General features: G+C 71.2%; 49 protein-coding genes (2 of these 49 only partly in view). 35 read left to right on the plus strand and 14 right to left on the minus strand.

Annotated elements, in window-relative coordinates:
- Nucleotides 1-9462 carry the 5' portion of a LamG-like jellyroll fold domain-containing protein gene (locus AB0L00_RS30265; RefSeq protein WP_364440534.1) on the minus strand. 1449 nt of this gene lie to the left of the window's left edge, so the window shows 9462 of its 10911 coding nt (coding positions 1-9462); it begins with the start codon at nt 9460-9462; its stop codon lies off the left edge, out of view.
- A gap of 416 nt (nt 9463-9878) precedes the next feature.
- Here AB0L00_RS30265 and AB0L00_RS30270 point away from each other — a divergent pair, with 416 nt between their 5' ends.
- The 3 genes from AB0L00_RS30270 (at nt 9879) to AB0L00_RS30280 (ending at nt 13430) form a co-directional block, all read left to right on the plus strand.
- Entirely contained in the window at nt 9879-10469 is a 591-nt protein-coding gene (locus AB0L00_RS30270) for a hypothetical protein (RefSeq protein ID WP_364440481.1), read from the plus strand.
- Between the two features lie 55 nt (nt 10470-10524).
- Nucleotides 10525-11067: an NADAR family protein gene (locus AB0L00_RS30275; RefSeq protein ID WP_364440482.1), complete on the plus strand. Its 543-nt coding sequence runs from the start codon at nt 10525-10527 to the stop codon at nt 11065-11067.
- Between the two features lie 104 nt (nt 11068-11171).
- Entirely contained in the window at nt 11172-13430 is a 2259-nt protein-coding gene (locus AB0L00_RS30280; RefSeq protein ID WP_364440483.1) for an MDR family MFS transporter, read from the plus strand.
- 12 nt (nt 13431-13442) lie between these two features.
- Here the strand turns inward: AB0L00_RS30280 and AB0L00_RS30285 are convergent, their stop codons facing one another.
- Nucleotides 13443-14066, minus strand: coding sequence for a class I SAM-dependent methyltransferase (locus AB0L00_RS30285; RefSeq protein ID WP_364440535.1), 624 nt, complete (start codon nt 14064-14066; stop codon nt 13443-13445).
- Nucleotides 14067-14229: 163 nt separating this feature from the next.
- Between AB0L00_RS30285 and AB0L00_RS30290 the strand changes: the two genes are divergently transcribed.
- The 10 genes from AB0L00_RS30290 (at nt 14230) to AB0L00_RS30335 (ending at nt 22431) form a co-directional block, all read left to right on the plus strand.
- Complete coding sequence (locus AB0L00_RS30290) at nt 14230-15231, plus strand: LacI family DNA-binding transcriptional regulator (RefSeq protein ID WP_364440484.1); 1002 nt, start codon at nt 14230-14232, stop codon at nt 15229-15231.
- Nucleotides 15228-16724, plus strand: coding sequence for a sugar ABC transporter ATP-binding protein (locus tag AB0L00_RS30295; protein ID WP_364440485.1), 1497 nt, complete (start codon nt 15228-15230; stop codon nt 16722-16724). The genes AB0L00_RS30290 and AB0L00_RS30295 overlap by 4 nt, the downstream gene beginning before the upstream one ends.
- Nucleotides 16721-17680, plus strand: a complete 960-nt coding sequence (locus AB0L00_RS30300) for an ABC transporter permease (protein WP_345356810.1) — start codon at nt 16721-16723, stop codon at nt 17678-17680. The genes AB0L00_RS30295 and AB0L00_RS30300 overlap by 4 nt, the downstream gene beginning before the upstream one ends.
- Before the next feature lie 27 nt (nt 17681-17707).
- Nucleotides 17708-18661, plus strand: coding sequence for a substrate-binding domain-containing protein (locus AB0L00_RS30305; protein ID WP_364440486.1), 954 nt, complete (start codon nt 17708-17710; stop codon nt 18659-18661).
- Nucleotides 18661-19545: a ribokinase gene (locus AB0L00_RS30310; protein WP_364440487.1), complete on the plus strand. Its 885-nt coding sequence runs from the start codon at nt 18661-18663 to the stop codon at nt 19543-19545. Before AB0L00_RS30305 ends, AB0L00_RS30310 begins: the two co-directional genes overlap by 1 nt.
- Nucleotide 19546: 1 nt before the next feature.
- Nucleotides 19547-19936 (plus strand): D-ribose pyranase, encoded by a 390-nt coding sequence (gene rbsD, locus AB0L00_RS30315; protein ID WP_345356801.1) that lies wholly within the window; start codon nt 19547-19549, stop codon nt 19934-19936.
- Between the two features lie 202 nt (nt 19937-20138).
- Nucleotides 20139-20591, plus strand: coding sequence for a pyridoxamine 5'-phosphate oxidase family protein (locus AB0L00_RS30320; RefSeq protein ID WP_364396494.1), 453 nt, complete (start codon nt 20139-20141; stop codon nt 20589-20591).
- 10 nt (nt 20592-20601) lie between these two features.
- Entirely contained in the window at nt 20602-20793 is a 192-nt protein-coding gene (locus tag AB0L00_RS30325) for a ferredoxin (protein ID WP_364440488.1), read from the plus strand.
- 99 nt (nt 20794-20892) lie between these two features.
- On the plus strand, nt 20893-21978 hold the full coding sequence (locus AB0L00_RS30330) for a Zn-dependent alcohol dehydrogenase (RefSeq protein WP_345356792.1): 1086 nt from the start codon (nt 20893-20895) through the stop codon (nt 21976-21978).
- Between the two features lie 276 nt (nt 21979-22254).
- Nucleotides 22255-22431, plus strand: coding sequence for a hypothetical protein (locus AB0L00_RS30335; protein ID WP_364440489.1), 177 nt, complete (start codon nt 22255-22257; stop codon nt 22429-22431).
- A gap of 91 nt (nt 22432-22522) precedes the next feature.
- Here the strand turns inward: AB0L00_RS30335 and AB0L00_RS30340 are convergent, their stop codons facing one another.
- On the minus strand, nt 22523-25357 hold the full coding sequence (locus tag AB0L00_RS30340) for a hypothetical protein (protein ID WP_364440490.1): 2835 nt from the start codon (nt 25355-25357) through the stop codon (nt 22523-22525).
- Nucleotides 25358-25580: 223 nt separating this feature from the next.
- On the opposite strand from AB0L00_RS30340, the gene AB0L00_RS30345 reads away from it, so the two are divergent.
- Nucleotides 25581-25967, plus strand: a complete 387-nt coding sequence (locus AB0L00_RS30345; RefSeq protein ID WP_364440491.1) for an SCO5389 family protein — start codon at nt 25581-25583, stop codon at nt 25965-25967.
- Between the two features lie 52 nt (nt 25968-26019).
- On the opposite strand, the gene AB0L00_RS30350 is transcribed toward AB0L00_RS30345, so the two are convergent.
- The gene (locus AB0L00_RS30350) at nt 26020-26760 is read right to left on the minus strand and encodes a L,D-transpeptidase family protein (RefSeq protein WP_364440492.1); all 741 of its coding nucleotides are present in this window, start codon (nt 26758-26760) and stop codon (nt 26020-26022) included.
- Between the two features lie 211 nt (nt 26761-26971).
- A complete protein-coding gene (locus tag AB0L00_RS30355; protein ID WP_364440493.1) occupies nt 26972-27568 on the minus strand; it encodes a DUF1707 domain-containing protein in 597 nt (198 codons plus the stop codon).
- 132 nt (nt 27569-27700) lie between these two features.
- Here AB0L00_RS30355 and AB0L00_RS30360 point away from each other — a divergent pair, with 132 nt between their 5' ends.
- On the plus strand, nt 27701-28372 hold the full coding sequence (locus AB0L00_RS30360) for a cupin domain-containing protein (protein WP_364440494.1): 672 nt from the start codon (nt 27701-27703) through the stop codon (nt 28370-28372).
- 108 nt (nt 28373-28480) lie between these two features.
- Here the strand turns inward: AB0L00_RS30360 and AB0L00_RS30365 are convergent, their stop codons facing one another.
- Nucleotides 28481-29380 carry an SDR family oxidoreductase gene (locus AB0L00_RS30365; RefSeq protein ID WP_364440495.1) on the minus strand — a complete coding sequence of 300 codons (900 nt, stop codon included), beginning with the start codon at nt 29378-29380 and terminating at the stop codon, nt 28481-28483.
- 196 nt (nt 29381-29576) lie between these two features.
- A complete protein-coding gene (locus AB0L00_RS30370; RefSeq protein ID WP_364440496.1) occupies nt 29577-30245 on the minus strand; it encodes a DedA family protein in 669 nt (222 codons plus the stop codon).
- 125 nt (nt 30246-30370) lie between these two features.
- On the opposite strand from AB0L00_RS30370, the gene AB0L00_RS30375 reads away from it, so the two are divergent.
- The 5 genes from AB0L00_RS30375 to AB0L00_RS30395 all read left to right on the plus strand — a co-directional run bounded on the left by AB0L00_RS30375 (nt 30371) and on the right by AB0L00_RS30395 (nt 37291).
- Entirely contained in the window at nt 30371-31411 is a 1041-nt protein-coding gene (locus AB0L00_RS30375; protein ID WP_364440497.1) for a serpin family protein, read from the plus strand.
- Nucleotides 31412-31596: 185 nt separating this feature from the next.
- Nucleotides 31597-35286 carry a multifunctional oxoglutarate decarboxylase/oxoglutarate dehydrogenase thiamine pyrophosphate-binding subunit/dihydrolipoyllysine-residue succinyltransferase subunit gene (locus tag AB0L00_RS30380; protein ID WP_364440498.1) on the plus strand — a complete coding sequence of 1230 codons (3690 nt, stop codon included), beginning with the start codon at nt 31597-31599 and terminating at the stop codon, nt 35284-35286.
- A 93-nt stretch (nt 35287-35379) separates the two neighbouring features.
- Nucleotides 35380-35559 carry a DUF6104 family protein gene (locus AB0L00_RS30385; RefSeq protein WP_252775676.1) on the plus strand — a complete coding sequence of 60 codons (180 nt, stop codon included), beginning with the start codon at nt 35380-35382 and terminating at the stop codon, nt 35557-35559.
- Between the two features lie 171 nt (nt 35560-35730).
- Nucleotides 35731-36558 carry a DUF4097 family beta strand repeat-containing protein gene (locus AB0L00_RS30390; protein ID WP_364440499.1) on the plus strand — a complete coding sequence of 276 codons (828 nt, stop codon included), beginning with the start codon at nt 35731-35733 and terminating at the stop codon, nt 36556-36558.
- Between the two features lie 16 nt (nt 36559-36574).
- The gene (locus tag AB0L00_RS30395) at nt 36575-37291 is read left to right on the plus strand and encodes a PadR family transcriptional regulator (protein WP_364440500.1); all 717 of its coding nucleotides are present in this window, start codon (nt 36575-36577) and stop codon (nt 37289-37291) included.
- Between the two features lie 21 nt (nt 37292-37312).
- Here AB0L00_RS30395 and AB0L00_RS30400 read toward each other — a convergent pair whose 3' ends face one another.
- From AB0L00_RS30400 to AB0L00_RS30410, 3 genes are all read right to left on the minus strand, one after another.
- Entirely contained in the window at nt 37313-38281 is a 969-nt protein-coding gene (locus tag AB0L00_RS30400) for a zinc-binding dehydrogenase (RefSeq protein WP_364440501.1), read from the minus strand.
- A 65-nt stretch (nt 38282-38346) separates the two neighbouring features.
- Complete coding sequence (locus tag AB0L00_RS30405; protein ID WP_364440502.1) at nt 38347-38607, minus strand: hypothetical protein; 261 nt, start codon at nt 38605-38607, stop codon at nt 38347-38349.
- 124 nt (nt 38608-38731) lie between these two features.
- The gene (locus AB0L00_RS30410; RefSeq protein ID WP_345356745.1) at nt 38732-39916 is read right to left on the minus strand and encodes an NADP-dependent malic enzyme; all 1185 of its coding nucleotides are present in this window, start codon (nt 39914-39916) and stop codon (nt 38732-38734) included.
- Between the two features lie 328 nt (nt 39917-40244).
- Between AB0L00_RS30410 and AB0L00_RS30415 the strand changes: the two genes are divergently transcribed.
- From AB0L00_RS30415 to AB0L00_RS30430, 4 genes are all read left to right on the plus strand, one after another.
- Complete coding sequence (locus AB0L00_RS30415; protein ID WP_364440503.1) at nt 40245-41075, plus strand: ABC transporter substrate-binding protein; 831 nt, start codon at nt 40245-40247, stop codon at nt 41073-41075.
- A 142-nt stretch (nt 41076-41217) separates the two neighbouring features.
- The gene (locus AB0L00_RS30420) at nt 41218-42183 is read left to right on the plus strand and encodes an ABC transporter substrate-binding protein (RefSeq protein ID WP_364440504.1); all 966 of its coding nucleotides are present in this window, start codon (nt 41218-41220) and stop codon (nt 42181-42183) included.
- A 4-nt stretch (nt 42184-42187) separates the two neighbouring features.
- Nucleotides 42188-43120, plus strand: a complete 933-nt coding sequence (locus AB0L00_RS30425; RefSeq protein WP_364440505.1) for an amino acid ABC transporter permease — start codon at nt 42188-42190, stop codon at nt 43118-43120.
- Nucleotides 43121-43140: 20 nt separating this feature from the next.
- On the plus strand, nt 43141-43899 hold the full coding sequence (locus AB0L00_RS30430; RefSeq protein WP_364440536.1) for an amino acid ABC transporter ATP-binding protein: 759 nt from the start codon (nt 43141-43143) through the stop codon (nt 43897-43899).
- A 1-nt stretch (nt 43900) separates the two neighbouring features.
- On the opposite strand, the gene sodX is transcribed toward AB0L00_RS30430, so the two are convergent.
- Complete coding sequence (sodX, locus tag AB0L00_RS30435) at nt 43901-44380, minus strand: nickel-type superoxide dismutase maturation protease (RefSeq protein ID WP_364440506.1); 480 nt, start codon at nt 44378-44380, stop codon at nt 43901-43903.
- Here sodX and sodN point away from each other — a divergent pair.
- From sodN to AB0L00_RS30450, 3 genes are all read left to right on the plus strand, one after another.
- Nucleotides 44336-44737 carry a superoxide dismutase, Ni gene (sodN, locus tag AB0L00_RS30440; protein WP_345356731.1) on the plus strand — a complete coding sequence of 134 codons (402 nt, stop codon included), beginning with the start codon at nt 44336-44338 and terminating at the stop codon, nt 44735-44737. The genes sodX and sodN overlap by 45 nt on opposite strands.
- A gap of 325 nt (nt 44738-45062) precedes the next feature.
- Complete coding sequence (locus AB0L00_RS30445; protein WP_345356725.1) at nt 45063-45482, plus strand: anti-sigma factor; 420 nt, start codon at nt 45063-45065, stop codon at nt 45480-45482.
- Nucleotides 45483-45588: 106 nt separating this feature from the next.
- Nucleotides 45589-46347, plus strand: coding sequence for an RNA polymerase sigma factor SigF (locus tag AB0L00_RS30450; protein ID WP_364396744.1), 759 nt, complete (start codon nt 45589-45591; stop codon nt 46345-46347).
- Between the two features lie 73 nt (nt 46348-46420).
- Here the strand turns inward: AB0L00_RS30450 and AB0L00_RS30455 are convergent, their stop codons facing one another.
- Nucleotides 46421-46798 carry a hypothetical protein gene (locus AB0L00_RS30455; RefSeq protein WP_345356719.1) on the minus strand — a complete coding sequence of 126 codons (378 nt, stop codon included), beginning with the start codon at nt 46796-46798 and terminating at the stop codon, nt 46421-46423.
- Nucleotides 46799-46882: 84 nt separating this feature from the next.
- Between AB0L00_RS30455 and AB0L00_RS30460 the strand changes: the two genes are divergently transcribed.
- Together AB0L00_RS30460 and AB0L00_RS30465 are read left to right on the plus strand one after the other, a co-directional pair.
- A complete protein-coding gene (locus AB0L00_RS30460) occupies nt 46883-47809 on the plus strand; it encodes a diacylglycerol kinase family protein (RefSeq protein WP_345356716.1) in 927 nt (308 codons plus the stop codon).
- A gap of 256 nt (nt 47810-48065) precedes the next feature.
- Entirely contained in the window at nt 48066-48320 is a 255-nt protein-coding gene (locus AB0L00_RS30465; protein ID WP_252809415.1) for a WhiB family transcriptional regulator, read from the plus strand.
- 109 nt (nt 48321-48429) lie between these two features.
- Here AB0L00_RS30465 and AB0L00_RS30470 read toward each other — a convergent pair whose 3' ends face one another.
- Entirely contained in the window at nt 48430-49941 is a 1512-nt protein-coding gene (locus tag AB0L00_RS30470) for a histidine kinase N-terminal domain-containing protein (protein ID WP_364440507.1), read from the minus strand.
- Nucleotides 49942-49979: 38 nt separating this feature from the next.
- Between AB0L00_RS30470 and AB0L00_RS30475 the strand changes: the two genes are divergently transcribed.
- From AB0L00_RS30475 to AB0L00_RS30490, 4 genes are all read left to right on the plus strand, one after another.
- Nucleotides 49980-51146 carry an 8-amino-7-oxononanoate synthase gene (locus AB0L00_RS30475; protein WP_364440508.1) on the plus strand — a complete coding sequence of 389 codons (1167 nt, stop codon included), beginning with the start codon at nt 49980-49982 and terminating at the stop codon, nt 51144-51146.
- Nucleotides 51147-51161: 15 nt separating this feature from the next.
- On the plus strand, nt 51162-51914 hold the full coding sequence (locus tag AB0L00_RS30480) for a GntR family transcriptional regulator (protein ID WP_364440509.1): 753 nt from the start codon (nt 51162-51164) through the stop codon (nt 51912-51914).
- A 103-nt stretch (nt 51915-52017) separates the two neighbouring features.
- The gene (gene bioD / locus AB0L00_RS30485; protein ID WP_364440510.1) at nt 52018-52755 is read left to right on the plus strand and encodes a dethiobiotin synthase; all 738 of its coding nucleotides are present in this window, start codon (nt 52018-52020) and stop codon (nt 52753-52755) included.
- A 97-nt stretch (nt 52756-52852) separates the two neighbouring features.
- Nucleotides 52853-53593, plus strand: a complete 741-nt coding sequence (locus tag AB0L00_RS30490) for a hypothetical protein (protein WP_364440511.1) — start codon at nt 52853-52855, stop codon at nt 53591-53593.
- A 4-nt stretch (nt 53594-53597) separates the two neighbouring features.
- Here AB0L00_RS30490 and AB0L00_RS30495 read toward each other — a convergent pair whose 3' ends face one another.
- Nucleotides 53598-55655 (minus strand): transglycosylase domain-containing protein, encoded by a 2058-nt coding sequence (locus AB0L00_RS30495; protein ID WP_364440512.1) that lies wholly within the window; start codon nt 55653-55655, stop codon nt 53598-53600.
- 121 nt (nt 55656-55776) lie between these two features.
- Here AB0L00_RS30495 and AB0L00_RS30500 point away from each other — a divergent pair, with 121 nt between their 5' ends.
- Together AB0L00_RS30500 and AB0L00_RS30505 are read left to right on the plus strand one after the other, a co-directional pair.
- Nucleotides 55777-56451, plus strand: a complete 675-nt coding sequence (locus AB0L00_RS30500; RefSeq protein WP_364440513.1) for a response regulator transcription factor — start codon at nt 55777-55779, stop codon at nt 56449-56451.
- Nucleotides 56448-57671, plus strand: partial view of a HAMP domain-containing sensor histidine kinase gene (locus tag AB0L00_RS30505; RefSeq protein WP_364440514.1) — the 5' portion only. Its footprint extends 147 nt past the window's final position; the window shows 1224 of its 1371 coding nt (coding positions 1-1224); it begins with the start codon at nt 56448-56450; the stop codon falls past the right edge of the window. Before AB0L00_RS30500 ends, AB0L00_RS30505 begins: the two co-directional genes overlap by 4 nt.

Consider the following 57671-nt stretch of genomic DNA (forward strand, 5'->3'; position numbering starts at 1 on the left):
GTTCTTGAAGAACGTCCCTGTCGTGCGGACCGCCTTCGCGGCGGCGCGGTAGTACCTGCCGAGCCCGTGTGCCTTGTCGTAGGCGTCCTTGGCCGCCGCTGCGGCCGCTCTTCGGGCCGCCGCCGCGGTCCGTTTCTCGATGACATCGAGCTGGTGGATCAGCGACGCGATCTCGTTCTTCATCGCGCGGTAGCTGCGGGTGACAGCGTCGTCGACCCAGTGGACGGCGGCGTTCCAGCCGCGGGAGACGTAGTTGCTGACCGCGTGATAGGTGCTCTTGGCCGTGTTCCAGACCCAGGACGCCGCCGAGGTGACGGCGTGCCAGGTGGTGGAGGCCACGGACTTCACCGCGTGCCAGGTGTCGCCCCACCAGCTGTGGCCGGTCGGGTCGGTGCGGGTCAGCGGGTCGTCGTCGACGTAGGCGAACGGGTTGGCGGCCGCCGAGTTCGGGACGGGGTCGGATGCCTGGGTGTCCTTGTTCTGGAACTGGCCGACCGCCGGGTAGTACCAGCGCGAGCCCATGTCGACCTTGCCGGTGGCGCTGTCGGTCCAGCCGGACTGGTAGCCGAGGCTGCCGGCGTGGCCGGTGGTGTTGGCGACGTTGCCGAGCGGGTCGTAGGTCGTCGAGCCGGTCAGCGCGGTGCCGGTGGCGGTGAAGTTCCCGACGACGTCGTCGTGGGCGTCGGTGTAGGCGAGCACCCCGGTGCTCTGGTCGCCGCCGGTCGTTCCGATGCCGACCAGGGATCCGTCGGGCGACCAGGTGTAGGTGTTGGTGCCGTCGGCGGCCATCAGGTCGCCGGTCCCGCCGTAGGAGAAGGCGCGGCTGCCGCCGGTGCTGGTGGCGGTGACCACCCGGCCGAGGGCGTCGTTCAGGTAGGTCTCACCGCCCTGGGTGACCTGCTGGCCGTACGCGTCGCTGCTCGCGGCGACCGTGCCGTTGGCGGAGGTCTGCGAGGTGAGCGTGCCCCGGGCGGTGTAGCTGTAGGTGTTGACGCCGTCGCTGGTCAGCTGGTCGCGGGCGTCGTAGGTGTAGACGTTCGCGCCGACCCGCGTCCGGTTGCCCGACGCGTCGTAGTCGTACTGCGTCTTCGCGTGGCCGTCGTCCCAGGAGGTGAGGCGGTTGGCCTTGTCGTAGGTGTAGGTGTTGGAGGTCGATCCGGAGAACCCGGTGGTGGTCTTCGACGTCTCGTTGCCGTTGGCGTCGTAGCCGTAGGCGATGGAGGCGACGGTCGAACCGGACGCGGTCTTGAGCGTGTCGCCGGTCAGGCGGTGCAGGTGGTCGTAGTCGTACGTCCGGACGTTCCCGCCACCGCCGTAGGTGATCGTTTTGAGCTGCGAGAGCTGGTCGTAGCCATAGGTGAGCTGGGTTCCGGTGGCCGGTTCGGTGAGGGTCTTCAGCCGGTCGGCGGTGTCGTAGGTGTAGCTCGTCGTCCCCGCAGCGTCCGTACGCGCGGTGGGCAGGCCGTCGCCGTCGTAGCCGAAGGAGCTGTCGCCCGCCGATCCCGACGCGGTGAGCAGCAGGCCGCGGTCGTTGTAGGTGAAGGTCTCCTTGGTCGCGGCCACGTTGGTGCCGACCGCCGAGGTCTCCGCCGTCAGCATGCGGCCGTCGCCGTCATAGGAGAACGACCGGGCCGCGGTGGCCGCGTCGGCGCCGCTGCCCGACTGATCCTTCACGCGGCCGAGTTCGTCGTACTCGGTGGTGACCGACACCCCGCCCGGCAGGGTCTGCGTCGCGGGCCGTCCGGCGGCGTCGTAGGCGATCGTGGAGGTACGGTCGCCGGCCGTGGGGTAGTTCACGGTCGTCGGCTCGATCGCCGACTCGGGCAGGTTCCAGGAGTTGTACGTGTAGTCCCAGCTGTTGCCCCGGCCGTCGGTGAAGCGGGTGCGGTTCCCCTGGGCGTCGTAGCCGAAGGTCGTGGTGATCGACGTGGTGTCGTCGACCGGCTGGACCTCCTGGGTCACCGCTCCGGTCGCGTCGCGGGTGAACGTCGTCGTGTTGTTCCGCGCGTCGATCCCCGAGAGCTGCCGTCCGGCCGCGTCGTAGGTCGCGGACGTCTTGGCCAGCACGGTCTGCCCGTCCGTGTCGAGCAGGTCGACCTCGACCGGGTCGTCGAGCGGGTCGTACGACGTCCTGGTCGCGGTGCCGTCCGCGCGGGTGACCGTGGTCGGGCGGCCGACCAGGTCGTAGGCCGTCCGGGTGGTCGCGCCGGCGGCGTCTGTGACCTGCGTGGCCTCGCCGACATTGTCGTAGCCGTAGCTGGTGGTGACGCCGTCCTGCGTCGTCGTCGAGGCGAGGAACGCGCCGCCCGGGTCGATGGCCGACGCGGCGTACGACGACGTCGTGGTCGAGGTGGTGGGCGTCGGGTAGCGGTCCAGCACCGTCGCCGTGAGCTGCCTGCCGAGGTGGTCGTACGTCGCCTGCGTCTGCGCGCCGGTCGGGTCGGTCGCCGACAGTCGTTCGCCGTTGGTGTCGTACGTGTAGTGCGTCACGCCGTTCGCCGGATCGGTGATCCGGGCGACGTCGCCGAGCTGGTCGTACTCGTAGTGGGTGTCGTGGTCCAGCGGGTCGATGACGTGGCTGACGTTCCCGTCGTCGTCGTACTTCCAGCTCGTCGAGGCCGTGATCGGCGTGGACGAGCCGGGCGGGGTGTAGTCGGGAAGGGTCTCCTTCACCCGCTGCCCGGCCGCGTCAAAGGCCGTGACGGTGACGTGGTCGCTCGGGTCCTGCTGCTCGGTCTGCTCCCCGAACGTGTCGTAGCCGACCGTGGTGACCGGGTGCTGCAGCGCCGGGGCTCCGCCGCCGGTCTCGACGCTGACCGCTGGAAGACTGGTGAGCGTCTGCTGTCCGGCCTCGTCGTAGACGCAGTTCGTGACGTTCCCGTTCGGGTCGGTCATCGAGGTCGGCAGTCCGCGCTGGTCCAGCTTCCAGGTGACGGTCGCGGACGCCGAACCGGCGGTCGTGCCGCTCGTACGCCCGGCGTCGTGCAGCGAGGTGACCTCGGCGGCGGACAGCGCACGCGGGTAGACCTGGACGTTCGACACCGAGCCGTCGAAGAAGCCGGTGGGGACGCCGTCCCACTTGCCCTCGCCGATCACCAGCGGACCGGACGCGCTGAACGGGGTGGAGTCGGTGACGGTCTTGTTCGCCGTGCCGTCGACGTACAGCGTCATGGCGCCGGTACCGGCGTCGAACACACCGACCAGGTGGGTCCAGGCGCCGACGGTGGCGGTCGCCGTCGAGCCGGCGTTCGCCGTGTCGGGGTCCGTCGTGTCGGTGAACGGCCGGGTGAACACCCATTTCTGGGAGGTGCCGTTGTACTTCAGGTAGAACCCGGCGTCCGTACCGGCGTCCTGGCTGACGACGGTCTGATTGTGGGTGGCGTCCCCCGACAGGTTCACCCAGGCGGACACGGTGAAGCTCTGCGTGGTGTCGACGACCGGACCGGTCGTGGCGATCTTCTGCGTGGAGCTGCCGGGGAGGACCGCCGCCTGGTTCGCCCAGGTCACGTCGCCGGTGGCGGTCGCGGTGTTCCCGGTTCCGGAGGCGTCGGTGACGGTGCTGCCGGAGGTCTGATCCAGCGGCCAGCGCCCGACCGGATGCCCGGCTCCGTCCATCCGGACGCTGCGGCTGGTCACGTGACCCATCGGGTCGTAGGTCTCGTTCGTCGTCTGGGACGCGCCGCCGCCGTCGCTGAGGGTGGTGGAGGCGACCAGGTCGTCGGGCGTGTACGACATGGTCGTGGTGCGGTTCACCCCGGCCGGGTCCACCGTCGTCGCCGTCACCCGGTCGGCCGCGTCGACCGTCGAGTTCGTGACGGTCGCGCCGTTGTTCGTGGCCTGCTGGACGAGGTTGCCGGCGGCGTCGTAGGTGTTGGCCTGCTGGACGAACGGGTTCTTCCCGTCCTTGTCGGTGCGGGTGATCGTCGCGGTGAGGTCGTTGTCGGTGTAGGTGTAGGCGGTCGTGTTCCCCATCGAGTCGGTGATGGAGGCCAGCCGCCCGGCCGGGTCGTACGCGCGGGAGGACTCGACGAGGTCACGGGGCGTCGACGGGGCGACCGGGTCGCCGACGTAGTCCTTGAGCGTCTGGGAGGTCAGCCGCCCGTTCGGGTCGAAGGCGTAGGTGATCGTCGTGCCGCTCGGCGCGGTCTCCGACGTCTTGTTGCCGTACCCGTCGTAGCCGAACGTCGTCGTCCTGTTGTTCGCGTCCGTGCTGGTGGCGCGCTGGTCGTGCTCGTCGTAGGTGCTGGAGGTCGTACGAGAGGCGTCTCCGCCGGTCAGGTCCGCGATGGTCTGGGACTTCATCAGGCCGTCCGCGTCGTAGACCGTGGTCGTCTGCGCCGTGTGCACGGCGCCGGTGACGCGGTTGGTGACCGGTGGGTCGGTCTCCTTGGTGGGCTGGTCGACGCCGTTGTACTCGTAGGAGGTCGTCAGGCCGTTCGGATAGGAGTCGGAGACGACGGTCCTCGTGAGGACCCGGCCGAGGCCGTCGTAGGTGAAGTTCGTGACCTGCCCGTCGGGGTCGGTCACGGAGGCGACGTCACCGTTGTGGAAGTACGTGACGGTCGTGATCGCGCCGCCCGGCGAGGTCGTCTTGTACGGCAGCCCGGCCGGGGCGTACCCGCCGTCCGCCGCCGCGCCGGTCGTGCCGTCGGTGTAGGCGATCGCCGTGGTCCGGCCGTTCGGCGATCCGGCCACCGGCGGCGTCGTCACGCCGGTGCGGTTGCCGGCCGCGTCATAGGCGTACGAGGTCAGGTAGGCGTTGTCGGTCTCGCTCGCCGACCGGCCGTCCCGGGCCGTGGCCATCAGGTCGTTCTTCGGGCTCGGCGCCGGCTGCGTCGTCGTATCGTCCGGCAGGTACGTGTAGTACGACGTCGAGCACTTCTGCGCGACCTGGTCCTGGCAGGTCGTCTTGGACACCTCGTTGCCGCGCACGTCGTGGCCGGTCGTCGTCACGTCCCCGTTCGGGTCGGTGACCGTGTGGATGAAGCCGCCGCTGTCGTACCCGAAGGTGGTCCGGTTGCCGAGGCCGTCGATCCGCGCGATCGCGCGGTTCCCGTTCCACGCGTCGTACTGGTAGGTCAGCGTCTTGCCGCCGGGGTCGGTGACCTTGACGGTCTGCATCGGGGCCAGGCCGGTCGAGTGCTGCCCCGCGACCCACTGCGCGGCGGCGTCCTGCCCGGACAGCTGGGTGCGGTAGAACGAGACCTCGGCGATCTGCCCGTTGAAGTACGTCGGGTAGCCGGTGTTGTCGGTCGTGCTGGTGTGCGCCTCGTCCGGCCACTTGCCGCCGTTGAACCCGGTTCCGACGTAGACGTTGGTCTGGCCGGCCATGTTGACGGTGCCGCTGAGGGAACCGACGAGTTGCCCGTCGAGGTACATGGACTGGGCGCTGGCCGCGGACGCCAGGATCACCTGATGCCACTGCCCGTCCGCGACCGAGCCCGACGTGGTGACCTGTGTGGTGGTGCCGCCGGAGAACCAGAACTCCCCGTGCAGCTTCCCGCTGCTGCCGACGTACAGGACCGGCGTGTAGTACCCGGTGGTCGTTCCACTGCTGATGGGGTTCTTCGTCGTGCCGAGCAGCACGCCGCCCTTCACCGTCGTCTTGAACCACAGGCCGACCGACTCGTTGCCGGTGCCGGGCACCAGCCCGGCCGGCAGTTGCAGGTAGGAGCTGCTGCCGTTGAACGACGCCGCCTTGGCGTCCGTGAAGGGGCCCGCCACGCCGAGCGTCGCGTTGTTGTAGCTCGCGGTACCGCCCTGGACCTCGTCGGCCGCCTGGGCTGCTCCGGCCGAGTCCCCCAGCCGCCAGTAGTCCTGCGGTCCGGCGCCGAGGACCGCCGCCCGGTAGACCTGGCTGGACCCGGTCACCGTGGGAGCGGCCGGGGTCCACGACCCGCCGTTCTGGTCGGTCACGTGGGTCACGCGGGTCGTCACCGGGTCGTACTGAACGGTCGCCTGGCTCTTCCCGGACGGGCGGGTGACCGAGCTGAGCAGGCTCGCCGTCTTCGTGCCCGCGCTGTACAGGTCGGTGACGTCCGCCTGCGTCAGCGACTTGGTGAAGAACGCCGCGTCCGCGATCGACCCGTTGAAGTAGGTGGCGTAGCCCGTGTCGGAGGTGTTGTGCGGCTGGTCGGGCCACAGCCCGCCGAGGAACCCGGCGCCAAGGTAGGTGTGCGCGGTCTGCCAGAGCCCACGGGAGTACCACGTGTTGCCCGCGCCCGTCCCGGTGCCGAGCTGCACCCCGTCGAGCCACATGATCTGGGACGTCCACGAGCCCGACAGGACGACGTGGTGCCACTTCCCGTCGGCGACCGAGGCGGAGCTGCTGATCGGCTTCGGGCCGCCGGTGGTCCCGTCGTACCAGATCTCGCCCTTCAGCTTGCCGTCGCTGCCGACGTACAGCATGGGCGTGTAGATGTTGGTCGTTCCGGCGGCGAGGTCGGGGCCGGAGAAGGACAGCAGCACCCCCGGTGCGGCCGTCGAGGTCTTGAACCACAGCGAGACCGCCTGGGAGGTCAGGTTGGCGGCCTCGATGTTCGGCAGTTGCACGGACGAGGAGGATCCGTTGAAGCCTGCCGCGGTCGCCTTGCCGCCCGCCAGCGGTCCGGGCTGTCCGAGCGTCACACCGCTGTAGGTCGCGTTGTCGGTGCCCTCGTTCGCCAGGACCGCGCTCGCCGCCGTCGTCCCGGACGACTCGGCGAGCGGCCAGAACGACTCGGCGCCCTCGTTGAGCACCTGGTTGTGGTACTGCGAGCCGTCGTCGTATCCGTACGCGGTGCAGCCGGTGGTGTCCACCGGGGAGCAGACCTGGGTCAGCCGGTCACCGGTGTAGCCGTACGTCCAGGTCTGCGCGGTCGACGCGTCGTCGGCCTTCGCCGGGTCGGTGACGACCGTCGCCACGTGGGCGCCGCCCGCGCCGCTCGGCGTCTGCCAGGTCAGGTGCAGCGCCCTGCCCGAGGCGGCCGACGTCGCCGTGGTGATGTGGCCGGAGTCCCAGAGGAACGTCTCGGCGCGCCCGTTCGCGTCGGTGATCGACTTGATGCCGTACGCCCCGGACCCGAGGGACTGGGTGAAGGCGTAGACCATGTCGTTCTTGTCGGTGAGCGTGTAACCGCCGGTGACGCTCTTGAAGATCGCGAACCTGCCCTGCGGCGGGGAGAACGAGCCGTCGGAGTTCTTGCCGTATCCCACCTCCGAGCCGTCCGGGTAGGTCACCCGAACCGCGGTGACGGCTCCCGAGGACGAGTACTGCTCGACCGCCCTGGCGTCGAAGACGGTCGACCAGCCGGCACCGAAGGCACCGGAGGAGCGCGGGTCGCGGGAGTTGTAGTCCCGTACGACGGACAGGTCCGGACCGGCCGTGGCGACGTCCGCGTCGGTGTCGGAGGTGGTGTAGTTGCCGATCGACGGATCGAAGCCGGTGTCGGTCTCGTTCTGGGAGAGACCGGACGTGACCGTCGGCTGCGGCACGTCCGTCCGCAGCGTCTGCCAGCCGACGTCGGGCGAGTAGTTCGTCCCGTCGTAGGACTGGGCCATCCAGTAGTAGGTCTGGCCCCACTTCAGCTTCCCCGCCGGGACCGTGTAGGACGCCGACCGGTCCCCCGCCTTGGTGCTCGCGGTGACCAGGCCCGAGTCGGTGACCTTGGTGCCGGCGGTGTCGTAGACCTGGAAGTCGATCTTCAGGGTGGCCGACAGGTTGGGGTCCAAGGTCGCCGTCGCCCCGAGCTGCGGCGTGAGCGTGCCGGAGGAGTAGCCGCTCGGCGGCGTCTGCATCGTCACCTGCGGCAGGACCGCGTTCGTGTACGTGAGGTACAGGTAGGGTCCGCCGCGCGTGTCGTAGGCGGTGTCGAACTGCTTCCAGTGCAGGCTGTCCGAGGTCGACGCGTACACCGCGAGGCCGTAGTTCTTGCCGCTCCCGGTCGCCCACGAGTTGAAGGTCGAGGTCGACAGCGGCACCGTCACCTCGTCGCCCACGTCCCGGTTCGCGCTGCCGTTCGCGCAGGCGTTCGGCACGTTGGGGGTGAGGTTGCCGATCGAGGAGCCGTACGTCGGCCCCGGGTACGTCGTCACCTGCGACGGCGACCACGACTGTGTCACCGGCGCCACGTCGAAGCGCTCCGCGGTGCAGGTCGCCGCCCAGGTGTCGAAGAGGGTGAGCGAGGCGGCCGAGACGCTGATCTGCGAGCCCTCGATCCCCGTGTTGGGGAACTGCAGGTACGACACGGCCTTGTGGGTGCCGGAGTCGTAAGACCCAATCTTGATGGCCTGCTCGGTGGAGTGGTCGCCCGCGGCGATCCCCGACTCGGCGTAGGTCGTCGTCGCGTTGAAGCTGTCGGTGGACGGGTCGACGGTGACCGGGAACACCCGCCGCGGGTCGTGCAGCCAGCCGGCGTCCAGCGTCATGACGAGGGCCTGACCGCCCTGTTCCGTCCTCGCCAGCCGGTAGTCGACCGCGTGCGTCGTCGCGGGGTCGCCCGACCTGGGGTCGACCTTCGAGTCGTAGGCGTACGCCCGCGGGATGACCCCCTCCGCCTTGCCTGCGGAGTCGACCAGCTCGATCGACCCGTCCTTGGCCACGACCGGCGTCAGGCCCTTGAGGTCCAACGGGAAGGTCCACGAGTTCGCGGCGTCCGCCGAGCGCAGGACCAGCGCCTCCTTCATGCCGGTGGCGGTGGGGCGCAGCGTCAGGTCGGTCTGCGGCAGGGCGCCCGCGTAGGTGGCCGTCGATCCCGAAACCGCCGGAGCCACCGCGGCGGCTCCTTGCAGTCCGTACGACACGACGTGGCCGTCTCCGACGCCGAGCCGCACGAGGTTCGGATCCGCGGCCGAGGGGGCGAAGTCCGCCGTGACGGAGTTCGCCGTCTCGTGCCACCGGTGGTCGGAGCCCGTTTTCAGCGCCGTGTCGATGGGCTTCCAGTCCTTGCCCGCCCGGTAGTTGACCGGCTGCTGGCTCAGTCGCCGGGTGAAGGTGCCGTCCGCGTTCTGGAAGTAGTCCGACGTCGCCGACGACTTGGCGGCGACCCGCCGACTGGTACGCGCGCTGTAGCCCTGGGCGAGGCGGGCGCTGCGCCCCTTCGTCACCCGCCTGACGGGCGGGACGTACGCCGGAAGCTCGCCCTTGCCCCGTCCCGGCCTGCGCCCGACGCCCTTACCCGCGCGGGTGGCGGCGGCGGACGCCGAATGAGCCTTGCCGGCGGCGGTCCCCGATCGCTGGCGGGGCAGCGCCCCGAAGTGCGGGGAGCGCGCCGAGCCCGTCGTCAGCCAGGACACCAGTCCCGACAAGCCCGACAGGCGTACCGACGGGAACGTTCCCACGTCCGCGCTCGCCGGGTCCGCGCTGAGCACGAACACCAGGAGCGTGACCAGCGTCAGCGCCAGCCGGCGCAGCAGCCGCCGTCGGAAGGTGAACCGGCGGCGCGGCACACCGGGCGGCCGGCGCCTCGACGACGGGCTGACCATCGGACGCACGCCACGGAACGGGTTTCGGGCAGCACGAAGAACAGACCTCGCCCAGCGCACACGGGTTCCTTCGCTCCGGGCCGCACCCGGAGGTGGGCAGGGTCAAACGGACAAATCAGCCGTACGGGGGATAGTTAGCCTCAACATCGATGAAAGGAGAAGACACGTGACCGTTCTAGGCCACCGCCCTCCTGTGACGTTCCGGTGACCGCGCGCGCGAAATCCGCCATCTCGGCTGGCACTAAGACTGCCGGATGGTCTCGAGCCCGGTAAGTCCGTGAGTCAAGATGATCCGCGTCACAGAAGCCGCCCTCACCGGCGGCTGATCACAGTCTGGCGGCGTCGCGATCTTCGGGTTATGCTCCCGGCGCGCCGTCGAGTTCGCAGCCGACGGCCGAGGGTGGAGAGGTGATGGAATGCCGGACGGCCGACGGCGTCGGGCGACCGCCGCTCAGGGGGCGACGCGCGCGGGTCCGCGCGCGAAAGCCGTGGTCACCGGGGTTCTTAATGTCCTCGCGAGGCTGCGCGGGCGCCGCCTGGCCGCCGCCCTGGCCGGAGTCGCCGTCGTGGTGGCGGCCACGGCCTGGGCCCTGTGGCCGAGCGGCCCTCCGCCGCGGACTCGGCAATACCTGGCTTTCAAGGCATGCCTTCTCACCGACTCCACGGGACTGAGCGATAAACAGGCCGCGTCCGTGTGGTCAGGAATGGAGAAAGCCTCCCTGAAGACCCGTGCGCGAGTGCAATACCTGCCCGCTTTCGGGCCGAAGACCCTGGCGAATACGCAGCCTTATCTTCGCAGTTTGTTTCAGCGCCGCTGCGATGTGATCCTCGCCGTCGGCGAGGCACCGGTCTCCGCGGTCACGGCCGAGGCGGCCCGGCATCCGAAGACGCGCTTCGTCGTCGCCGGACCCGGCGGGGGCCCCAATGTGACCTCGGTGCAGGCCGATTCGCCCGAGCTGACCGCCGTGATTTCGGACGCCGTCGTGCACGCGGTGCGCGCCGGTTGACGGTTCCGTAAATCGCATTGCGCGAGGCGTCCGGCACCTACCAGCATCGGGCGGTATGCGCGTCGATGACCTGATCCCGCTCGAAGAACAGGACGAGCTGCCGGAGCTGTTGCTGTTCTGGGGGCACCGACCGCCGAAGGGCGGTGGCGTCGGGAAGGGGTGCCTGAGCCAGTGGTATCCGGCGCCCTTCACGGTGGACGGCGTGCGGTACGCGACCGCCGAGCACTACATGATGGCCGGCAAGGCGCGGCTGTTCGGGGACGCGGAGGCGGAGGAGCGCGTGCTCGCCGACGACGATCCCGGCAAGGCCAAGGGCGCCGGGCGCAGGGTCCGCGGATTCGACGAGGACATCTGGGCCGAGCACCGGTACGGCCTGGTCGTCGCGGCGAACGAGGCCAAGTTCGGGCAGCGTCCCCCGCTGCGCGACTTCCTGCTGGCCACCGGCGACCGGGTGCTCGTGGAGGCCAGCCCGTACGACACCGTGTGGGGCATCGGCCTGTCCGCGTCGCAGCCGGAGGCCACGCGCCCGGCCGCGTGGCGCGGGCTGAACCTGCTCGGGTTCGCGCTGATGGATGTTCGCACCGCTTTGCGCGGTTGACCGGCCGCGAGCCGTCGCAGCCTCGATAATGATCGGGCCCGGCCATCGATCGACGACCGGGCCCAGGACCGACCAGCTCCGATCGACCCCCATTCGGAGGACGGATGACGGCTGCGCTGCTCCCGAGCGACCCCACACGGCTCGGCGCCTACACGGTCACCGGGCGTCTCGGAGAAGGCGGCCAGGGGGTGGTCTATCTCGGGGCGGACGCGTCCGGGCGGCAGGTGGCGATCAAACTGCTGCGCGCGCAGCTGAGCGGCGACACCAAGGCGCGTTCGCGGTTCATCCGTGAGCTGTCGGCCGCCGAGCGGGTCCCCGGGTTCTGCACCGCGCCGGTGATCGACGCGGATGTCGCCGGCGACCAGCCGTACATCGTCAGCGAGTTCGTGCCCGGTCCCGCGCTGCAGGAGGTGACCTGCCCGCTGCCGGAGCCCGAACTTCTGCGGCTGGCCATCGGCACCGCCACCGCCCTGGCCGCCGTCCACCAGGCCGGGATCGTGCACCGGGACTTCAAGCCCGCCAACGTGATCATGGGCCCCGGTGGCGCGAGGGTCATCGACTTCGGCATCGCGCGGGTGCTGGACTCCGACGTCACGATGACGAGCCAGGTCGTCGGCACGCCGGCGTACATGGCGCCGGAACAGTTGGCGGCCGGTCCGATCGGGCCGGCCGCGGACCTGTTCGCGTGGGGTCTCACGATGGTCTTCGCGGCGACGGGACGCCGGGCCTTCGCCGGCGACTCGGTGCCGTCGGTGATGAACGCCATCCTGCACGGCGTCCCGGACCTGAGCGGGCTGCCGCCCTGGCTGGGCGGCCTGGTCGCCGCCTGCCTGGAGAAGGATCCACGGCGCCGGCCGACCGCCGTCCAGGCGCTGCTGCACCTGCTGGGCGCCCCGCCCGGCGCACCGCAGGGCGACGTGCAGACGCTGCTGACCCAGGGGGCGTCCGCCGCGACCCGCCACGGGGCGCCGCCGTTCCAGGCCATGCCGGGGCGGGCGTCGTCGCGCGGCGTTCCGCCGCTCGCGGCCGTCGGGGTGGTGCTCGGCGTGCTGGCGAACTCGCTCACCGCGAGCGGGGTGAACATCGCCTCCCCCTTCATCCAGCGGGACCTGGGTGCGAGAGTCGCCGGCCTGTCCTGGGTGGCGAACGCGTATCTGCTCGGACTCGCGCTCAGCGTCGTCGCCGGCGGCTGGCTCGCCGACCGGTTCGGGCGCAAGAAGCTGTTCGTCATCGGCACGGCCGCGTGCGCGGTGGCCACGTTCCTCGCGGTCCTCTCGCCCGCCCTCGGGGTGCTGGTCGCGCTGCGCGGCGTGGCGGGCGTGGCCGCTGGCCTGGCGCTGCCGGCCGGTCTGGGGCTCGTCCGCGAGGCGTTCGCCGGGGTCAGGCTGATCGTCGTCACCGGGGTCTGGGGCGCGGTGGCCGGTAGTACGACGCTGGCCGGGGTCTTCGTCGCGTGGCCGGTGCTCGAACAGGTCACGTGGCGGTTCGTGTTCGTCCTCCCGGCGGTCCTGGGCGTCCTCGCCGCCGTGATCGTCCTGGCCGCCGGCCGGGAGTCGCGCGGTGACGCCAACGCGTCGCTGAGCCCGCCCGGGATGATCTTCCTGTCGGCGGCGCTGTTCGTCCTGATCTTCGCGATCGCCCGGGTCCAGTACTCGGCCGGCGTGGTGACGGGCGTGCTGCTGGCCGGCGCCGCGCTGCTGGTCGGGATCTTCTGGATCGTGGAGTCACAGATCCGGCGGGGCCGTCCTCCCGTCCTGCTCGCCTCACCCTCGCTGCCGGCGGCGATCGGCCTGACGGCGATCGGCTTCGCCGGGCTCAACGGCCTGTATCTGCTGCTGGCCCTCTACCTGCAGATGGTGGGCGGCAAGTCACCGCTGGGGACGGCGGTCGCCACGCTGCCGATGACACTGGCGTACGTCGTCGGCGCGGCGATCGCGGCCGCCGTCGGCGGCTGGGTGGGCCCGCGGCCGCCGCTCGTGATCGGGCTGCTGCTCACCATGGCGGCGGCGTTCGGCCTGTCCCTGGTCGGAACGCACTTCTCCTACGTGTCCGTGGTGCCGTGGCTCCCGGCGGCCGGACTCGGCCTGGGGCTCGTCATCCCCACCGCGGCCGCCGCCGTGCTCGGGCACGCGCCCGTGCGTCTCGGCGGCGCCGCCGCCGGGCTGCACCAGGGCGGGCAGCTTCTCGGGGGCGCCGTCGGGACGTCCGTCTTCTACGCCTTGGCCCTGCCCCGTGACCTGACCCCGTTCCGGAACACCGGACCGACGCTGGTCGCCGGGATGCACACCCAGCTCGTCGTCATCGGCGCGATCACGCTGGTCACCGCGGCGTTCGCGGTGTTCGTCCGGCACCCCGAAGCCTGAGGGCGCCGAGGGTCAGGACGCCGTGCGCTCGAGGACGCGGAGGGAGCCCTCGACGCGGCGCTCGCTCCACCGCCCGGTGGCCACGGCCCGCTGGTAGACGCGGTACGGCGCCTGCCCGCCGTCGGCGGGGTCGGGGAAGATGTCGTGGAAGACGAGGGCGCCGCCCGGCATGACGTGCGGTGCCCAGCCGTCGTAGTCGGCCTGGGCGAGGTCCTCGGCGTGCCCGCCGTCGATGAACACCATGGCGAGCGGCCGGCCCCACAGCGCCGCGACGGTGGTGGACTCGCCGACCACCGCGACGACGTGGTCCTCCAGCCCTGCGGCGGCGATCGTCCGGCGGAAGACGGGGAGCGTGTCCATCCGGCCGGTGGTGGGGTCGACGAGGGACGGGTCGTGGTACTCCCAGCCGGCCTGGTTCTCCTCCGAGCCGTGGTGGTGGTCGACGGTGACGACCGTGGAGCCGGCCGTACGGGCCGCGGCGCCGAGGTAGACGGCCGACTTCCCGCAGTAGGTGCCGACCTCCAGGATCGGGCCGCGCGTGCCGTACTCCAGCGCCGTCTCGTACAGCGCGAGGCCCTCCGGGACCGGCATGAAGCCCTTGGCGGCCTCGGCGGCGCGGCGGAGCTCGGGCGGCATGGGCGCGTACTTCGTCGCCTGGCTGGTCACGCCCGGCACCCTACCCGCGTCGCCCGATGGCTCCCCAGCCGCACCGTGCGTGACCCACGTCACGTAGAGATCATGTAATCGTTTCCATACACTCCCGTGTAATCGTTTCCATGCTCACCGATCAGGAGGCCCGATGGCCGGCATCAAAGACGTCGCCGCACACGCCGGCGTCTCCGTCGCCACGGTGTCACGGGTACTGAACGACAGCCCCAGGGTCAGCGAGGAGACCCGGGAGAAGGTCCAGGCGGCGATGCGGGCGCTGCGCTACCGGCCGAACGCCGTCGCCCGCTCGCTGCGCACCGAGGCCACCCAGACGCTCGGGTTGATCATCGGCGACATCCTCAACCCGTTCTTCGCCGTCCTGGCGCGCGCGGTGGAGGACGAGGCGCGGGCGGCCGGCTACACCGTCGTCATCGGCAACGCCGACGAGCGCCCCGAGCAGCAGGACCACTACGTGCGCACGCTGCTGGAGCAGCAGGTGGACGGCCTGCTGATCTGCCCGACCGCCGAGGCCACCCCGCTCGTCGAGGACTGCGTGCGCTCCGGGAGCCCCGTCGTCTTCCTCGACCGCACGCTCCCGGGCCTCGAGGTGCCGTCCGTGCGCGCCGACGGCACCGCGGCCATCCACGACCTCGTCCGGCACATCCAGCGGCTCGGCCGCCGGCGGATCGCGTTCATCTCCGGGCCGGAGCTGCTGTCCACCGGCCGGGAGCGCACGCGGGCCTTCCACGAGGCGATGCGCGCGTGCGGCCTGGACGTACCCGCCGAGTACGTCGAGGCCGGCGACTTCCAGGAGGCCAGCGGGCGCGCCATCGCCGCCCGGTTCCTGGACCTGCCCGAACCCCCGGAAGTGATCTTCGCGGGAGACAACCTGATGGCACTCGGCGCCCTGGACGAGATCCGGGCGCGCGGGCTGCGGATCCCCGACGACGTCGCGCTGGCGTCGTTCGACGACGTGGCGTGGTTCCTGCACCTGGACCCGCCGATCACCGCGATCGCGCAGCCCGCCGAAGAGCTCGGGCGCCGCGCGGTGCGCGTGCTCCTGGACCGCGTCGAGGGCCACCCCGTCGAGTCGGTCGTCCTGCCGGCCCGGCTCGTGATCCGCCGCTCCTGCGGAGAAACGGAGAGCAAATGACAGAGGAGATCCTGCGGGTACGCGGCCTGCGCAAGCGGTTCCCCGGGGTCGTGGCGCTCGACGGCGTCGACTTCGACCTGCGCCCCGGTGAGGTGCACGTCCTCCTCGGCGAGAACGGCGCGGGCAAGAGCACGCTGATCAAGATGCTGTCCGGCGCGTACCACCCGGACGAGGGCACGATCTTCGTCGACGGCCGCGAGACCGCGATCCGCACCGCCGAGGAGGCCCAGCGGCTCGGCATCGCCACGATCTACCAGGAGTTCAACCTGGTTCCCCAGCTCACCGTGGCGGAGAACCTCATGCTCGGCCGGCCGCCCCGGCGCTTCGGGTTCGTCGACAAGAAGGCGATGTACCGCCACGCCCGCGAGCTGCTCGACCGGGTCGGCGTGGACGCCGACCCCCGCGCGCCGCTGGAGAGCCTCGGCATCGCCCGGATGCAGATGGTGGAGATCGCCAAGGCGCTCGGCCTGCGGGCGCGAGTCCTGATCATGGACGAGCCGACGGCGGTGCTCACGACGTCCGAGGTGGAGCGGCTGTTCGAGATCGTCCGGCAGCTCAAGAGGCAGGGCGTGGCGATCGTCTTCATCACCCACCACCTCGAGGAGATCGCGCAGATCGGCGACCGGGTCACGGTGCTGCGCGACGGCGCGTCGGTCGCCGAGGTCCCCGCCGACACGCCCGAGGACGAGCTCGTCCGGCTGATGGTCGGCCGCTCCATCGAGCAGCAGTACCCACGGGAACGTTCCAGCCAGGGCGCGCCCCTGCTGGAGGTCCGGAACCTCACGCGCAAGGGCGTCTTCGAGGACGTGTCCTTCGAGGTGCGCGCCGGCGAGGTGGTCGGCCTGGCCGGTCTGGTCGGCGCGGGCCGTACGGAGGTGGTCCGGGCGATCTTCGGCGCGGACCCGTACGACTCCGGCGAGGTCCTCGTGGACGACCGGCCGCTGCCGCGCGGCAAGGTCACCGCCGCCATGGAGGCCGGGCTCGGCCTGGTGCCCGAGGACCGCAAGGGCCAGGGACTCGTCCTCGGCGCGAACATCCGGGAGAACCTCGGGCTCGTGACGATGCGCCGCGCCACGAAGGCGGGGTTCGTCGACCGGGCCGGGCAGGCCAAGGCCGCCGCCCGTGTCGCCGAGCAGCTCGGCGTCCGGATGAGCGGCCTCGGCCAGGAGGTCCGCACGCTGTCCGGCGGCAACCAGCAGAAGGTCGTCATCGGCAAGTGGCTGCTGGCCGACGCGAAGGTCCTCATCCTCGACGAGCCGACCCGGGGCATCGACGTCGGCGCCAAGGTCGAGATCTACCAGCTCATCAACTCGCTGACCGCCAGCGGACACGCGGTGCTCATGATCTCCAGCGACCTCCCCGAGGTGCTGGGCATGAGCGACCGGGTGCTCGTCATGGCGCGCGGCAGGCTCGCCGGCGAGCTCGGCGCCGCCGAAGCGACCCAGGACTCGGTGATGGCACTCGCCGTCGGCGAATTGGAGGAAACAGCATGACGACCGGAACGCTGCGGCTGCGCAAGGGCAGCGCGGTACTGAGCGAGAACGGCTCGCTCCTCGGGCTCGTCGTCCTGGTCGTCGCCCTGACGCTGCTGTCCGGCGACTTCCTGACGGTCACGAACCTGCTGAACGTCGGCGTCCAGGCGGCGGTCACCGCGATCCTCGCCTTCGGGCAGACGTTCGTCATCATCACCAGCGGCATCGACCTGTCGGTCGGCGCGGTCGCGGCCCTGTCGGCGGTCGTGCTCGCCTGGACCGCGACCAGCCACGGCATGCCCTGGCCGCTGGCCACCGGCTTCGCGCTGATCGTCGGCATCGCGTGCGGCCTGGTGAACGGCGCGCTCATCACGTACGGGAAGCTGCCGCCGTTCATCGCGACGCTCGCCATGCAGGGCGTGGCGCGCGGCCTCGGCCTCGTCATCTCCCAGGGCAGCCCGATCGCCCTGCCGGACTCGGTGTCCCACCTCGGCGACACGATCGGCAGCTACCTGCCGGTGCCGGTGATCGTGATGATCGTGATGGGCGTCATCACCGCCGTCGCACTGAACCGGACCTACTCCGGGCGCGCGATGTACGCGATCGGCGGCAACGAGGAGGCCGCCCGGCTGTCCGGGATCAAGGTCACCCGGCAGAAGCTGGTCACGTACGCCCTCGCGGGCGGCTTCGCGGCCGTCGCCGGCATCGTCCTGGCCAGCCGGCTCGCCTCGGCCCAGCCGCAGGCCGCCGCGGGCTACGAGCTGGACGCGATCGCCGCCGTCGTCATCGGCGGGGCGAGCCTGTCCGGCGGCAAGGGCAAGGCCCTCGGCACGTTCGTCGGCGCCCTCATCCTCGCCGTGCTCCGCAACGGCCTGAACCTCCTGTCCGTCTCCGCCTTCTGGCAGCAGGTCGTGATCGGGGTCGTCATCGCGCTCGCGGTGCTCCTCGACACGCTGCGCCGCCGCCAGGCCCGCTGAAGAAACACATCGAAAGGTCTCACCACCATGCAGTTCATCAAGCCGGCCGCGGTCGCGGCCGCCGGTGCGGTCCTCGCCCTCGGCCTCACGGCCTGCAACAACAACAGTGGTTCGTCCTCCGGCGGCGGTGGCGGCGACATCAAGATCGGCCTGTCCGTCTCCACGCTGAACAACCCGTACTTCGTGCAGCTGCGCCAGGGCGCCGAGGCCGAGGCGAAGAAGGAGGGCGTCAAGATCACCACGACGGACGCCCAGAACGACGCCTCCCAGCAGGTCAACCAGGTGCAGAACTTCGCCAGCCAGAGCATGAAGGCGATCATCATCAACCCGGTCGACTCCGCAGCCGCCGCGCCCGCGGTCAAGGCCGCCGACCGGAGCAAGATCCCGGTGATCGCCGCCGACCGCGGCGTCGACGGGGCGACCGTCACCCAGACCGTCGCCTCCGACAACGTCGCCGGCGGCAAGCTGGCCGCCCAGGAGCTCGGCAAGGCGCTCGGCGGCAAGGGCAAGGTCGCCGTCCTGCAGGGCACGGCGGGCACGTCGGCCGCCAACGACCGGCAGAAGGGCTTCGTGGAGGGCATCAAGGCGTTCCCCGGCATCCAGGTCGTCGCCCAGCAGCCCGCCGACTTCGACCGGACCAAGGGCCTGGACGTCATGACCAACATCGCGCAGGCGCACCCCGACATCACCGGCGTGTTCGCGGCCAACGACGAGATGGCGCTGGGCGCGATCAAGGCGCTGGGCGCGAAGGCCGGCAAGCAGATCAAGATCGTCGGCTTCGACGGCACCCCCGACGGGCTCAAGGCCATCCAGGCCGGCACGCTGACCGCCGACGTCGCGCAGCAGCCGGTGCTCCTCGGCCAGATGGCCGTCCAGGCCGCCGTGAAGGCCGCGAAGGGCGACAAGATCGACGCTACCGTGGCGGTCCCCGTCAAGGTGGCCACGAAGGACAACGTGGCTCAGTTCACGAACGGATCCTGATGCCGGACAAGACCTATGACGTCCTCGTCGTCGGCTCGGTCAACGCGGACCTCGTCGTCCGCGTCGACCGGCGCCCGGCGGCCGGGGAGACCGTGCTGGGCTCGGATCTCGCCACGTACCCGGGCGGCAAGGGGGCCAACCAGGCCGTCGCCGCCGCCCGGCTGGGCGGCCGGGTGGCCTTCCTCGGCCGCGCCGGAACCGACGGGCAGGGCGACTTCCTGCGGGACGCCCTGCGCGGCGACGGCGTGGACATCACCCACCTGATCACCACGCCGGGCCCGAGCGGGGTCGCGCTGATCACGTTGGGCCCCGACGGCGACAACAGCATCATCGTCTCCCCCGGCGCCAACGGCCGCGTGACCGAGGAGGACGTCACGGCGGCCGGGTCGCTCTTCGCGGCCGCGTCGGTGGTCTCGCTGCAGATGGAGGTGCCGCTCGACGCGGTACTGGCCGCCGCGCGCGCCGCCGAGGCGGCCGGCGCGCGGGTGGTCTTCAACCTGTCGCCGCCCGCCGCCGTGCCGGACGAACTGCTCGCGCTGTGCGATCCCCTGGTGGTCAACGAGCACGAGGCCGCGTTCCTCGGCGCGAGCGACCCGGCGGGGCTGCTGGCGCGCGGCCCGCGCTCGGTGGTCATCACCAAGGGCGCGGACGGCGCGATCGTCGCCGACGGCGACGGCGTGATCGAGGTCCCGAGCCCGCATGTCGAGGCCGTTGACACGACCGGGGCCGGGGACGCGTTCACCGGCGCGCTGTCCTGGCGGCTGGCGCGGGGCGACGACCTGGCGACGGCGGCGCGCTTCGCCGCTCGCGTGGGAGCCGCCGCCGTGCGCGTCGCGGGCGCGCAGAGCTCGTTCCCGCGACCGGCCGATCTGGAGGAAATGTGACATGAAACGCGGGGGAATCCTCAACGGCGCCCTGTCGGGCGCCCTGGCCCGGCTCGGCCACACCGACCAGGTGCTGATCTGCGACAGCGGGATGCCGATCCCGGCGGGCACCGAGGTGGTGGACCTGGCCTTCACGCTCGGCATCCCTGGCTTCGCCGAGGTGCTGGACGGGATCCTGACCGAGCTGGTCGTCGAGGGCGCGGTCGCGGCCGAGGAGGTCGTGGGCGGCAACCCGGAGTGCCACGCCCTGCTCGACGACCGGCTGCCCGCCCTCACGTACGTCCCGCACGAGGAGCTCAAGCTGCTCGCGCACGCGGTGAAGCTGGTCGTACGGACCGGCGAGGCGACCCCGTTCGCGAACGTCATCATCCGGTGCGGCGTGGCGTTCTGACCCCCCGCGGAGGCCGCCCGGCGCGGCCTCTGCCCCCTGCGGAGGCCGCCCGGCGTGGCCCTTGGGGCCCGCCGGCGTGGCCTTCTGAGCCCTGCCCGAGCCGGCGGCGCCCGGCGCCGTCCGGTTCCGGCCGTGCCCGCCCACACTTGCCCGGCCCGACCGCACTTGCCCGCGCTTACTGAAACGTGTTCTACTTTCTGGCGTGAGTCAGCGTTCCCGTGTCGCGATGACGGACGACGAGGTCGCCGCGCTCCTGCAGGAGAGCAAGAAACTGCAGCTGGCGACCATCAACCGCGACGGCACCCCGCACCTCGTGACCATGTTCTACGGCCTGGTCGACGACAAGATCGCCTTCTGGACGTACCGGACCTCACGCAAGGCGCACAACCTGCGCCGCGATCCTCGGGTGACCTGTCTCATCGAGACGGGCGAGGACTACTTCGAGCTGCGCGGGCTGATGATGTACGGCACGGCGCGGACCCTTACCGAACCGAACGACATTCGGTATGTTGGCTGCGAAGTGGTCCGCCGGATGATGGACTTGAAGGACGATGACGCCATCGCCTCACTCGTCGACCAGACCGCGGCCAAGCGGCACGCGTACATCGTCGAGCCGACGGGCATCGCGTCCTGGGACCATCGCAAGCTCACCTGAGCGAGGAGCCATGGAAGTACGAGTCGATCCGCTGGTCTGCGAGGCCAACGGCGTGTGCGTGGGCCTCGTGCCCGAGGTGTTCGACCTCGACGACGAGGACGTCCTGCACATCGTCGAGCCGGACCCGCCCGCCGAGCTGCTCGACCGCGTCCGGCACGCCGTACGCTCCTGCCCCAAGGCCGCGCTGACCCTCGAGGAGTAGCCCCGGCGCCGCCCGGCGCCATCACGTCGTCCGGCGCCCGCCCGGGGCGCCGCATCCTCGGCCGGCACTCCCGTCGGCCCTGCCATGGAGGTGTGCACGGTGCGAGCCGCGGTCCTACGTCAGGTCGGCGACCAAGAGGTCGAGCTGCGCGACGACGCCACGACCACCGAGACCGGCCCCGATCAGGTGAAGGTGAAGGTCCGGGCGACCGGCGTCTGCCACTCCGACCTGTCCGTCCTGACGGGCGTGCTGCCGATGCCGATCCCCTGCGTCATCGGGCACGAGGGCGCGGGCGAGGTCGTCGAGGTGGGCGAGCACGTCACCAACGTCGGCCCCGGCGACCACGTCGTCATCAACTGGACGCCGGACTGCGGCACCTGCGCCGAGTGCGTCCGCGGCGAGCCGTACCTGTGCATGACGTTCATCGCGCAGACGTTCGGCGACCCGAGGTTCCGCCTGGGCGGTGACGCCCCGGCGTACGGCATGGCCGGGTGCGGCACCTGGGCCGAGGAGCTCGTCGTGCCGTGGCAGGGCGTCGTCAAGGTGGCCGAGGACGTGCCGTTCGAGTACGCCGCGCTGCTGGGCTGCGGCATCCCGACCGGCGTCGGCGCGGTGTTCAACACCGCGAAGGTACGGCCCGGCTCGAAGGTCGCCGTCGTCGGCGCGGGCGGCGTCGGCCTGTCGGTGATCCAGGGCGCCCGGATCGCCGGCGCGGCGACCATCCTGGCGGTCGACCCGAACGAGGCCAAGCACCCGATCGCCAAGCAGTTCGGCGCCACCCACACGGCCACGCTCGACGACCTGCAGGAGGTCAGCGGCCTGCTGACCGGCGGCCAGAACTTCGACTACGTCTTCGAGGTCGTCGGCAAGGCGGCGGCCATCGAGACCGCGTGGAAGGCGACCCGGCGCGGCGGCGACGTCATCGTGGTCGGCGCGGGAGCCGTGGACGACAACTTCCAGATGAGCGCCTTCTCCCTGCTGTTCGAGGGCAAGAACCTCAAGTCGTCGCTGTACGGCGGGAGCGACCTCAAGCGCGACATCCCGATCTTCGTCGACCTGTGGCGCAGCGGGAAGCTGGACCTCGAGGGCCTGATCACCCGGCGCATCCGGTTCGAGGACCTCAACGACGCGATGGCGACCCTGCGGCGCGGCGACGCGATCCGCCAGGTCGTGATGTTCGACTAGAGACGTGTTCGAGGGCGGCCGGCGGGCGCTGCCCGGCCGCCGGCCGCCTCGCCGCGACCCGTGACTCCCCGACCCGGTGAGAGGGGAGCGCGGGTCGCGCCGTGATGAGGTGTCCCGGACCGGGACGCCGGTCACCCTTTCGCGGTGACTCACCTGCCTCATCGCTGCGAGTGGCGAATTCGCTACACACTTTCCCGGCAACGTCAACCGGCGAAAGTTTTAATTGCCGTATATCGGGCATCTGGCGGGCGTTCAGCTCGGAACCAGGAGGCTCCAATGCGGATAAGGGGCGGCATCAGCTTCGTCGGCCTGATTTACATATTGATCGGAATCTTCGTGGCCTGGGACCACGACTACATCACGACCGGCCTGATCAAACGGGTCGTCAGCGCCCTACTAGCGATCTTCCTCTGGATCCTCATTCTCCTCGGCGTCGACCTGCACCTCAGCTGACGCCCCGATACGCCATTGCGGCCGCCCTCCCGACGAGGGCGGCCGCAATGGCGTTCTCATCCGACCGGATCGACTTTTCGGTCAGCTCGGCTTAGGGAATAGGGGTGCGCCAGAGAGTGGGCACGTCGCCGGACGCGTCTCCGGTGAATCCGACGCCGACCAGCGTGCCGCCCACGACGGTGAGCCCGGCGAGCCGCTGGGTGCCGAGCCCGTCCAGCCCCCGACCATGCGGCCGCGACGCCCGCCAGGTACGGCCGTCCGGCGAGGTCCACAGCACCACGTCGGAGCCCGTCGTACCGGCGAGGACGAAGCCGTGCGCCGTCGCCGTCACCGCCGTCACCGCCGTGCCCTGCCCGACCCCGGGCAGGGAGACGGGCTGCCACGTCCGGCCGCCGTCCGCCGAGACCGCCGCGAAGGCCGCCGAGCCCGGAGCGCCCGCCGCCGGCGGGCCGGTCACGCCCGCCGCGCCGGTCACGCCGGTCGCGACCAGCGCCCCGCCGCGCGCCACGACCGAGGTCAGCGAGCCGGCGGTGGCACCCTGTGGGAGCGCCGGCGCGCTCGCGGACAGCGTCCACTGCTTCCCGTCCGGGGAGGTCCAGATCGCCGGCTGGGCCGTCTTGTTCCTCGTCTGGCCGCCGACCGCGACGAACCCGGCCGACCCCGCCGTGACGTCGGCCGTCCACTTGGGGGCGTCCGCGGACCCCTCCAGGTCGCCCTTTGCCGCGTCGCCGGCCCCGGCCCAGTTCTTCAGGTCCGTGGAGTACCAGGCCGCGGCGCTGTCGCCGCGCCGGCCAACGATGACGTACGCGCCGGCGTTCGCGCTGGCCGCCACCGGGGTGAGGCCCGATCCGCCGAAGACCTTCCCGCCCGGCACGGCCTGCCAGGAGCCGCCGGCCGCGGACATCAGGGTCAGCGGGCGGCCGCCCGCGCCCCCGACCGCGAGCCAGCCCGCGGCCCCGTGCACCACGTCGGCGAGCTGCCGGGGGGGCGTCCCGGCCGGAAGCGTGGCGCGGGTCCACGCCGAGCCGTTCGGCGAGGTCCACATTGCGGCGTCACCGTTCGAACTGCCGACCGCCATGACGCGGCCGGCGTCGGCGACCACGCCGGTGAGCGTCAGCTCGGGGTGCACGGCGCCCGGGATCGCGCTGAGGTTCACGTCGCCCGCGCCGGTGACGGTGAGGTACGCGTCGGTCGCGCCGAGCCGTCCGGTGACCACCGCGCCGGCCGTCGCCGGCACGACGTCGGTGAGGTCCCGGCCCGGCGGAACGTCCCCGGCGTGCTGCCAGCTCTTGCCGTCCGCACTGGTCAGCACGGCCGTCTTGCCGCCGCCCACCGGCACGAGGGCGGCCAGGCCGGTGTCGGCGCCGCGCAGCGCGCCCAGGTGCGAGTAGCCGGCCGTGCCGAGCCGGCCCAGCGGCGCCCAGGTCTGCCCGTCGGCGGAGCCGAAGATGACCGCGAAGGACGTCGTCCGGCGGTGCTTCTTCGACCCGGTGGTCTGCGATCCCTCACGGGCGGCGAACAGCCCCGAGCGGGTCGCCACGAGCGCGACGACGTTGCCGGACGACCCCTGGGCCTGCGGGATCGTCACCGGCGCCCAGCTGCGCCCGGCGTCGGGCGACCGCCAGACGGCCTCCCGGTCGATCGTCTGCGTGACCTTCCGCTTCTTCTTCTTGACCTTCTTGGTGACCGTCACGGTGGTCCGCAGCGCCCCTTCGACGACCACCGTGTCGCCGAACGCAGCGGCCGAGGAGACGCGGATCGGCGCGCCGCCCCCTTGCGGCGTGAGCTGCTCCGGGCCCACGCGTGTCCAGGAGCGGCCGTCACGGGACGTCCAGACGATCCCCTGGGTGCCGTCCTTCACCGTGGCCGACCCGACCGCGACGAACCCCGAACCGGTGCGGACGAGGCGGTTGACCTTGTCGCCGGGACCGAACGCGCCGACGACCGCGGCGCGCGTCCAGGACCGGCCGTCGCGGCTCGTCCACGAGACCGCGCCCGCCGAGGTGAGGCCCAGCGCCGCCCACCTGCCGGTGTTCCCGGCGATCAGCTGCGGATACTCCCCCGGTGGCGGATCGCCGCCGTCGGCCCCGCGCACCGACGCGACCCGCCAGGAGCGGCCGCCGTCGGCGGAGATCAGGAACTGCGCGCGCGAATAGACGCCGCCCTGCTCCGAGCCGATCGCCACGACGGAGTTACCGGCTCCGGCCACGGCGGTCAGCGCGTGCGACCGGCCGCTCGTCTTGGCCGCCGGGTCCGGGGCGAAGAGACGGTCGGCGGCCACGGGCACGGGCGTCGCCGGCTTCTTCGGCTCGTCACCACCCGTACCGAACAGGGCGTAGGCGCCCCCGCCGAGGACGACGACGGCCGCGGCGGCGATGGCGACGGGCCGGAGCGGCACCGACGGCAGGCCGCGGGTCCGCTTCGGCGGCGTCCACGGCTCGTCGTCCGCCGTACCGTCCGGAGGAGCCGTGGGAGGAACCGCCGGAGGCGCCGCGACGGGAGCGGCCGCGGCGGGGGCGGCGGCCGGCGCGACGACGGAGGAGGCGGCCGGTGCCGGGGCCGTGGGCCGCGGCGCGGTGCTCGTGGGCCGCGGCGCCGTGCTGGTGGGGCTCGCGGGGCTCGGATACGCCGCGGCACTGGCCGCCACGGGAACGCTGGGCGGGGTCGACGGACGGCGCTCCGGCTCGGCGCGGCTCCAGTCGATCCCGGCGCGGTGCCACACGGCGTTGGACCGCTGCCAGGGCGAGGAGTTCGGCACTCCGGGAACGCGGCGGCCCTCCGAGGCCTCGTCCGCCGCCTCCGCGAGCCGTTCGCTGATCCGGCGGCGCTCGTCGCGGCCGGAACGCCTGGAATTCTTCTGGGTCGGGCGGACGGCACTGCCGCCGAAAGGCTCCCCGGGGGGCGCTCCGCTTCCGGTCGTGGTCACGCTCACCTCTTGTCAAAGACCGTTCGTGCAAGGACCTATCAAACCGCTATTCGGCCCGAAAGGGGGCGGAGACGAGGCCGTCCCGGCTTCGTTCTCCCGGCCGTGGACGGCGCGTCACCGGCCCGTTCCATTCCGTCGGCGACCGCGCGGAGGCTGTCGTCACCGTCGAGCCATAGACGTTCCCGGCAGGGCCTGCCTAGCGTCCCCTTCCGGAGGTGGTGACATGTCCCTGACCGTTTCCCCCGAGCTCCTCGACCGCGCTCAGCGGGACGAACTCGACGACGCGGCCTTCGTCGAGTGCATCCGCACGTCCCTGCCGTACGCCTGGCAGGTCGTCGAGGGGCTGATCGGCGAACTCCGGGCGGGCGGCACCGACTTCACGGCCAATGAGGTGCCGCCCCCCGACGAGGCCGCCCGTGGCCAGCTGCTGCGCATGCTGGCCAGCGACGCGATGCGCGGAGCGCTGGAACGCCATTACGGCGTCCGCCTGGCGTTCCAGAACTGCCACAAGCTCGCGGTGTTCCGCCCGGAGGCCGAGGAGGCGTATCGCGAGTTCGTCACCCCGCGCGCCCAGATCCTGAATCAGCGGCCCGAACTCGTGGACTGCTGAGAAAGGAGAAACGGAGCCGTACGCCCACGCGTACGGCTCCGTCTCTGGATACTCAGGCCGGTGCCTTGCCCCGGAGGTAGACCTTGGTGTTCAACGGCAGCAGCTTGGCGACGATGTCCGCCGTGTGCATCGGCGTCCGCACGCAGCCGTGCGAGGCCGGGTACAGCGGCACCTCAGGCTCGCCGTGGATGGCGTAGCCGCCGTGGAAGTAGTTGGCCTTGTAAAGCTTGCCGAGCGGGCCGGTCTCCCAGCCCTTGGCCTTCCGGTACACGTAGTAGTTGCCGGTCGGCGTCCGCGCGTTGATCTTGTGGCCGTTCTGGTAGTAGTACGCCCGGCCGCTGGAAATGTGGCTGATGAGGACCAGTTTGCCGCTCTTGTAGATGTAGAGCAGCTGGTGGGTCAGGTCCACCTCGGCGCGGTTCGCGGCGCCGCCCTTGATGAGGGCCTTCGGGACCTTCGGGTGCGCCAGCGCGGCCCAGGTCTTCGAACCGACCGGCGCCGACTGGTTCGGGTGCATTCCCTGGGCCTTCTGGAAAGCCCAGACAGCGAACCGGGTCTGGCTGCCGTACTGTCCGTCGACCGTTCCCGGGTCGTAGTGCAGGGCGATCAGGCGCTGCTGCAGACGCGTGACCGCCGCACCCTTGTCGCCGTAATGGAGCGTCGGGTTGGCCTGCGCCTGCACGGGGGTCGTGGCGGCGGCGGCGAACGCCGTCGCGGGGGCGGCCACAGCCGGGACGAGGGCCATTGCCGACAACGTCCCGATGGCGGCGGCCTTCCCCAGGCTCATTCGCATACAGCTCTCCCAAACATTGACAGATTGCACGAGCCAACCTGTTTTACCTCATGCGGCCGATCATTACGATGCTTTTGCCACCGCAAAGGTTCGTTCGGGTGCTGTGGGGGATGTCACCGCCGCCGACCGGAAAGACCGGTGTTCGGACGTCATCCCAGGCGGGCGGTCAAACGTCGCCCGCCCGGCCGTCGGTCAGGGTGTGCGCCGGAGCTCAGCGTCTGGGCATGGTGCGGACGTCGACCCGGCCCTTGTAGGCATAGCCCCGGATGTGCACGACCGGCGCGTCGGCGGCCAGGTCACCGGTCCAGTCCCCGTCGTGCGTGACGCCGAAGCCGCTCGCCTCGACCCGGACGCCGGGCGGCACGAGGAGCTGCAGGTCCGACTTGTAGGCCACGGCGAGGATCGTGGTGAGCGCCTCGGTCAGCTCCGCGGCCCGCAGGTCGATCACGCCGCCGCCCTTGTAGACGAGCGCGCGGTACGTCCCGGGCACCCGCCAGCGTCCGGCCTGCCGCAGGGTGTTCTTGTAGGCCACCGCGTAGCGCCCCGGTTTCGGCAGGTGCGCGGGCGCCGCCGGCCGCGACGCGGCCGGCGCGGTGGACGCGGTGGCCGCCGGCAGATCGACGAGCAGTTCGGCCAGGTCGCCGTGGGTCCGCGCGGAGAGCGCCCCGCGCATCCGCTCGTCGAACTCCCCGTCGGTGAGACGACCCTCCGCGAAGGCCACCTGTAGCCGCTGCACCGTCTCGTCGCGGTCCTGGTCGGAGGCGCGCATGCTCGGCCGGCCCGGCGACGCCTCGTGGTACGGCTCCATCGGCAGACCCCTTTCAAGTCGAGATGCATCTTAACCCAGCATCTCTCTAACTCCGAGACCTGTTTCCGTGACACCGGACCGCGACGCGGCCGGATCCATCGGCGGGAGGACTCACCGGACTACGGTGGAACCGTGCTCCTACTCACGACACTCGACGCATGGCGCGCGGACCCGGACGAGCCGTTCCGCAGCGAGACGGCCGCGTACGCGCCTGAGGAGGACGCCGCCGCGCTGGCCACCGAGCACTTCGGCGACGAGCAGGTGATCGCGCTGGTCTTCGACCATCCGCGGCTGCTGCTGCCCGGCGCGGTCAACCGCGAGATCGTCCGGGAGATCCGGTACGGCCGCCGGGACCCGGGCGGCAGGGTCACCGGCTTCGAGGTCAGACCGCCGGTCGCCGAGTCCCTCGACCTGTTGCCGCACCCGGAGGGCGGCTGGTTCCGCGAGACCTGGCGGACCTCCGTGCCGGTCGCCGCGCACGGCGGCGAGCGTCCGACCGCGACCGGCATCTACTTCCTGCTCGGGCCGGGCGAGGAGTCGATGTGGCACTCCGTACGCTCGGACGAGCTGTGGCTGTGGCACCGCGGGGGCCCGCTGGAGCTGATCTTCGGCGGCGAGGCCGACACGCCCGGCCGGCAGACCGAGACGGTCATCGTCGGCCCGGACGTCGAGCACGGCCAGCGGCCGCAGGCGCTGGTGCCCGCAGGCGTCTGGCAGGCCGCCCGGCCCGCCTCGGACCGGGAGGTCCTGGTCAGCTGCGTGGTCTCCCCCGGCTTCGACTACGCCGACTTCCAGGCCATCTGACCCGGCCGGACCGCGCCCGGCGGGGTGCCCGTCCGGTGAGGATGGCCGCCGGGCGGGGACGACCGCCCGCGCGCGGATCGGGCGGACGGCCGGGCCGCGCCGGAGGCGTTACTGCAGGGCCTGGAACAGCGCCGTGGTCTGCTCGCCGATGTTCTTCGGGACGAGGTACGGCTCCGTCGCGTTGACCTGCTGCCAGTTGTCGCGGACGTCCTCGACGCTCAGCCCGTCCTTCTTGGTGAAGCCCGCCACCTCGGCGACGAACACGCGGGCGACCTTGCCGCCGCCGACCGTGTAGGTCTCGCCGGTGCTCTCGTTGCTCTCATGGGCCAGCCAGGCGACCACCGGCGTGACGTGCTCGACGCTGAGCCGGTCCTGGAACTCGGCGGGGAACAGGTCCTCCGTCATCCGGGTCCAGGCGATCGGGGCGATGGCGTTGACCTTGATGTTGTACTTGGCGCCCTCGGCCGCGAGCGTCTTGGTCAGGCCGACGAGGCCCATCTTCGCCGCCGAGTAGTTCGCCTGGCCGAAGTTGCCGAACAGGCCCGCCGGCGAGGACGTCATGACCACCCGGCCGTACGCCTGCTCCCGTAGGTGCGGCCAGGCGGCGTGCGTGACGAGGAAGGATCCGCGCAGGTGCACGGCGATGACCTGGTCGAACTCCTCCGGCGACATGTTCTTGAACGACTTGTCCCGCAGGATGCCGGCGTTGTTCACGACGATGTCCACGCGGCCGAACGCGTCGAGCGCGGTCCGTACGATCGCCTCCGCACCCTCCGTGGTGGCCACGTTGTCGGTGCTGGCGACGGCCTCCCCGCCGTTCTTCGTGATCTCGGCGACCACCTCCGCCGCCGGACCGGTGGAGGCACCGGTGCCGTCGAGGGCGCCGCCGAGGTCGTTGACGACGACCTTCGCGCCGCGCGCGGCCAGTTCGAGCGCGTGCTGCCGCCCGAGGCCCTGGCCCGCTCCGGTGACGATCGCCACCCGTCCGTCGAACCGCAGTTCCGCCATTCTCCGCACCCTCCTCGCGACCTGAGCTCGTGAACCTGGGTCCACCGTGACCCCAGTGTCCAACACCCGACCGAATCCCGCTCGGTCGGGGACGCCCCAAAGTCGTGGAAAGGCGTCGGCCCGCGATCCGTTCCCGGATCGCGGGCCGTTCCGTGTAGGCCGATGCCTCGTGGCCTGGACGAGCGACGCCGCCGCGTCAGGGGGCGCGGTCGGGCACCGGCTCCGGCTCGTCGGCCGAGGCGGGCTCCGCCTCCGGCGCGGCGTTCTCCCGGCGCTTGCGGCGCACCGACCAGACGACGAACGCCACGATCGCGATGGCGGCCACCGCGATCGCCAGCACCCGGCCGGCCCACTGCGCCACCTGCTCGAAGGCGGTGCCGACCAGGTAGCCGCCGAGCGTGAAGCCGACCCCCCAGGTGACCCCACCGAGCGCGTTGAACGCCAGGAACCTGCCGTACGGCATCTTGGCGCTGCCGCACAGCGCGGGCATGAGCGCGCGGAGCAGTGCGGTGAAGCGGCCGATGAAGACGGCGGAGGCACCGCGCCGGCGCAGCAGGGCGTGCGCCTTGTCCACCTTCGGGCGGTGCTTGTGCAGCGTCCGCATGCCCAGCAGCCGGTCACCGTAGCGGCGGCCGATCTCGTAGCCGACCGAGTCGCCGACGACCGCCGACAGCACGATGATCACCAGGAGGACGGGAAGCGAGACCCGGTGCTGGCTGGCCAGCACGCCGGCCACGACGATGGCGGTCTCCCCCGGGAAGACGAAGCCGAAGAACAGCGCCGCCTCGGCGAAGACGAGCGCCGCGACGACGCCGTAGATGACCGGACCATGAAGGTCGAGGAGAGCATGCGTGATGGAGCCCACAGGCGATCAACATCCCAGTTTCGGGGTCGGCACCTCGTCATCGTATGAGCCCTGGTCCACCCGTGAATCGTTCTGAGGTGGGAGAGCGGGTCATTACTTTGGATCAGTAGGGAAGGTGGCACACCGTGGACGACTTCCTCATGACGCTGCACGGCCGGTTGCCGGCGGAGGCGAATCTCGTGTGGTCGCCGTACTCCGTGGCGTCGGCGCTGGCGCTGGTCGCCGCGGGCGCGCGCGGGCGGACCCGGGAGGAGCTGACGCGGGTGCTCGGCGCGCCACCGGAGCGGCTCCGGCTCGCCGGGGCCGCCGCGCCCGGCGACGCCGAGATCCGCGTGGCCAACGTCCTGTGGGCCCGCGCGGGGCTCCCCGTGAAGGACGCCTACCGGCAGGCGATCGCGGAGCTCCCCGGGGCCGCGTTCCGCGTCGCCGACTTCGCCGGTGATCCGGACGCCGCGCGCCGGGTCGTCAACGCCGAGGTGGAGAAGGTCACCGAAGAGCTCATCCGGGACCTGCTGCCGCCCGGATCGGTCGACCGGCGGACCGCCGCCGTCATCGCCAACGCCCTGTACCTGAAGGCCGCCTGGCGCAGCCCGTTCGCCGAGCGGGACACCCGGCCGGAGCCGTTCCACGGCGTACGCGGGCGGAAGCGGGTGCCGATGATGCGGCGGACCGGGCGGATGGCGTACGCCGAGACCGATGGCTGGCGGATGGCCGCCCTGCCCGCCGACGGCGAGGTGGCGGTCGAGGTGTTCGTCGGGCCGGACCCCGCCGGCGCGCCGCCCGGCCTGGATGTCCTCCGGCGGCTGCGCGACTCGGCACGCCACGGCAGCGTGGCGCTGTCCCTTCCCCGGTTCCGCGTGGAGAGCCGGGTCAGCCTGGGCGAGACGCTCGACGCGCTGGGCGCCGGGACCGCCTTCACCGGCGACGCGGACCTGTCCGGGATGTCCGCGGAGCCGGTCCACCTCGACCGGATCGAGCACAAGGCCGTGCTGGACGTGGACGAGGCGGGCTTCGAGGGGGCGGCCGCGACGGCCGTGGTGATGACGCTGTCGGCGTTCACTCCCGGGCGTCCCGTGGAGTTCCGGGTCGATCGGCCGTTCCTCGTGCTGGTCCGCCATCCCCGCACCGAGGCGATCTACTTCGCCGCGCGGATCGCCGACCTTTGAGATCGAGATCACACAGGAGTCGGCCGAAACTTAGGTTTTTACCCTGTTCCCGCCCAAAGCACACGCCCGTTTTGGCGGAGATCACCGGCCCGTCCCGGGGCTTTGCCCCGCCGAGGCCCTTAGGCCGGTAGCCTTGACAAGGTTACTGATCCACCTGCGAGCCGCGGAAGAGGGCGATCGCCGCCGTGTCGACCCAGTCGTCGCGATCCTCCGCCGACCTGAACACTCCTGACTTCGGTCCCAACGAGTGGCTGGTCGACGAGCTTTACCAAAAGTACCTGGAAGACCCCAACTCGGTTGATCGAGCCTGGTGGAACTTCTTCGCCGACTACCAGCCGGATCGCCCGGCCAAGGCGCCCTCCGGCGCCGACGGCGCGGCGCCCCCGACGACACCGCCCACCCCCACGGCTCCCACTCCGAAGCAGACACCCGCCGCCCCGGCCACCGCGGCGAAGCCCGCCGAGGCCGCCAAGCCGGCGTCGGCCGCGCCCGCGAAGAAGGCCGCGCCCGCTCCCCAGGTGCCCGGCGGCGCGGAAGAGGTGCGACTGCGCGGCGTCGCCGCCCGCACGGTCACCAACATGGAGGCCAGCCTGGCCGTGCCGACCGCGACGAGCGTCCGCGCGGTCCCGGCCAAGCTGCTGATCGACAACCGCATCGTCGTCAACAACCACCTGAAGCGCGGCCGAGGCGGCAAGGTCTCCTTCACCCATCTCATCGGCTACGCCATCGTCCGGGCGCTGCAGGCGATGCCGGAGATGAACGCCTCGTACGCCGAGGTCGACGGCAAGCCGATGCTGATCAAGCCGGAGCACGTCAACTTCGGCCTCGCGATCGACCTGAAGAAGGACGACGGGCAGCGACAGCTCGTCGTGCCGAACATCAAGGCCGCCGAGACGCTCGACTTCCGCCAGTTCTGGGCGGCGTACGAAGAGCTGGTGCGCAAGGCGCGGTCCAACAAGCTGACGATCGACGACTACGCCGGGACGACGATCAGCCTCACCAACCCGGGCACGATCGGCACCGTCCACTCCGTGCCGCGGCTCATGCCCGGCCAGGGCTCGATCATCGGCGTCGGCGCCATGGAGTACCCCGCCGAGTACGCCGGCACCTCCGAGGAGGCGCTCGCCCGGCTCGGCATCAGCAAGGTCATGACGCTGACCTCGACGTACGACCACCGCATCATCCAGGGCGCCCAGTCGGGCGACTTCCTGCGGATGGTCCACCGCCTGCTCCTCGGCGAGGACGAGTTCTACGACGAGATCTTCGAGGCGCTGCGGATACCGTACGAGCCGGTCCGCTGGGTGCAGGACATCAGCGCCACGCACGAGGACGACGTCGCCAAGGTCGCCCGGGTGCACGAGCTGATCCACGCCTACCGGGTGCGCGGCCACCTCATGGCCGACACCGACCCGCTGGAGTACACCCAGCGCCGGCACCCCGACCTCGACGTCCTCAAGCACGGCCTGACGCTCTGGGACCTCGAGCGCGAGTTCGCCACCGGCGGTTTCGGCGGCAAGCCGACGATGAAGCTGCGCGACATCCTCGGCGTGCTGCGCAACTCCTACTGCCGGACCGTCGGCATCGAGTACATGCACATCCAGGACCCCGGCGAGCGGGCCTGGATCCAGGGCAAGGTCGAGGTCCCCCACGACAAGCCCGACCGCGAGGAGCAGCTGCACATCCTCGGCCGGCTCAACACCGCCGAGGCGTTCGAGACCTTCCTGCAGACGAAGTTCGTCGGGCAGAAGCGGTTCTCCCTCGAGGGCGGCGAGTCGCTGATCCCGCTGCTCGACTCGGTGATCACCGCGGCGGCGCAGGACCACCTCGACGAGATCGTCATCGGCATGGCCCACCGCGGCCGGCTGAACGTCCTCGCCAACATCGTCGGCAAGTCCTACGGCCAGATCTTCGGTGAGTTCGAGGGCAACCTCGACCCGCGCAGCGCGCAGGGCTCCGGCGACGTGAAGTACCACCTGGGCGCCGACGGCGACTTCGTCGCCCGCGACGGCTCGAAGATCCGCACCGCGCTGGTGGCCAACCCGAGCCACCTGGAGACCGTCGACCCGGTCGCCGAGGGCGTCGTCCGCGCCAAGCAGGACCTGCGCGACGTCGGCGAGGGCGGCTTCACCGTGATGCCGATCCTCATCCACGGCGACGCGGCGTTCGCCGGGCAGGGCGTCGTGGCCGAGACCCTCAACCTCTCGCAGCTGCGCGGCTACCGCACCGGCGGCACCGTGCACATCATCGTGAACAACCAGGTCGGCTTCACGACGGCGCCGGAGTACTCCCGCTCCAGCGTGTACGCCACCGACGTGGCCCGGATGATCCAGGCGCCGATCTTCCACGTCAACGGGGACGACCCCGAGGCGTGCGCGCGCGTGGCCCGGCTCGCGTTCGAGTACCGCCAGGCGTTCAACAAGGACGTCGTCATCGACATGATCTGCTACCGGCGGCGGGGTCACAACGAGAGTGACAACCCGTCGTTCACGCAGCCGCTGATGTACGACCTCATCGACGCCAAGCGGTCGGTCCGCAAGCTCTACACCGAGGCGCTGATCGGTCGCGGCGACATCACCGTCGAAGAGGCCGAGCAGGCGCTGCGCGACTACCAGCAGCAGCTGGAGCGGGCGTTCAGCGAGACCCGGGAGGCCACCAAGCAGCAGCCGCCCGCGGGCTTCACCAAGCCCGACGTCGAGCGCATCCCGGTGGACCACGCGAGCGTCCCGACCGCCGTCTCCGACGAGACGATCAAGCGGATCGTGGACACCCAGCTCAACCTGCCGGAGGGCTTCACGCCGCACCCGCGTGTCCAGCCGCTGCTGGCCAAGCGCGCGCAGATGGTGGAAGAGGACGCGATCGACTGGGCGACCGGTGAGATGTTCGCGTTCGGCTCGCTGCTGATCGACGGCCGCCCGGTGCGGCTCGTCGGCCAGGACAGTCGGCGCGGCACCTTCGGCCAGCGGCACGCCGTGGTCTTCGACCGCAAGACCGGCGAGGAGCACACCCCGCTCAAGCAGTTCGGCACGGGCACCTCGAAGTTCTACGTGCACGACTCGCTGCTCAGCGAGTACGCCGCGATGGGCTTCGAATACGGCTACTCGATGACCCGCCCGGACGCGCTGGTCTGCTGGGAGGCGCAGTTCGGCGACTTCGCCAACGGCGCGCAGTCGATCCTGGACGAGTACATCTCCTCCGGCGAGCAGAAGTGGGGCCAGCGCTCCAGCGTCGTCCTGCTGCTCCCGCACGGCTACGAGGGCCAGGGGCCGGACCACTCCTCCGCGCGCATCGAGCGCTACCTGCAGCTGTGCGCCGAGGACAACATGACGGTGGCGCAGCCGAGCACCCCGGCGAGCTACTTCCACCTGCTGCGCTGGCAGGCCCTGTCGCCGCGGGAGAAGCCGCTGATCGTCTTCACGCCGAAGTCGATGCTCCGGCTGAAGGCCGCCACCTCGGCCACGGCCGATCTCACCTCCGGATCCTTCCAGCCGGTGATCGGTGACCCGAAGCAGCTCGGCCAGGTCCGCCGCGTCGTGCTCACGAGCGGCAAGCTGTACTACGACCTGGCCGCCGCCCGGGAGAAGTCCGGCGACACGTCGGTCGCGCTGGTCCGCGTCGAGCGGCTCTACCCGCTGCCGGTGGACGAGATCAAGGCCGAGCTGGCGAAGTACCCGGCCGACGCCGAGCTGGTCTGGGCGCAGGACGAGCCCGCCAACATGGGGGCATGGCCCTTCATGGCGCTGAAGCTGCCGCCGCACCTGGAGGGCCGGGAGCTCAAGCGGGTGTCCCGCCGGGCGAGCTCCTCGCCCGCCGTCGGGTCCGCCAAGATGCACGCTCTGGAGCAGCAGGGCCTGGTGGCCGCGGTCTTCAGCGAGTAGCGGCCGCATCCGGCCTACGGCGCTCCGCACGGTCAACGTGTGGAGCGCCGTTCCGCTCGCGGGCACGAACGACAGCGAAAGAGAACGATTGCCATGTACTTCACGGATCGGGGGATCGAGGAACTCGCCGACCGCCGGGGCGAGGAGGAGGTCTCCTTCGTCTGGCTGGCCGACCGGCTGCGGGAGTTCGTCGATCTGAACCCCGAGTTCGAGACCCCGGTCGAGCGGCTCGCCACCTGGCTGGCCCGGCTGGGCGACGAGGACGACGACTGACCCGTCGGCCGTCCCGCAGCGGCGGGCCGCGGGACGGCGGACAGTCCGGCCCCCTCGTCGGGTCATGGATCCTCGCCCGCCATCCGGCTTGCCACACGATACATCTTGACTTTCGCCTAACACGACATATCTTGTTAACAGCGAAGCCTCCCGACGGAAGGGAATCGTGCCGTGGCGCGCTGGACCGTGGATGAGCCGACGAACCTCGACTTCGACGGCGTGGTGGCCCTCAAGGCCAATATCGTGGCGGGAACCATCTCGATCCTGCCGAGTGACGAGCGACCCACCCTCCAGGTCGGCGAGATCTCGGGGCAACCTCTCGAGATCGTGCACGAGGCCGGGATGCTCAACCTCAACCACAAGAGCGCCGGCTGGGACGGCGTCCTCAAGTGGCTGCAGAACACCCGGGGCCGGGTCAGCGTGACGATCACCGTTCCGCCCGACTGCCCGGTCACCCTCAACCTCGGCACCGCGAACGCGATCGTCACCGGGCTGGCCGGACGGGTCTCCGTCAAGACCGCCTCGGGCGACGTCACCCTCGACGGCGTGACCGGGTCGATCGACGCCAACACGGCGGCGGGGGACATCGAGGCACAGGGGCTCGCGGGCTCGGTCACCTTCAACTCGGTCTCGGGGAACCTCTCCCTCGCCGGCGGCAGCCTCGACCGGCTGACCGCCCATTCGGTCGCCGGGAAGGTCACGACCGACGTCGACCTGCGCACCGGCAGCCGCGCCCAGGTGAGCACCGTCTCCGGCGAGGTCACCATACGGCTGCCCGAATCGACCTCCGCCAAGGTGTCGCTCAACTCCATGACCGGCCGCGTCGACGCGGCCTTCCTCGAGCTGACGCGCACCCGGCCGGACCGTCCGGTGGGCAAGTACGTGAGCGGTACGCTCGGCGACGGCGATGCGTCCCTCACGATCAACTCGGTCTCCGGTGCGATCACACTGCTCAGCCGACCGGATCCAGAGGAACTGACGCGATCGGCGAGCGAGTGAGAAGGGGGAGCGAGTAATGAGTCCAGTGTTCGGGCATGGCCGGCTGCGGTTGTACCTGCTGAAGATGCTCGAGGAGAGCCCGCGACACGGCTATGAGGTCATCCGGCTGCTCCAGGACCGTTTCCTCGGCGTCTACTCCCCCTCCCCCGGCACCATCTACCCGCGGCTGGCCCGGCTCGAGGAGGAGGGCCTGGTCACCCACGAGGTCGTGCAGGGCAAGAAGGTCTACCGCCTCACCGACGCGGGCCGTGCCGAGCTGGAGCGCCGGATGGACGAGCTCGCGGAGCTGGAGGAGGAGCTCACCGAGTCCGTACGCGACATCGCCCGCGAGGTCCAGGAGGACGTGCGCGACACCGTGCGGTCGCTGCGCGAGGAGCTCACCCAGGCCGCCCGGGAGATGCGCCGGCAGAACCCGGTCGGCGCGGCACAGAACCTGAAGGAGACGACGCGGCGGCAGAAGGACGAGTGGCAGCGACAGAAGGCGCAGTGGAAGGAGCACAAGCGCGCGCTGCAGGAAGAATGGCGGAGCACCTGGGACGACGCCTGGGCCACCGCCACCGGCACGCAGGAGGACGCGGTCCGCGTCAAGCTCGACCGGGCGCTGCGCAAGTTCGTCGACGAGATCCGCACCGCGGCGCGGGACGGCATCGACGAGGAGCAGGTCACCGCGGCCCGTGCGCTCCTCGCCGAGACGTCCGAGCGGCTGCGCACGGAGATCCTGGGCAAGAGCTGACCGCGCGCCGGCCGGCGCCGGTCAGGTCGTGAAGACGATCTTCCCGAAGACGTCGCCGTCGATCATCGCGGCGAAGCCGTCGCGGGCCTGCCGCAGCGGGATCGCGCGGTCGATCCGCGGGCGCACGCCCGTCTTGTCGAGGAAGCGCGCCAGCCGTACGAGCTGATCCCGGGTGCCCATCGTGGAGCCGACCACCGACAACTGCAGGAAGAACACGCGGCTCAGCTCGGCCGGCGGCACCTGGCCGCTGGTCGCGCCGGACACGACGATCCGGCCACCGGGCCGCAGGGACTTCAGCGAGTGCGACCAGGTGGCCTGGCCGACGGTCTCCATGACCGCGTCGACCCGCTCGGGCAACCGCGCGCCGGACTCGAAGACCTGGTCGGCGCCCAGTTCGAGGGCCCGCTTGCGCTTGTCCTCGGTACGGCTGGTCGCCCAGACGCGGTAACCGGCGGCCGCGCCCAACGCGATCAGCGCGGTGGCGACCCCGCCGCCCGCCCCCTGGACCAGGATGGTCGAGCCGGGCTGCAACCCGGCCTTGTCGAACAGCATCCGGTACGCGGTGAGCCACGCGGTCGGCAGGCAGGCCGCCTCCTCGAACGAGATCGAGGCCGGTTTGGGCACCAGGTTGCGGCGCGGCACGGCGACCTTCTCCGCGAAGGTCCCGTCGTAGGACTCCGACAGCAGCGAGCGCTTCGGATCGAGCGTCTCGTCGCCCCCGCCCCGCTCCGGATCGCCGATGACCGAGTGCACGATCACTTCGTTGCCGTCCTCGTCGACACCGGCCGCGTCGCAGCCGAGGACGATCGGCAGCCGGTCCTCGCGGATCCCGACGCCGCGGAGCGTCCAGACGTCGTGATGGTTGAGCGCGGTCGCCTTGACGGTGACGGTCGTCCAGCCCTCGGGAACCGTGGGATCGGGACGCTCCCCCAGCTCCAGCCCGTTCAGCGGATTGTCGGCATCGATGCGTGCGGCAGTGACGGCGAACATGTCCGCAGCCTAACCCGGCCTCCCCCGAACGATCAGTCGAGGGGCCGCCGCCACCGCAACCCCGGCTACCTCGCGTACCGTTCGATGTCCTCCTCGAAAAGAAGTCGCTTAAGGCCTTCCGGGCTGACATCGACGAGAGGCTGGCCGCCTTCTTCGCCGCAGACCGGGAAATCGGCTCTCGGTCGCTCACCGGCTTCTTCCGTCCGGTCGAGCATCTGGCGCAAAGCTTCCTCCACGACTGAGCCGAGAGTTTGACCGCGCTGAGCCGCGAACATTTTGGCGTCGCTCAGCAGCCGATCGTCGATTCGCACCGTGACACTTCGCATGCCCACAGTGTCCAACTGGCGACCGTAAGTATCAATCGAATTACCCACAGCGCCCTCTCCCACAGAGCATGCCGCGGCCCGTGCGCCTGGTGAGGTGCGCGGGCCGCGACGGGTCGTCTGGGGGTCAGAGGCGGGCGACGCCGTCCTTGCGGGCCTGGTCGGCGACCGCCTGGGTGACGGCGGGCGCGACGCGTTCGTCGAACGGGCTGGGGATCACGTAGTCCTCGGACAGGTCGTCGCCGACCACGTCGGCCAGCGCGCCGGCCGCCGCGAGCTTCATCCCCTCCGTGATCGTGTGCGCGCGGACGTCGAGAGCCCCGCGGAACACCCCGGGGAACGCCAGCACGTTGTTGATCTGGTTGGGAAAGTCGCTCCGCCCGGTCGCGACCACCCGGGCGTGCCGCCGGGCGATCTCCGGGTGGATCTCCGGCTCCGGGTTGGAGAGCGCGAACACGATGGCGTCCTCGGCCATCACGTCGAGGCAGTCCTCCGGGATCGTCGCGCCGGACAGGCCGATGAAGACGTCCGCGCCGTGCAGCGCGTCCTCGGTCGAGCCCTGCAGCCCGGCGCGGTTGGTCGCGCGGGCGAGCTCCTGCTTGATCGGGTTCAGCCCCTCGCGGCCCTCGTGGATCAGGCCCTTGCTGTCGGAGAGGGCGATGTCGCCGATCCCGGCGTTCAGCAGGATGCGGGACACGGCCACCCCGGACGCGCCGGCTCCGGCCACGACCGCACGCATCTTCGCCAGCGGCTTCCCGGTGAGGCGCGAGGCGTTGCGCAGCGCGGCGAGCGCCACGATCGCGGTGCCGTGCTGGTCGTCGTGGAACACCGGGATGTCGAGGGCCGCCCGCAGCCGGTCCTCGATCTCGAAGCAGCGCGGCGCGCTGATGTCCTCCAGGTTGATGCCGCCGAAGCTCGGTGCGAGCCGGGTGATCGTCTCGACGAGTTCGTCGGTGTCGGTGCAGTCGAGGCAGATGGGCACGGAGTCGACCCCGGCGAACTCCTTGAACAGCAGCGACTTGCCCTCCATCACCGGCATGGCCGCGGCCGGGCCGATGTCGCCGAGACCGAGCACGGCGGTGCCGTCGGTGATGACGGCCACGACCTTCGAGGTCCAGGTGTAGTCGTAGGAGAGCTCCGGGCGCTCAGCGATCGCGGAGCACACGCGCGCGACGCCGGGAGTGTAGGCGAGGGCGAGGTCGTCGTTGTCCCGGACCGGGACGGTCGAACGGACCTCGAGTTTGCCTCCGCGGTGCAACGCGAAGGCCGGATCAGCATCGTAATTGTGTGGTTCGACAGGCTCAACGGCCACAGCGACCCCTGCTACTAGTGGAAATACGGGCAGACGACCGCATTTGCCTCCGGGTCAATGGACAGCGCGGCCGTCTCTCGATGTGCGTACGGGGGTCACCCGTCGACCAATTGTCCCACACCCCGAGGCGGCGTCCAGTCAGGGGGGCGCAACGGGCAGGTCACGACATCGCCCGTTATCCATTCGTGTCATTGTTGATCACCATCCGGGCGCGAGTAGGCCAAGATGTCGTCTGACCCTCCGTACGTACCCGCCTCCGCCCCGAGGAGGAGCACTGCGTCCCCGTCCCTTCGTCCGCCGCCTGATCGCGGCGGGCCTCACCGCACTCATGACGACCCCCGCCCTCGCGGCCTGCGAGAACGCCGACCCGGCCAGCGCCCTCGGCCGCGTCGAGAAGGCGGACAAGATCGTCATCGCGACCGATGCCCTGTACCCGCCCAACGAATTCAAGCAGGGCGAGCAGATCGTGGGCTTCGACATCGACCTGGGCACCGCCATCGCCCGGAAACTGGGCGTCAAAGCGGAGTTCCAGGACATGAAGTTCGAGTCGATCATGCCCGCGCTCAGCGAGGGCAAGTACGACATCAGCCTCTCGTCGTTCACTGACACCCGGGAAAGGGAGAGCCGGCTCGATTTCGTCACATACCTGTCCGCGGGCACGATGCTGCTGGTCCGGAAGGGCAATCCGAAACGGCTGCAGCCGGACGGCACGTCCCTGTGCGGCCGCCGGATCGCCGTGGAGCGGGGCACCACGCAAGAAGACGAGTTCACTCCACCCAGCCCGGCCAAGCCCAACGCCGGTTCGCGCCTGAGCACATGCCGGAACGCCGGGCGGCCGGCGCCCGTCCGTCTCGCGTTCGACGACCAGGCCGCTGCCAACGCCGCCCTCGCCAAGGGTCGCGCCGACGGGGTGCTCGCCGACGCGCCCTCGGCGGTCTACGGCGCGAAGCAGGCCGCCGGCCGCTTCGAATTGTCGGGGCAGCCGTACGGCACCGCGCTGTACGGAATCGCCATCCCCAAGCACCACGACAACCTGCGGAACGCGATCTTCAAGGCGATGAAGGACCTGATCAACGACGGTACATACCGGCAGCTCACCGACAAGTGGGGCATCTCCGCCGGAGCCGTCCGCGGGCCGCGGATCAACGCCGGAGTCTGACGACCCAGTACCAAGATCATCGGCTGTTGTGGGATTGTTTCACGGCAGTAATCGCACTTCGGACAGGGTTGCGCCAAGATGTCGGGCAACCACCGTGCAATCAACCGGGGCGTGACGCCCCGTAAGCCTGGAGGAGGACGCCGTGCACAGCGGTCTTCGCCGTCGCGCCCTTGGGGCCGGCATCACAGTCCTGGCGGCGGCCCTCGCCATGTCCGCCTGTGGATCCAGCAAGACCGAAGGGGGGGCGCCGGCCGGCGGTAAGAACGTCGGCGACATCTTCTCTTCGATCAAGCAGGATCCCAAGCTCAACGCCATGCTGCCCGCCAACATCAAGAGCGCGGGCAAGTTCACCGTCGCGGCGGACCCGTCGTACGCGCCGAACGAGTTCTTCGACACCGACAACAAGACGATCATCGGTTTCGACGTCGACCTCGGTAAGGCGCTCGGCAAGAAGCTCGGCGTCGAGTTCACGTTCCAGCAGGCGGGCTTCGACGCGATCATCCCCGGCATCACATCCGGGAAGTACAACCTCGGCATGTCGTCCTTCACGGACAACACGGAGCGCGAGAAGGTCGTCGACTTCGTGACCTACTACACCGCGGGCTCCTCCCTGATGGTCAAGAAGGGCAACCCGCAGGGGCTCAAGCCGGACGACCTGTCCCTGTGCGGCAAGAAGGTCGCCGTCGAGAAGGGCACCGTGCAGCTCGACGAGCTGTCCGCGACCATCGACGACAAGAAGGGCCTCGGCGCCCGGACGAAGAAGTGCAAGGACGCCGGCAAGCCGGCGCCGATCGCGCAGCCGTACCCCGACCAGGCCGGCGCCAACCTCGCCCTGTCCACCGCGCGCGCCGACGCCGTGCTGGCGGACTCGCCGGTCATCGACTACGCGGCCAAGCAGTCCAACGGCCAGTTCGAGGTCTCCGGCGCGGCGTACGACACCGCCCCGTACGGCATCGCGGTCGGCAAGAACCTGGGCCAGAGCAAGGACGCCATCCTCGCGGCGCTGAAGGCGCTGCAGTCGGAGGGCACGTACAACAAGATCCTCGAGAAGTGGGGCATCCAGGACGGTGCCAACACCAACCCGGTGATCAACGGTGCCAAGGGCTGACAGCATGACCGTTTCCGACGAGACGGTGAGCGAGGGACGGCAGGAGGAGATCCGGGCCGTCCCCGTCCGCCACTACGGACGCTGGATCGCGGCGGTCCTGATCACTTACGTGGTGGTCTGGATGGCCTGGAGCGTCGCGCACAACGAGCGGCTCCAGTGGGACGTCATCCGGCAGTACCTCACGATCGACGCCGTCGTGCAGGGCGTCGGCGTGACACTGGAACTGACCGTCATCGCGATGGTCATGGGCATCGTGGGCGGCGCGCTCCTCGCCGTGATGCGGCTGTCGCCGAACCCGCTGATCTCCGGCATCGCGTGGGCGTACGTCTGGTTCTTCCGCGGCACCCCGGTCCTGGTGCAGATCCTGGCCTGGGGCTTCATCAACGCCTTCATCCCGCAGTTCTCGATCGGCATCCCGTTCGGCCCGACGTTCGCGCACTTCAGCGCGAACTCGGTGATCACGCCGTTCATCGCGGGCTGCCTGGGCCTCGGCCTCAACGAGGCCGCGTACATGTCCGAGATCGTGCGGGCCGGCATCCTGTCGGTCGACCCGGGCCAGGACGAGGCCGCGACCGCGCTGGGGATGAGCCGGGGGCAGACGCTGCGGCGGATCGTCCTCCCGCAGGCGATGCGGGTGATCATCCCGCCGACCGGCAACGAGGTCATCTCGATGCTGAAGACGTCCTCGCTGGTCAGCGTCATCGCGGTCTCCGATCTGCTGTACTCCGTGCAGATCGTCTACGGCCGTACGTACCAGACCATCCCGTTGCTGCTCGTGGCGTCGCTCTGGTACCTCGCCATGACGTCCATCCTCAGCGTCGGCCAGTTCTACCTCGAGCGTCGCTTCGGCCGCGGCACGGCTCAGCGGCAGACCATGCTCGAACGGTTCCTGACCAAGCTGAAGGCGCAGCGCTCCACAGAGCAGGGGGCACAGTGAGCGAGGTCGACGCCGTTCCCATGCCTATGGTCAAGGCGGAGAACGTCCACAAGCGGTTCGGCCGGCTGCACGTCCTGCAGGGCATCGACCTGGAGGTTCAGTCCGGCGAGGTGATGTGCGTCATCGGGCCGTCCGGCTCCGGGAAGTCGACCTTCCTGCGGTGCATCAACCACCTGGAGAAGATCGACGGCGGGCGGCTGTGGGTGGACGGCCACCTCGTGGGCTACCGCCAGCGCGGCGAGCGCCTGCACGAGATGCGCGAGAAGGAGATCGCCGCGCAGCGCCGGGACATCGGCATGGTGTTCCAGCGGTTCAATCTCTTCCCGCACATGACGGCGCTGGAGAACGTCATGGAGGCGCCGTGCCGGGTCCGGCGCGAGTCGAAGCGCGCGGTCCAGGAGCGGGCCGTGCAGCTGCTCGAGCAGGTCGGCCTGGCCGAGAAGGCGAAGGCCTACCCGGGGCAGCTGTCCGGTGGCCAGCAGCAGCGGGTGGCCATCGCGCGGGCGCTGGCCATGCAGCCGAAGCTCATGTTGTTCGACGAGCCGACCAGCGCCCTCGACCCGGAGCTGGTCGGTGACGTCCTCGACGTGATGCGGCAGCTCGCGGAGGACGGCATGACCATGGTCGTGGTCACCCACGAGATGGGCTTCGCCCGCGAGGTGGGCGACTCGGTGGTCTTCATGGACGGCGGCGTCGTCGTGGAGGAGGGCAACCCCCGCGAGGTGCTGACCAACCCGCAGCACGCCCGCACCCAGGACTTCCTGTCGAAGGTGCTCTGAGTCAGGAGTCGTTCCGCGTCCGCGCGCTCCGGCCTCGCCGGGGCGCGCGGAGCCGTATCGCGGGCCGGGGCCAGTAACGGGCGATGACGCGTCCGAGGATCAGATCGTCCGGTACGGCGCCGAAGTCCCAGCTGTCCTGCCGGCCCGTGGCCCGCTGGTTGTCGCTCTCCAGCCACCATCCGTCGCGGTCGCGCCAGGCCACCCGCTTGACGATCAGCCGGGCCTCCCGGGGGTGGCGTGCCACGACGACGTGTCCGGGCGCGAGGCGGGCGCCACGGCGTACGAGAAGCCAGTCGCCGGGCCGCAGCACCGGCAGCATCGACTCGCCCGTGACCTCGACCGTCTGCACGTGGGTTACCTCTCTGCGCGCGGGAAGGGTACCAGGAGTAGTGTCTGCCAACGGAGCATGATCCGAAACAACGGAAGGGACACGCAGGTGCTTGCACGACTTCTGCGCCCCAAGACCACGGTGTCGGCCCACTGCGACCTGCCCTGTGGCGTGTACGACCCGGCGCAGGCCCGCATCGAGGCCGAGTCGATCAAGGCGATCATCGAGAAATACCAGTCCAACGACGACCCGGTGTTCCGCGCTCGGGCTCTGATCATCAAGGAGGAGCGGTCCCAGCTGGTCAAGCACCACCTGTGGGTGCTGTGGACCGACTACTTCAAGCCCCCGCACTTCGAGAAGTACCCGCAGCTGCACCAGCTGTTCAACGAGGCCACCAAGCTCGCGGGCGCCGGCGGCACCAAGGGCACGCTCGACGTGGCCAAGGCGGACGAGCTCCTGGCCAAGATCGACGAGATCGCCAAGATCTTCTGGGAGACCAAGAACGCCTGATCCGGGCCGACTCTCGGCCAAGGTCGGACAGTGGCGGGTCGGCCGTTCCCCTCGCGGGATCGGCCGGCCCGCCACACACGTTCTCCACCGCCGGACCCGCCGCGCGACGGACACGACGAGGCCCGGTCGGCGGCCGCGGCCGAAGGAAACCGCCGTGCCCACGGGGCTCCCGCGACCACCGCCCGTACGGACGGCCCCGGCTTTCGCGGACACGCCGCCCGACCTCTACGATCATCACTTCGACGACCGAGCGCGGCGGATGCGCGCGCAGGTGCGTTGAAGCGGTAGTTTCGACATCAGCGGGTAGCCCCAACGAGGGAGTGACGTGACCGAGGAAACCGCGGCCAAGCCGGCGAGTGTGTCCGACGTGCGCGACGTCGTGACCGTGCGGCTGCCGGCCGACAGCGCCTACCTTTCCGTGCTCCGCACGGCCACGGCCGGGCTGGCGGCACGCCTCGACTTCAACCTCGACGAGATCGAGGATCTGCGGATCGCGATCGACGAGGCGTGCGCGATGCTCCTGGCCCAGGCGGTGCCGGGCACGGATCTGACCTGCGAGTTCGAGTTGACCGACGACGCGATGAGCATCTCGGTCTCGGTCCTGACCGTCGACGGCCTGGAGCCCAGCCGCGACACGTTCGCCTGGACCGTCCTGAGCTCGCTCGCGGGTGACGTCGACGCCAAGGTCGGCGTCGACGACCGGGTGACCATCGTCATGAACAAGCGGCGCGGGAAGACGTCGTGAACGCCGCGATCCCTACGGCACTCGACCACCGCCCACGCGGCTTCGGGCCGCTGAGCGAGGTGGACGCGTGACCGAGAAGACCACGGTGGCCGGCAACGAGCACGGCGTGCCCGACCGCGCTCGAGCGCGTCGGCTGTTCGAGCGGCTCGCCACCCTGCCCGAAGGCGACCCGGAGCGCCAGCGCATCCGGGACGAGCTGGTGGAGCTGCACCTGCCGCTCGTCGAGTACCTCGCCCGCCGGTTCCGCAACCGCGGCGAGTGGCTCGACGATCTCGTCCAGGTCGCGACGATCGGGCTGATCAAGTCGATCGACCGGTTCGATCTGGAGCGCGGCGTGGAGTTCTCCACATACGCCACGCCGACGATCGTCGGTGAGATCAAGCGGCACTTCCGCGACAAGGGCTGGGCGGTCCGCGTGCCGCGCCGGCTCCAGGAGCTGAAGCTGTCGCTGACCAAGGCGATCAGCGACCTCGCCCAGCGCGAGGGCCGGGCGCCGACCGTCAGCGAGCTGGCCGAGCACCTGCAGATGAGCGAGGAGGAGGTGCTGGAGGGCCTGGAGTCGGCGAACGCCTACTCCACCGTGTCCCTCGACGCGCCCGACTCCGGCGACGAGGACGCCCCGGCGGTCGCCGACTCCCTCGGCATCGTCGACGACGCCCTCGAAGGCGTCGAGTACCGCGAGTCGCTGAAGCCGCTGCTGGAGAAGCTCCCGGCCCGGGAGAAGCGCATCCTGCTGCTGCGGTTCTTCGGCAACATGACGCAGTCGCAGATCGCCGCCGAGCTCGGCATCTCGCAGATGCACGTGTCCCGGCTGCTGGCCCGCACCCTGGCCCAGCTCCGCGACGGCCTGACCGCCGACGACTAGGCCCTAAGGCCCGAGGCACGAACGAACGCGCCCGCCGAGACGACACCGTCTCGGCGGGCGCGTCGTTTCCGGGCTATTCGTCGATGAGGGCGCGGGTCGTCGGAGGGCTGAGGAGGGCGGCGGCGCCGACGACGGCGACCACGACGAGGACGACCCCGAGGATCTGTCGGTGGCTCTGGAACATCGACACGGCGATGATCAGCGTGAAGATCTGCGTGAGCAGGGCGGGGGCGCGTCCCCAGCGGCGTACCTGCCACAGTCCCCAGCCGACCGCGATGATGCCGGCGCCGCCGAGGACGGCCATGAAGGCGAGGGCGACCGCGCTCGCGAGGTCGTGGGGGCGGCCGATGACGGCCTCGATGCCGACGTACAGACCGACGGCCAGCACGGCGACCCCTTCCAGGGCCTCGACGACGGCTGCGGCGCTCAGAGTGGCGGGACGTGTGGACACACCCAGGAACACTAGCCGGGCGCGACCCGCCGTGATGGCCAGCCCGCGCCTTCCGGTGGTCTGCGGTGAAGCTACCCTTTTTGCGTGCGCGCTCTCTTGATCGCCAATCCGAAGGCGACGACCACGTCACGGCGAGCCCGGGACGTGCTGATGCGCGCGTTCGCCGGCGAGGTACGGCTGGAGCTGGCCGAGACCCAGCGGCGGGGGCACGCGATGGAGCTCGCCGAGCAGGCGGTCGGCGAGGGCTACGACGTGGTCATCGCGCTGGGCGGGGACGGCACCGTCAACGAGGCCGTCAACGGGCTGCTCGCCGCGGGTCCGTCGGAGGACCTGCCGGCCCTCGCCGTGGTCCCCGCCGGCAGCGCGAACGTCTTCGCCCGGTCCCTGGGTCTGCCGAACAACGCCCTCGACGCGGCCGGGCAGGTCCTGGAGGCGCTGCGGGCCGGGCGGCACCGCACGGTCGGCCTGGGCATGGCCGACAACCGTTACTTCACGTTCTGCGCGGGTCTGGGGCTGGACGCGGAGGTCGTCCACGCCGTCGAGCAGCTCCGGGCCGCCGGCTCCCGGGCGTACTCCACGCTGTACATCCGCGCGGCGCTGCGCCAGTTCTTCGTGCTGACGGACCGGCGCCGCCCGGCGCTCACCCTCGAAGTGCCCGGGAAGCCGCCGCTCGGCCACATCTTCCTGAGCATCGTGTCGAACACCTCGCCGTGGACGTACGCGGGCCCCTGGCCGGTGGACCCGAGCCCGCGGGCGGCGTTCGCGACGGGGCTGGATCTGTTCGGGCTGCGGCGGCTCGACGTGCTGTCGACCCTGAACGTGCTGTCGCAGATCCTGCCTCCGTTCCAGCGGCAGCCGCGCGGCGGACAGGTCCTCGGCCTGCACGACCTGACGGAGTTCACGCTGCGGTCGCATCGCCCGATCGCGTTCCAGGTCGATGGGGACTACCTGGGACAACGCGAGGCGGTGACCTTCCGCTCCGTTCCCAAGGCGGTGCGCGTCGTGATCTGAGTCACGAAGTAACGTTCATGTTTCGGCCATGTGACACACGCGACAGCCATACTTTGAGAAAAGTTTCTCAAAGCTCTTGCGCCCTCTCTGGCGCCCTGGGAATCTCTAAGTGGCGCGCGGCATCGGGTATCACCCCTGGTCGAGACCGCCATGAACACATCCCGGACCTTACCCACGGTCCTTGGACTGTTCGCGACATCGTGAAACCGTTCACAAGTGGAGTCGACACTTCACGCGCTACGAAGGAGTGGACCGCATGGACTGGCGCCACCGCGCTGCCTGCCGTGACGAGGACCCCGAGCTGTTCTTCCCGATCGGGAACACCGGCCCCGCGCTGGTACAGATCGAAGAGGCCAAGCAGGTATGCCGCCGCTGCCCGGTGACCGACGCCTGCTTGAACTGGGCACTGACCTCCGGCCAGGACGCCGGGGTCTGGGGCGCCATGAGCGAAGACGAGCGCCGCGCCCTGAAGCGCCGCAACGCCCGTGCCCGCGCTCGCGCCCACGCCTGAAAGACGACGACGCCGCATCGTGGCTCGCAGATCGGCCCACGACATCCGCCGGCTCCGACGCCCGTGACCCCAGGTCACGGGCGTCCACGTTTTCCGGGCACGAATCGGCTCAGGCGGGCGGAGCGGTCCGCGGCCCCTGGTCCAGCGGGATGTCCACGGCGACCTCCGTGCCCCCGCCCTCGCGCGGTCGCAGGTCGATGACCCCGCCCAGCTCCCCCACGATCAGCGTGCGGACGATCTGCAGGCCCAGACTCGCCGCCGACTCGACGTCGAAGTCCTCGGGCAGCCCGCTCCCGTTGTCGGCGACCAGGACCTTCAGCCGCTCCTCCCCGCGCGTCACCACCACCTCCAGCGACCCGGGGCGGTTCGCCAGTCCGTGCTCGAGGGCGTTCTGCAGCAGCTCGGCGAGGACCATGGCGAGCGGCGTGGCGATCACCGAGGGCAGCACGCCGAAACCGCCGATCCGCTTCGGGCGCACCCGGGTCTCCGGCGCCGACACCTCTCCGGCCATGGCCATCACCCGATCCGCGATGTCGTCGAAGTCGACCAGCTCCTCCGGCGTGTGCGAGAGCGTCTCGTGGACGATCGCGATCGAGCCGACCCGGCGGACCGCCTCCTCCAGGGCCGCCCGCCCCTCCGGCACCCGCAGCCGCCGGGCCTGCAGGCGCAGGAGCGCCGCGACGGTCTGCAGGTTGTTCTTCACCCGGTGGTGGATCTCCCGGATCGTGGCGTCCTTGCTCATCAGCGCCCGGTCGCGCCAGCGCAGCTCGGTGACGTCCCGCAACAGCACCAGGGCGCCCGTACGACTCCCGTCGACGATCAGCGGGATGGCCCGCAGCTGCACGATCGCGCCGTTCGTCTCGATCTCGGTCTCGCTCGGGGCGCGCCCGCCGGCGACCACCGCCAGCGAGTCGTCCACCGCGGTGTTCATCAGCCGGGCGGTGGTCTCCCCCAGCGGCGTGCCGACCAGGTCGGTGGCGAGCCCCAGCCTGCGGTACGCCGACTGCGCGTTCGGGCTGGCGTAGAGCACCCGCCCGTCCCGGTCCACCCGGATCAGGCCGTCGCCGACCCGCGGCGAACGGGCGAGGTTCGGCTCCACCTCCCGGAACGGGAACCGCCCCGCATCGATCATCTTCGCCAGGTCGCTGGCGCTCTGCAGGTACGTCAGCTCCAGGTGGCTGGGCGTACGCGCCGAACTGAGGTTCGTGCTCCGCTGGATGATGCCGAGGATCCGGCCGTCCCGGCGTACGGGGATGGCCTCCTCGCGCACCGGGATGCCGCTCCCCCACTCCGGGTCGCCCTCCCGGCAGATGCGCTCCTCCCGCCAGGCCACATCGATCAGGCCGCGCCCGCCCGGCTCGACGACCAGGCCGACGAGGTCGTCCGTGTAGGCGGTCGGGCCGGTCGTCGGCCGGATCTGGGCGATGGCCACCCAGCCTCCGAGGTCGCCGGGACGGCCGCCTTTAGGCGCGCGGCGCCTGGTCAGCGGGACCCAGAGCACCAGGTCCGCGAACGACAGATCGGCCAGCAGCTGCCAGTCCGACACCAGCGCGTGGATCCATTCGAGGTCCGCCGCGTCCAGATCGGTGTGCTGCCTGGTGAGGTCGGTCAAGGTGGGCACGTCTGCATAATCGCAGGCGGGGCTGGAATGATTTCCGGGTGGACCCACTTGAGCGGCTGACGACCGCGACCCGCGACCGTACGGCCGCCGGGCTGCGCCGGACGCTGCGCCCGCGCCCGCCCGGCCCGTCGCTCCTCGACCTGGCCTCCAACGACTACCTCGGGCTGTCCCGTGACGCCCGGCTCGCCGAGGGGGCGATCGAGGCCGTACGGAAGTGGGGGGCGGGCTCGACCGGGTCCCGCCTCGTCACCGGGACGACGGAACTGCACGCCGAGCTGGAGGACCGCCTCGCGGAGTTCACCGGCATGCCGTCCGCCCTCGTCTTCTCCTCGGGCTACCTGGCCAACCTGGGGGTCCTCACCGCGCTGCGGCCCCGGCTGATCGTCTCCGACCAGGGCAACCACGCGTCACTGATCGACGGTTGCCGGCTGTCCCGGGCGACGGTCACCGTCACCCCGCACGGAGACGTCGCGGCCGTGGACGCGGCCCTGGCCGGCGCGCGGGACGCGATCGTCGTGACCGACGCTGTCTTCTCGGTGGACGGCGACCTCGCCCCGCTCCGTGAGCTGCACCGGGTCGTCCGTGGCCACGGCGCCGTCCTGGTGATCGACGAGGCGCACGCGCTCGGCGTGGTCGGACCGGGCGGGCGGGGCGCGGCGTACGCCGCCGGGATCGCCGGTGAGCCCGACGTCGTCCTCACCGTCACCCTGTCCAAGGCGCTCGGCACGCAGGGCGGCGCGGTCCTCGGCGCGCCGGAGGTGATCGAGACGCTGATCGACACGGCCCGTTCGTTCGTCTTCGACACCGGGCTGGCACCGGCGTGCGCCGGCGCGGCCCTCGCCGCGCTCGACGTGCTGGCCGCCGAGCCGGACCTGCCGGAGCGCGCCCGCTCCCACGCCGTCCGGCTCGCCGGCGCGGCCCGCGAACTCGGGCTCGCGACGACCTCACCGGCCGCGGCCGTCGTCCCGGTGATCATCGGCGACCCGCACGAGGCCGTCCGCGCCGCGGACCTGTGCGCGGATCACGGCGTCCGGGTCGGCTGCTTCCGGCCACCATCCGTACCGGTGGGACGCGCCTGTCTGCGGCTCACCGCCCGCGCCGACCTGGGCGAGGCGGATCTCACAGCCGTCACGAAGGCACTGGCTACTGTCAAGAAGCAGACCAGACCGTACCCTGCTCCTAACGCCGGAGCGACGCGGCGGTGAACACGAGGAGAGCGCGTGACGGCTGAGCAGGCACCTGAACTCGGGGTCGAGCCACGGGTCCCGAAGTACTACCGGCTGAAGAAACGCCTCGTCGAGCTGACCGAGGCGCTCACCCCGGGTAGCCCGCTGCCGCCGGAACGCACGCTCGCGGAGAAGTACGGCACCTCCCGCACGACCGTCCGGCAGGCCCTCGCCGAGCTGGTGATCGAGGGACGCCTGCAGCGGATCCAGGGCAAGGGCACCTTCGTCGCCAAACCGAAGGTCGCCCAGGAACTCCAGCTGGTCAGCTACACCGAGGACATGCGGCACCACGGCCTCAACCCCGAGACCCGCATCCTCGACATCGACTACGTCACCGCCGACGAGCGGGTCGCCGGCCTGCTCGGCATCCGCCCCGGCGGCCGCGCCCTCCGCATCCACCGGCTCCGCCTCGCCGACGGCGAGCCGATGTCGATCGACACGTCCCTGCTGCCCGCCCGCCGCTTCCCCGGCCTTCGCAAGGAGCTGCCGCGCCATGGCTCGCTGTACGAGACCCTCGCGACCGCGTACGACGTGCACCTCGCCGAGGCGGAGGAGACGATCGAGACCGTGCTGGCCACCCCCGAGGACGCCCAGCTCCTCGGCGTCGACGTCGGCCTGCCGCTCCTCCTGCTGTCCCGGCACGCCTTCGACGTCGACGGCCACCCCGTCGAGTGGGCCCAGTCCTTCTACCGCGGCGACCGCTACAAGTTCATCACCCGCCTCCGCCGCCAAGGCCAAACCCCCTGAACCGCCGGGGAACGTCTGTGCCGAGGATCGGTGTCGCCAGGGGGACGGAAATCCTCGGCGTTGAGACGGTCGTCGGCCTCCGCTACTCGTTACCCTCGCTCAGGTGAGCGTGCTGGTGGTCAGTGGGACGGATACCGGGGTCGGCAAGACGGTCGTCACGGCGGCCCTCGCGGCGTTGGCGCGGGCCCGAGGGGCGTCGGTCGCGGTGGTCAAGCCGGCGCAGACCGGGGTACGGCCCGACCAGGCCGGGGACCTGGAGGAGGTCCGGCGGCTCGCGGGCGTCGGCGACCTGCACGAGTTCGCGCGCTACGCCGACGCGCTCTCCCCCGCCGCGGCCGCCCGGCAGGCCGAACTGCCGCCGCCCGACCTGGTCGCCATCGCCGACCGGATCCGCGCGCTCGACCGGGACCTGGTGATCGTCGAGGGGGCCGGTGGGCTGCTGGTGCGCTTCGACGAGGACGGCACCACGCTGGCCGACCTCGCGCACTCGCTGCGGGCGCCCGTGCTGGTCGCCGTCCGGCCGGGGCTGGGCACGCTGAACCACACGGCGCTGACGCTGGAGGCGATGGCGAACCACGGGCTCGAACTGGCCGGGGTCGTCATCGGGGCCTGGCCGCGCCGGCCCGGTCTGGACGACCTGTGCAACGTCCGGGACCTGGAGACGATCGCCGCCCGCCCGCTGTCCGGGGCGCTGCCCGAGCGGTCCGGGCGGCTGTCCGGGCCGGAGTTCCTGCTCGCCTCCCGGGCCGGCCTGGCCCCGCATCTCGGCGGTGTCTTCGACGCGGCGGTCTTCCGCGCGGACTGCGCCGCCCGCGCCCGTAGCTGGGATCTCATCCCGTGACCCCTCGTACCGCTCCCCCCGACCTGTCAGGGAACCGCGCGGCCTCGGGACACGTCTGAGTTCCGGGGACGCGCCACGCATTGAGGAGCGATCACCTATGAAGGCCATGGTCGTGGTGGCCGCCGCGCTGCTGGCGGCGGGCTGTGCCGGACGTTCGGAGGCCAAGCTCGATCCCACGCCGGCACCGTCGGTGTCCGTGTCGCCGGGCACCGGGCTGGTGCTGCGGACGAGTACGAGTGGCGGCATCGCCGGGCTGGGCGGTCCGGGGAGCCTGCCGGACTTCTCGTTGTACGGCGACGGGCGTGCCATCGCCGGGTCGTCCGGCACGCTGACCGAGTACCGGCTGACGCCGCAGGCGGTGCGGCGCATCGTGTCGGCGGCTCAGGACGCCGGGCTGGCGACGCCTCGGACGGTGGAGAGCCCGAACATGGCCGACGCCATGTACGCGGTCGTCACCTTCGTCGTCGACGGGCACCCGCGTACGACCCGGCTCGTCGAGCCGGTGAGCGACACGAAGGCGGCGGCGGTGCTCGCCATGCTCAATCCGTCGACCTGGGCGCGCGGCGATCTGGCCGCCGCGCCGCATCCGTACCGTCCGGCCAAGGTCGCGGCGCTGGCGCTTCCCGGGTCCGCGACCGGGGCGCCACGGTGGCCGTACGCCACGCCGCTCGGCTCCGGGACGCGGGTGGGCACCCGGACCTGCACCGTCCTCACCGGCGCGGCCGCCCGCAAGGCGCCGATCGGCCGGTGGCGCGACTGGGCGGATCACGGCCGGTCCTACCGGGTGCTGCTCCGGCCGCTGCTGCCCGACGAGGCGGACTGTACCGCCATCGCGTGACCGGTCAGGGGGTCGCCCCCGGCTTGACGACCGGGGACCGGCCCGCCTTCGCCTCCTGCCTCTTGCGCAGTTCCGACGGGTCGATGGACCGTGGCGACTCGGGGACCGTCTTCCTCGGTGACGGCACGTACGGGCGCGCGGCGGGTGGTGACGTCGGCGGGGTCGGGCTCGGTGTGGGCGTCGCGAACCGACGGGTCGTCCCCACCCAGGCGGGTGGCGGGAAGTCCTCGACGGGCCCGTCGGCGACGGCGGTGGTCATGACGGCGGTCCAGATGGTGGCCGGTAGGTCGGCCGCCTCCCGCAGGGGCGCGTCGCCGCGGTTGATCAGCGGTCGGTTGCTGGCGCGGTAGGTGACGACGGCGGTGGCCACGCTCGGGGTGTAGCCGCAGTACCAGGCGGCGGCGTTGGCGTCCGTGGTGCCGATCGTGCCGGCCGTCGGGCGGTCGAGCACGGGCCGCGCGCCGGCCGCCTTCGGGCCGAGCACGCGCCGCGCAGCGTCCGCCTTCGCGCCGAGGCCGAGGGCGAAGGTGACGTCCGCCGCGACGCCCGGGGACAGCGCCCGCCGCACGCGGGGCCGTACGGTCAGCAGCGTCTTCCCGGACGAGTCCCTGACACCGGCGATGATGTGCGGTTCGGCGTACCGGCCGTCGGCCAGGGCCGCGTACGCCGCGGCCTGGTCGATGGCGTGGATCCGCGGCGGCGCGGGCCGGGTCGGGAGACCGACGCGGCCGGCGGCGGAGGCACCCGTCTTGAGCAGGAGCCGCGCGAACACGGTGTTGTAGGAGTTGGCGGCGGCCATGAGCAGGTTCGGCGCGTCGGCCTTCGCGTCGTCGTCGTTGCGGACGCCCTTCAGGGGCGAGCCGTCCACCACGCTGCGCAGGCCGACGCCGTTCTGCAGCGCCGTGGCCAGGATGAACGGGTGAAAGGAGGAGCCTGCGGGCAGGTCGGCGAGGAAGGCGTTGTCGTACTGGTGCTTGAGGTAGTCCCGTCCGCCGTACGTCGCGAGGATCTCGCCGGTGCCCGGCCGGACCGAGGCCAGCCCGGTCTCGAGGTCCTTGTCCCGGCCGACCGCGTCGGCCACCGCGCGCGGCGCCTCGTCCTGCGTCGCGCGGTCGAGGGTGGTGGTCACCCGAAGGCCGCGCCGGTAGATCGCGTCGTCGTCGAACCCCCGCCGGCGCAGTTCGCTCGTGATCCGCTCGATGAGGTAGCCGCGCTGCCCGCCGTACAGCGGGTCGGTGTGCGCGGGCGCGACCCGCGGGAACGCCGGTCGCGGCCCCTTCGGGAGCACGCCGGTGCTCATCATCCCGTCGATGACGTACCGCCAGCGCGCCTGCGTCTGCGCGGTGTGCCCGAGCGCGGGGTCGAGGTACGACGGCGCCTGGATCACTCCGGCGAGCAGCGCGCTCTCGGCCGGCGTGAGCGCGCCGACGTCCTTGCGGAAATACGCTTGCGCGGCCGCCTGCACCCCGTACGCCCCGCGGCCGAAGTAGACGGTGTTGAGGTACTGCTCGAGGATCCAGTCCCTGGACCGGGACCGGTTCAGCTTCACCGCGATGAAGAGCTCTTTGACCTTGCGGTCGAGCGTCTGGCGGGGGTCCAGGTAGGCGACCTTGACGTACTGCTGGGCGATGCCGGAGCCGCCCTGGCGCGCTCCGCCGGACACCGCGGCCCACACGGCCCGGGTCAGCCCGGTGGGCGAGACGACGGGCTCGTGGTAGTAGCCGCGGTCCTCGGCGGCGAGGACCGCGCCGCGCAGGTGGGCCGGGACCGCCCGTAGCGGTACGGCGACGCGGTTCAGCCGCCCGACCTGGGCGATCGGGGTCCCGTCCCGGTAGTACAGGATGCTCGCCTGCGCCCGCGCGGCGGCGCTGACCGGCGGCACCTTGACCTGCGTGTAGACCACCCACAGGCAGATCCCGACCAGCACGACGAGGCCGCCGAGCGCGTACCCGGCCCGCCGGACCAGCCGCAGCCTGCGGCCCTTGCGCGGTACGAGGCCACCGAGGCCCCGTACCGCGGTCCCGACCCATCGTCTCCGCTCGCGTCTGCGCCGTCCCGCCATGTCGATCAACCCTGGTCGGGAAGCGTCATCAAGCTGTCGGGGTGCGGTCCCGCTTTCCGGACAATGTCTGGATCCCGTGACAGAGTCCCGCCCGCCGGACCGGCCACTCGATAATGGGCCGATGGTCGCGATCTTGCTCGTGGAGGACGATCCGTCGGTCCGTACGGGTCTGGAGCTGGCCCTGACACGTCAGGGGCACTCGGTCACCGCACGGACGACCGGCGAGGAGGGGCTGGAGTACGCGCGGGCGCGCCGCCCGGAGATCGTCATACTCGACGTCATGCTGCCCGGACTGGACGGCGTGGAGGTCTGCCGTCGCCTCCGCAGGTCCGACGAGATCCCGATCATCCTGTTGACCGCGCGCGGTGAGAGCCTGGACGTGGTCGTCGGGCTGGAGGCGGGCGCCGACGACTACGTGGTCAAGCCCGTCGAGCCCGCCGTCCTGGACGCGCGGATCCGCGCCGTCCTGCGGCGCGCGGAGAAGACCCCGATGAGCCGTTCGAGCTTCGGCGACCTGGTCATCGACCGCGCGGCGCTGCGCGTCACGAAGGCCGGGGCGGACGTCCACCTCACCCCGACCGAGCTGCGGCTGCTGCTGGAGCTGACCCGTCACCCCGGACAGGCGCTGCCCCGCGGCCACCTGCTCCGGGAGGTGTGGGACCACGGCTACGCCGGCGACTCGCGCCTCGTGGACGCCTGCGTGCAACGGCTGCGCGCCAAGATCGAGACCGACGCGGCCGCGCCGACGCTGATCCAGACGGTGCGGGGGTTCGGCTACCGGTTCACGGCCCCGTGATCAGCGGACTGCGCGGGCGCCTGTTCCTCGCGTTCGTCGCCGCCTGCCTCGCCTCGACCGCGCTCGTCGCCGGCATCGGGTACGTCCTCGTCCGCCGGGCCATCCTGCAGCGGGCGCAGGACGCCGTCCTCATCGACACCCGCGAGACGCTGGCGCACAACGTGCCCGGGGACCTGGCCGCCCCGGTGCCGGAGCGGACGCTGCGGGACGTGGCCACCGGACTGGTCCGGCCCGACCGGTACGTGGTCGTGACCGACGGCACCACGTCGGTCGCCACCGGCGACTTCGGGCTGCGCGACGTGCCCGCCGGTCTGTCCGCCCGCGCCGCCGAGGGGCTGTACTTCCAGCGGGTCGTCATCCACGGGACGCCCTGGCTGGTCGCCGCCACGCGCGTGCGGGGCAGCGACGGTGAACCGCTGCCGCTCACCGTCTTCGTGTTCGCGTCCCTGGCCAAGGAGAACGCCGACCTGCACGGCATCCAGAGCGCCCTGACGCGCGCGGGCGCGCTGACGGTCGTCCTGGCCGTGGTCCTCGCCGCGCTGCTCGGGCGCAGCGTGCTGCGGCCGCTGCGCCGCCTCGCCCGGGCCGCCCGCTCGCTCGGCAAGGGTCATCTCGCCGCCCGCGTCGACGTGCGCGGCCGGGACGAACTGGCCGACGTCGCGCGGATCTTCAACGAGAGCGCCGCCTCTCTGGAGGAGACCGTCGGAGAGCTGCGCCGTCTGGAGGCGACCGCCCGGCGGTTCGCCGCCGACGTCTCACATGAGCTGCGCACCCCCATCGCCGCCATGACGGCCGTCACCGACCTGCTCGAGGAGGACGCCGCCCGGCTCCCCGCGGACACCGGAACGGCGGCCCGGCTGGTCGCCGAGCAGACCCGGCGCCTCGGCGCCCTGGTGGAGGATCTGCTGGAGATCAGCAGAATGGACGCCGGTACCGCCGACCTGACTCTGGACGACGTGCCGCTCGCCGCCCTCGTCCGCGAGTGCGTGACCACCCGTGGCTGGGCCGACCAGGTCGTCATCGAGATACCGCCCGGTCTGCGCGTACGCCTCGACCCCCGGCGGTTCGACGTCATCATCGCCAACCTTGTGGCCAACGCGTTCCGGCACGGCGCCCCGCCCGTGCGCGTCACCGCACGGCCCGGCCTGGAGGTACGGGTGATCGACAACGGCCCGGGAATCCCCGCTGACGTGCTGCCGCACGTGTTCGACCGCTTCTTC

It is taken from the genome of Actinoallomurus sp. NPDC052308, from assembly GCF_040679195.1.
Classification (GTDB): Bacteria; Actinomycetota; Actinomycetes; order Streptosporangiales; family Streptosporangiaceae; genus Actinoallomurus; species Actinoallomurus liliacearum.

What these genes read in the sequence shown, in the direction of transcription:
- AB0L00_RS30385 (WP_252775676.1), top strand. Translation starts at nt 35,380, where the DNA reads ATGTACTTCACGGATCGGGGGATCGAGGAACTCGCCGACCGCCGGGGC.
- AB0L00_RS30465 (WP_252809415.1), top strand. Translation starts at nt 48,066, where the DNA reads ATGGACTGGCGCCACCGCGCTGCCTGCCGTGACGAGGACCCCGAGCTG.
- AB0L00_RS30300 (WP_345356810.1), top strand. Translation starts at nt 16,721, where the DNA reads ATGACGACCGGAACGCTGCGGCTGCGCAAGGGCAGCGCGGTACTGAGC.
- AB0L00_RS30275 (WP_364440482.1), top strand. Translation starts at nt 10,525, where the DNA reads ATGCGCGTCGATGACCTGATCCCGCTCGAAGAACAGGACGAGCTGCCG.
- AB0L00_RS30500 (WP_364440513.1), top strand. Translation starts at nt 55,777, where the DNA reads ATGGTCGCGATCTTGCTCGTGGAGGACGATCCGTCGGTCCGTACGGGT.
- AB0L00_RS30295 (WP_364440485.1), top strand. Translation starts at nt 15,228, where the DNA reads ATGACAGAGGAGATCCTGCGGGTACGCGGCCTGCGCAAGCGGTTCCCC.
- AB0L00_RS30345 (WP_364440491.1), top strand. Translation starts at nt 25,581, where the DNA reads ATGTCCCTGACCGTTTCCCCCGAGCTCCTCGACCGCGCTCAGCGGGAC.
- AB0L00_RS30285 (WP_364440535.1), bottom strand. Translation starts at nt 14,066, where the DNA reads ATGCCGCCCGAGCTCCGCCGCGCCGCCGAGGCCGCCAAGGGCTTCATG.
- AB0L00_RS30290 (WP_364440484.1), top strand. Translation starts at nt 14,230, where the DNA reads ATGGCCGGCATCAAAGACGTCGCCGCACACGCCGGCGTCTCCGTCGCC.
- AB0L00_RS30395 (WP_364440500.1), top strand. Translation starts at nt 36,575, where the DNA reads ATGAGTCCAGTGTTCGGGCATGGCCGGCTGCGGTTGTACCTGCTGAAG.
- AB0L00_RS30365 (WP_364440495.1), bottom strand. Translation starts at nt 29,380, where the DNA reads ATGGCGGAACTGCGGTTCGACGGACGGGTGGCGATCGTCACCGGAGCG.
- AB0L00_RS30355 (WP_364440493.1), bottom strand. Translation starts at nt 27,568, where the DNA reads ATGGAGCCGTACCACGAGGCGTCGCCGGGCCGGCCGAGCATGCGCGCC.
- rbsD (WP_345356801.1), top strand. Translation starts at nt 19,547, where the DNA reads ATGAAACGCGGGGGAATCCTCAACGGCGCCCTGTCGGGCGCCCTGGCC.
- AB0L00_RS30310 (WP_364440487.1), top strand. Translation starts at nt 18,661, where the DNA reads ATGCCGGACAAGACCTATGACGTCCTCGTCGTCGGCTCGGTCAACGCG.
- AB0L00_RS30400 (WP_364440501.1), bottom strand. Translation starts at nt 38,281, where the DNA reads ATGTTCGCCGTCACTGCCGCACGCATCGATGCCGACAATCCGCTGAAC.
- AB0L00_RS30430 (WP_364440536.1), top strand. Translation starts at nt 43,141, where the DNA reads ATGCCTATGGTCAAGGCGGAGAACGTCCACAAGCGGTTCGGCCGGCTG.
- AB0L00_RS30270 (WP_364440481.1), top strand. Translation starts at nt 9,879, where the DNA reads ATGCCGGACGGCCGACGGCGTCGGGCGACCGCCGCTCAGGGGGCGACG.
- AB0L00_RS30490 (WP_364440511.1), top strand. Translation starts at nt 52,853, where the DNA reads ATGAAGGCCATGGTCGTGGTGGCCGCCGCGCTGCTGGCGGCGGGCTGT.
- AB0L00_RS30425 (WP_364440505.1), top strand. Translation starts at nt 42,188, where the DNA reads ATGACCGTTTCCGACGAGACGGTGAGCGAGGGACGGCAGGAGGAGATC.
- AB0L00_RS30350 (WP_364440492.1), bottom strand. Translation starts at nt 26,760, where the DNA reads ATGCGAATGAGCCTGGGGAAGGCCGCCGCCATCGGGACGTTGTCGGCA.
- AB0L00_RS30495 (WP_364440512.1), bottom strand. Translation starts at nt 55,655, where the DNA reads ATGGCGGGACGGCGCAGACGCGAGCGGAGACGATGGGTCGGGACCGCG.
- AB0L00_RS30305 (WP_364440486.1), top strand. Translation starts at nt 17,708, where the DNA reads ATGCAGTTCATCAAGCCGGCCGCGGTCGCGGCCGCCGGTGCGGTCCTC.
- AB0L00_RS30335 (WP_364440489.1), top strand. Translation starts at nt 22,255, where the DNA reads ATGCGGATAAGGGGCGGCATCAGCTTCGTCGGCCTGATTTACATATTG.
- AB0L00_RS30325 (WP_364440488.1), top strand. Translation starts at nt 20,602, where the DNA reads ATGGAAGTACGAGTCGATCCGCTGGTCTGCGAGGCCAACGGCGTGTGC.
- AB0L00_RS30280 (WP_364440483.1), top strand. Translation starts at nt 11,172, where the DNA reads ATGACGGCTGCGCTGCTCCCGAGCGACCCCACACGGCTCGGCGCCTAC.
- AB0L00_RS30405 (WP_364440502.1), bottom strand. Translation starts at nt 38,607, where the DNA reads ATGCGAAGTGTCACGGTGCGAATCGACGATCGGCTGCTGAGCGACGCC.
- AB0L00_RS30415 (WP_364440503.1), top strand. Translation starts at nt 40,245, where the DNA reads ATGACGACCCCCGCCCTCGCGGCCTGCGAGAACGCCGACCCGGCCAGC.